The organism is Leptospira congkakensis (genome assembly GCF_004770265.1).
GTDB lineage: Bacteria > Spirochaetota > Leptospiria > Leptospirales > Leptospiraceae > Leptospira_A > Leptospira_A congkakensis.
Map to the genome: position 1 here is coordinate 461,370 of NZ_RQGQ01000016.1, position 57,671 is coordinate 519,040.

The 57,671-nt window shown below is 37.2% G+C and carries 43 protein-coding genes and 2 rRNA genes (2 of these 45 cut by a window edge); 27 read left to right on the forward strand and 18 right to left on the reverse strand.

Annotated elements, in window-relative coordinates; all coding sequences use genetic code 11:
* Window positions 1–497 carry the 5' portion of an esterase/lipase family protein gene (locus EHQ70_RS12535; protein WP_425270039.1) on the reverse strand. Its footprint begins 430 nt before the window's first position, so 497 of the gene's 927 nt are visible here — the first part of the coding sequence; its start codon is at window positions 495–497; the stop codon falls past the left edge of the window.
* Between the two features lie 191 nt (window positions 498–688).
* On the opposite strand from EHQ70_RS12535, the gene EHQ70_RS12540 reads away from it, so the two are divergent.
* Window positions 689–2,329, forward strand: a complete 1,641-nt coding sequence (locus EHQ70_RS12540; protein ID WP_135586892.1) for a TPM domain-containing protein — start codon at window positions 689–691, stop codon at window positions 2,327–2,329.
* 83 nt (window positions 2,330–2,412) lie between these two features.
* On the opposite strand, the gene EHQ70_RS12545 is transcribed toward EHQ70_RS12540, so the two are convergent.
* On the reverse strand, window positions 2,413–2,880 hold the full coding sequence (locus EHQ70_RS12545) for a GNAT family N-acetyltransferase (protein WP_135586894.1): 468 nt from the start codon (window positions 2,878–2,880) through the stop codon (window positions 2,413–2,415).
* On the reverse strand, window positions 2,881–4,281 hold the full coding sequence (locus EHQ70_RS12550) for a glycine--tRNA ligase (RefSeq protein WP_167481713.1): 1,401 nt from the start codon (window positions 4,279–4,281) through the stop codon (window positions 2,881–2,883).
* A gap of 63 nt (window positions 4,282–4,344) precedes the next feature.
* Here EHQ70_RS12550 and EHQ70_RS12555 point away from each other — a divergent pair, with 63 nt between their 5' ends.
* Together EHQ70_RS12555 and EHQ70_RS12560 are read left to right on the forward strand one after the other, a co-directional pair.
* Window positions 4,345–6,153 carry an energy transducer TonB family protein gene (locus EHQ70_RS12555; protein WP_135586898.1) on the forward strand — a complete coding sequence of 603 codons (1,809 nt, stop codon included), beginning with the start codon at window positions 4,345–4,347 and terminating at the stop codon, window positions 6,151–6,153.
* Window positions 6,150–6,941 carry a PrsW family glutamic-type intramembrane protease gene (locus tag EHQ70_RS12560; protein WP_135586900.1) on the forward strand — a complete coding sequence of 264 codons (792 nt, stop codon included), beginning with the start codon at window positions 6,150–6,152 and terminating at the stop codon, window positions 6,939–6,941. Before EHQ70_RS12555 ends, EHQ70_RS12560 begins: the two co-directional genes overlap by 4 nt.
* Before the next feature lie 7 nt (window positions 6,942–6,948).
* Here EHQ70_RS12560 and EHQ70_RS12565 read toward each other — a convergent pair whose 3' ends face one another.
* Window positions 6,949–7,413, reverse strand: coding sequence for a GyrI-like domain-containing protein (locus tag EHQ70_RS12565; protein WP_135586902.1), 465 nt, complete (start codon window positions 7,411–7,413; stop codon window positions 6,949–6,951).
* A gap of 91 nt (window positions 7,414–7,504) precedes the next feature.
* Between EHQ70_RS12565 and rrf (EHQ70_RS12570) the strand changes: the two genes are divergently transcribed.
* Window positions 7,505–7,621, forward strand: a 5S ribosomal RNA gene (rrf, locus tag EHQ70_RS12570).
* A gap of 905 nt (window positions 7,622–8,526) precedes the next feature.
* On the opposite strand, the gene EHQ70_RS12575 is transcribed toward rrf (EHQ70_RS12570), so the two are convergent.
* Window positions 8,527–8,991 carry a VOC family protein gene (locus EHQ70_RS12575; RefSeq protein ID WP_135586904.1) on the reverse strand — a complete coding sequence of 155 codons (465 nt, stop codon included), beginning with the start codon at window positions 8,989–8,991 and terminating at the stop codon, window positions 8,527–8,529.
* A gap of 256 nt (window positions 8,992–9,247) precedes the next feature.
* On the opposite strand from EHQ70_RS12575, the gene EHQ70_RS12580 reads away from it, so the two are divergent.
* Window positions 9,248–9,970, forward strand: a complete 723-nt coding sequence (locus EHQ70_RS12580) for a glycoside hydrolase family 25 protein (RefSeq protein ID WP_135586906.1) — start codon at window positions 9,248–9,250, stop codon at window positions 9,968–9,970.
* On the opposite strand, the gene EHQ70_RS12585 is transcribed toward EHQ70_RS12580, so the two are convergent.
* The gene (locus EHQ70_RS12585) at window positions 9,945–10,571 is read right to left on the reverse strand and encodes a TetR/AcrR family transcriptional regulator (protein ID WP_135586908.1); all 627 of its coding nucleotides are present in this window, start codon (window positions 10,569–10,571) and stop codon (window positions 9,945–9,947) included. The two genes, EHQ70_RS12580 and EHQ70_RS12585, sit on opposite strands and share 26 nt — an antisense overlap.
* Window positions 10,572–10,757: 186 nt before the next feature.
* On the opposite strand from EHQ70_RS12585, the gene EHQ70_RS12590 reads away from it, so the two are divergent.
* The 5 genes from EHQ70_RS12590 (at window position 10,758) to rrf (EHQ70_RS12610) (ending at window position 16,023) form a co-directional block, all read left to right on the forward strand.
* Window positions 10,758–12,290, forward strand: a complete 1,533-nt coding sequence (locus EHQ70_RS12590; protein WP_135586910.1) for a phytoene desaturase family protein — start codon at window positions 10,758–10,760, stop codon at window positions 12,288–12,290.
* A 58-nt stretch (window positions 12,291–12,348) separates the two neighbouring features.
* Window positions 12,349–13,533 (forward strand): FAD-binding oxidoreductase, encoded by a 1,185-nt coding sequence (locus tag EHQ70_RS12595; RefSeq protein WP_135586912.1) that lies wholly within the window; start codon window positions 12,349–12,351, stop codon window positions 13,531–13,533.
* A gap of 145 nt (window positions 13,534–13,678) precedes the next feature.
* A complete protein-coding gene (locus tag EHQ70_RS12600; protein WP_135586914.1) occupies window positions 13,679–14,716 on the forward strand; it encodes a hypothetical protein in 1,038 nt (345 codons plus the stop codon).
* Window positions 14,717–14,901: 185 nt separating this feature from the next.
* Window positions 14,902–15,849 carry a hypothetical protein gene (locus EHQ70_RS12605; RefSeq protein WP_135586916.1) on the forward strand — a complete coding sequence of 316 codons (948 nt, stop codon included), beginning with the start codon at window positions 14,902–14,904 and terminating at the stop codon, window positions 15,847–15,849.
* Between the two features lie 57 nt (window positions 15,850–15,906).
* Window positions 15,907–16,023 (forward strand): 5S ribosomal RNA (gene rrf, locus EHQ70_RS12610).
* A 436-nt stretch (window positions 16,024–16,459) separates the two neighbouring features.
* Here rrf (EHQ70_RS12610) and EHQ70_RS12615 read toward each other — a convergent pair.
* Window positions 16,460–16,816, reverse strand: coding sequence for a YnfA family protein (locus tag EHQ70_RS12615; protein WP_135586918.1), 357 nt, complete (start codon window positions 16,814–16,816; stop codon window positions 16,460–16,462).
* Window positions 16,817–17,192: 376 nt separating this feature from the next.
* Here EHQ70_RS12615 and EHQ70_RS12620 point away from each other — a divergent pair, with 376 nt between their 5' ends.
* The 8 genes from EHQ70_RS12620 (at window position 17,193) to EHQ70_RS12655 (ending at window position 34,739) form a co-directional block, all read left to right on the forward strand.
* The gene (locus tag EHQ70_RS12620; RefSeq protein WP_135586920.1) at window positions 17,193–19,151 is read left to right on the forward strand and encodes a PAS domain-containing hybrid sensor histidine kinase/response regulator; all 1,959 of its coding nucleotides are present in this window, start codon (window positions 17,193–17,195) and stop codon (window positions 19,149–19,151) included.
* Between the two features lie 50 nt (window positions 19,152–19,201).
* On the forward strand, window positions 19,202–20,449 hold the full coding sequence (locus EHQ70_RS12625; protein WP_135586922.1) for an Nramp family divalent metal transporter: 1,248 nt from the start codon (window positions 19,202–19,204) through the stop codon (window positions 20,447–20,449).
* 3 nt (window positions 20,450–20,452) lie between these two features.
* Window positions 20,453–21,829, forward strand: a complete 1,377-nt coding sequence (locus EHQ70_RS12630; RefSeq protein WP_208729543.1) for a Na+/H+ antiporter NhaC family protein — start codon at window positions 20,453–20,455, stop codon at window positions 21,827–21,829.
* A gap of 94 nt (window positions 21,830–21,923) precedes the next feature.
* On the forward strand, window positions 21,924–22,742 hold the full coding sequence (locus EHQ70_RS12635) for a sigma-70 region 4 domain-containing protein (RefSeq protein WP_135586924.1): 819 nt from the start codon (window positions 21,924–21,926) through the stop codon (window positions 22,740–22,742).
* 63 nt (window positions 22,743–22,805) lie between these two features.
* Complete coding sequence (locus EHQ70_RS12640) at window positions 22,806–23,147, forward strand: STAS domain-containing protein (RefSeq protein ID WP_002989181.1); 342 nt, start codon at window positions 22,806–22,808, stop codon at window positions 23,145–23,147.
* Window positions 23,148–23,168: 21 nt separating this feature from the next.
* On the forward strand, window positions 23,169–26,204 hold the full coding sequence (locus EHQ70_RS12645; RefSeq protein WP_135586926.1) for an LIC_11026 family protein: 3,036 nt from the start codon (window positions 23,169–23,171) through the stop codon (window positions 26,202–26,204).
* A 7-nt stretch (window positions 26,205–26,211) separates the two neighbouring features.
* Entirely contained in the window at window positions 26,212–26,799 is a 588-nt protein-coding gene (locus EHQ70_RS12650; protein WP_135586928.1) for a DUF1318 domain-containing protein, read from the forward strand.
* On the forward strand, window positions 26,796–34,739 hold the full coding sequence (locus EHQ70_RS12655) for a biopolymer transporter TolR (protein WP_425270034.1): 7,944 nt from the start codon (window positions 26,796–26,798) through the stop codon (window positions 34,737–34,739). The genes EHQ70_RS12650 and EHQ70_RS12655 overlap by 4 nt, the downstream gene beginning before the upstream one ends.
* On the opposite strand, the gene EHQ70_RS12660 is transcribed toward EHQ70_RS12655, so the two are convergent.
* A complete protein-coding gene (locus EHQ70_RS12660) occupies window positions 34,736–35,821 on the reverse strand; it encodes an aminopeptidase (RefSeq protein ID WP_135586930.1) in 1,086 nt (361 codons plus the stop codon). The genes EHQ70_RS12655 and EHQ70_RS12660 overlap by 4 nt on opposite strands.
* A gap of 3 nt (window positions 35,822–35,824) precedes the next feature.
* On the opposite strand from EHQ70_RS12660, the gene EHQ70_RS12665 reads away from it, so the two are divergent.
* From EHQ70_RS12665 to purM, 4 genes are read left to right on the forward strand one after another with little or no spacing between them, the layout of a single operon-like run.
* Window positions 35,825–36,952 (forward strand): S1C family serine protease, encoded by a 1,128-nt coding sequence (locus tag EHQ70_RS12665; protein ID WP_135586932.1) that lies wholly within the window; start codon window positions 35,825–35,827, stop codon window positions 36,950–36,952.
* Window positions 36,953–36,957: 5 nt separating this feature from the next.
* Window positions 36,958–38,259 carry a pyridoxal phosphate-dependent aminotransferase gene (locus tag EHQ70_RS12670; RefSeq protein WP_135586934.1) on the forward strand — a complete coding sequence of 434 codons (1,302 nt, stop codon included), beginning with the start codon at window positions 36,958–36,960 and terminating at the stop codon, window positions 38,257–38,259.
* On the forward strand, window positions 38,260–39,069 hold the full coding sequence (gene murI, locus EHQ70_RS12675) for a glutamate racemase (protein ID WP_135586936.1): 810 nt from the start codon (window positions 38,260–38,262) through the stop codon (window positions 39,067–39,069). It abuts the gene before it with no gap.
* Window positions 39,062–40,087, forward strand: a complete 1,026-nt coding sequence (purM, locus tag EHQ70_RS12680) for a phosphoribosylformylglycinamidine cyclo-ligase (protein WP_135586938.1) — start codon at window positions 39,062–39,064, stop codon at window positions 40,085–40,087. Before murI ends, purM begins: the two co-directional genes overlap by 8 nt.
* Here purM and EHQ70_RS12685 read toward each other — a convergent pair.
* From EHQ70_RS12685 to EHQ70_RS12730, 10 genes are all read right to left on the reverse strand, one after another.
* Window positions 40,080–42,566, reverse strand: a complete 2,487-nt coding sequence (locus EHQ70_RS12685; protein ID WP_135586940.1) for a PAS domain-containing sensor histidine kinase — start codon at window positions 42,564–42,566, stop codon at window positions 40,080–40,082. The two genes, purM and EHQ70_RS12685, sit on opposite strands and share 8 nt — an antisense overlap.
* On the reverse strand, window positions 42,553–42,933 hold the full coding sequence (locus EHQ70_RS12690) for a response regulator (protein ID WP_135586941.1): 381 nt from the start codon (window positions 42,931–42,933) through the stop codon (window positions 42,553–42,555). Before EHQ70_RS12690 ends, EHQ70_RS12685 begins: the two co-directional genes overlap by 14 nt.
* 8 nt (window positions 42,934–42,941) lie before the next feature.
* Window positions 42,942–43,301 carry a response regulator gene (locus EHQ70_RS12695; RefSeq protein ID WP_135586944.1) on the reverse strand — a complete coding sequence of 120 codons (360 nt, stop codon included), beginning with the start codon at window positions 43,299–43,301 and terminating at the stop codon, window positions 42,942–42,944.
* 1 nt (window position 43,302) lies between these two features.
* Window positions 43,303–44,559: a hybrid sensor histidine kinase/response regulator gene (locus EHQ70_RS12700; protein ID WP_135586946.1), complete on the reverse strand. Its 1,257-nt coding sequence runs from the start codon at window positions 44,557–44,559 to the stop codon at window positions 43,303–43,305.
* A complete protein-coding gene (locus EHQ70_RS12705; protein ID WP_135586948.1) occupies window positions 44,556–45,599 on the reverse strand; it encodes a protein-glutamate methylesterase/protein-glutamine glutaminase in 1,044 nt (347 codons plus the stop codon). Before EHQ70_RS12705 ends, EHQ70_RS12700 begins: the two co-directional genes overlap by 4 nt.
* Window positions 45,596–47,476 carry a chemotaxis protein CheA gene (locus EHQ70_RS12710; RefSeq protein ID WP_135586950.1) on the reverse strand — a complete coding sequence of 627 codons (1,881 nt, stop codon included), beginning with the start codon at window positions 47,474–47,476 and terminating at the stop codon, window positions 45,596–45,598. Before EHQ70_RS12710 ends, EHQ70_RS12705 begins: the two co-directional genes overlap by 4 nt.
* A gap of 3 nt (window positions 47,477–47,479) precedes the next feature.
* Window positions 47,480–47,983, reverse strand: a complete 504-nt coding sequence (locus tag EHQ70_RS12715; RefSeq protein ID WP_135586953.1) for a chemotaxis protein CheW — start codon at window positions 47,981–47,983, stop codon at window positions 47,480–47,482.
* A gap of 9 nt (window positions 47,984–47,992) precedes the next feature.
* Window positions 47,993–49,741: a HAMP domain-containing methyl-accepting chemotaxis protein gene (locus EHQ70_RS12720; RefSeq protein WP_135586955.1), complete on the reverse strand. Its 1,749-nt coding sequence runs from the start codon at window positions 49,739–49,741 to the stop codon at window positions 47,993–47,995.
* Between the two features lie 100 nt (window positions 49,742–49,841).
* A complete protein-coding gene (locus EHQ70_RS12725; protein ID WP_135586957.1) occupies window positions 49,842–51,170 on the reverse strand; it encodes a hypothetical protein in 1,329 nt (442 codons plus the stop codon).
* Window positions 51,130–52,155, reverse strand: coding sequence for a hypothetical protein (locus tag EHQ70_RS12730; RefSeq protein WP_135586959.1), 1,026 nt, complete (start codon window positions 52,153–52,155; stop codon window positions 51,130–51,132). Before EHQ70_RS12730 ends, EHQ70_RS12725 begins: the two co-directional genes overlap by 41 nt.
* A gap of 19 nt (window positions 52,156–52,174) precedes the next feature.
* Between EHQ70_RS12730 and EHQ70_RS12735 the strand changes: the two genes are divergently transcribed.
* The 5 genes in view from EHQ70_RS12735 to EHQ70_RS12755 are tightly spaced (at most 51 nt apart) and all read left to right on the forward strand, a layout consistent with a single transcriptional unit that may run on beyond the window.
* On the forward strand, window positions 52,175–52,516 hold the full coding sequence (locus EHQ70_RS12735) for a hypothetical protein (protein WP_135586962.1): 342 nt from the start codon (window positions 52,175–52,177) through the stop codon (window positions 52,514–52,516).
* On the forward strand, window positions 52,517–53,884 hold the full coding sequence (locus EHQ70_RS12740; protein ID WP_135586963.1) for a PP2C family protein-serine/threonine phosphatase: 1,368 nt from the start codon (window positions 52,517–52,519) through the stop codon (window positions 53,882–53,884).
* A 5-nt stretch (window positions 53,885–53,889) separates the two neighbouring features.
* On the forward strand, window positions 53,890–54,666 hold the full coding sequence (locus tag EHQ70_RS12745) for an enoyl-CoA hydratase-related protein (RefSeq protein ID WP_425270040.1): 777 nt from the start codon (window positions 53,890–53,892) through the stop codon (window positions 54,664–54,666).
* Window positions 54,667–54,669: 3 nt separating this feature from the next.
* On the forward strand, window positions 54,670–55,134 hold the full coding sequence (locus EHQ70_RS12750; protein ID WP_135586965.1) for a DUF192 domain-containing protein: 465 nt from the start codon (window positions 54,670–54,672) through the stop codon (window positions 55,132–55,134).
* 51 nt (window positions 55,135–55,185) lie between these two features.
* A protein-coding gene (locus tag EHQ70_RS12755; RefSeq protein WP_135586966.1) for a glycogen/starch/alpha-glucan phosphorylase crosses the window boundary here: on the forward strand, window positions 55,186–57,671 show its 5' portion. 28 nt of this gene lie beyond the right edge of the window; 2,486 of the gene's 2,514 nt are visible here — the first part of the coding sequence; the start codon lies at window positions 55,186–55,188; its stop codon lies off the right edge, out of view.

Genomic DNA, 57,671 nt, shown 5'->3' on the forward strand with positions numbered 1-57,671 from the left:
ATACTTGCTACGAACGGTTGGATCCAACTTGGAAGAACATTTTTTACGATGTCTGCAATTGGTGATCCGTAGTGAGGAGTGTTAAGAGTGGTAAGAGTTGCTGTACGACCAGAAAGTCCTAGGTTAGAAACTGCGTAACGGCTATCGAGTCCACCTTGAGAGTGACCGAGAATGTGGAATTTTCCAGTGTAGTTTGTAGCAGCCGAATATGTAAGAATGGCTGCTTTTAGTTCCGCAGCACGCACTTCGTTGGAGTTGGCAGCAGTTTTACCAGGAGCAAATACGGTTGCGCCTTGGCTTCTGAGGTAATCATCTGTTCCACCCCAGTAGTTTACGATGCTGATGATTCCACCGGAGTTTTCGCCCCAGCCGAATAGACCATGAGAAAGGATGATAGGATAAGTGCCTGCGAGTGGCTTAGAAGAAGAACCGGAACTAGCGAGAACGGGAGCTGTAAACGCAAATGTTATAAGAATGGCTAAAAGACCTTTACGAATCATATATATTTCACCTCTGAATTTTCTAAGATAAAACTGTGTCAATTTGCCTCATTTGGGGCAAGAATATTTTTGAAGCGAATTCAAAAAAAAGACCAGTTTCTCGTTTTAATTGAACATCTTTAGTTATAAGTTTTCTCTCTTAAAAACTCTTCTTGCCAAAGATTCGTAAGGTTCGTAATTTCTTTCGCATGAAATTGACCCATAAGAATTGGATCTTCATTGGAATCTTTTATTCTCTCCTCTTTTCATCGTTCACTCAAACTATATTGGCAAGGGATGTAAGGATCTTAACAGATCATCTCACTGATGAAGTGGGGATTTTGTCTCTGGAAAACCAAAACCAAATCATAAACATACTTTCCCGTATGGAAACAAAAACATCGGCTCAAATGTATGTTTATGTCATTCCCAGTTTAGAAGGTGAAAATCTAGAATCCTATTCGGTCGCTGTAGCAGAAAAATCTAAGTTGGGACAAAAGGATAAGGACAACGGAGTGTTGGTTTTACTTTCTACGGGAGATCGCAAAGTTCGCATTGAAGTAGGTTATGGTTTAGAGGAAACATTAACCGATGTTTTGTCCAATCGAATCATACGTAATGTGATGATTCCTGAATTTAAAAAAGGAGAAATGGCGATTGGACTCGTGGCAGGTGTCGGTGCCATCGAAACAATTCTTTATGGAGACAAAGAGAGTAATCCTGCCTTATCAACCGATTATCCCAATGGGATAGGGACGGCATTGTCAAACGATTCTACTCCAAAAAATTTTGCTTATACACTCGGGATTTTACTCCTTACCGGGATCATTTATTATGTGTTAAAGGAAAACGATACCTTTAAAGGGAAGAAGTGGTTGGAAGTATTGTATGGGTTTCTTGTTTTTTCTGGTCTTTGTTATTTTTTCCCCGATGCTTTGTTTTATCTTTTTTGCTTAGCGATTGTAGTCGGGAATTTGTATCTACTTTATGGTATTTGGTCTCCGCTCTCTTATTTATATTCCTTTCTTTCTATCGCATTTTGGATTCCCTTTTTACATTTTACCTTCAAGATAAATGGAGAAGCTTTGTCTTGGGTCATTGGATGCCTTGGTTTTATTTTGTTAGCATTTAAGATTACTTTAGATGATGTCATCAAAGAAAAATTTAATCAAATTGCCAAAGGTTGGGGGATGAGTTCTAAAGGATTGTTTTTGCATATCCTTTCATTTTTAAGTTTTGGATTTTCCATTCTCTCTTTTGGGGAAGGGAAACCATTGGTATATATAGTTTTTTACCAAGGCCTGATTTTATTTACCATTTATGGTTTGGGATTTCGATCCTTTAGTTTCAAACCCGTACATTACTTTATAGCCTTAGTCCTTTGGCTTTCTCTTGTATCGGGACTTAGTTTTTATTGGCAAACACCCACGGAATCTACTCAAACAAAGAATATAGAAACGATGGTAATTTGGTTTCAATGGTTCCATTGTTTTGTTGGTGGTTATATTTTAGCAAAAGCAATCGAAGTGGATTCTTGGAAATATAGATTTCTCAAATATCTTCTGATTTCTTTTGTATGGACTTTGGGTTTTTCCATCCATAGTTTTTTGGGATACTCTGCAAATAGATTTGTTTTTACTTTTCTATTATCCTACGTTTCCTTACTGATCCTTCATTTTCTTTATATCATTGCCAATGAATCCAGAAGTGGTTCTGATTCATCGTATTCATCTGGCAGTAGTTCGAGTTCTTCTTCCTATTCTTCTTCTGGCTCTAGCAGTTCCTCTAGTTCTTCGTCAGGAGGTGGCGGTGGCAGTTTTGGTGGTGGGGGAAGTTCAGGAAGTTGGTGAGATTCATTCTTTTGCATCTCTTGGTTTAAACACAAATCTACAAGTGGGTCTTTGGGATTTGGGTAAGGGCCAAATATAAATATTTATTGCACACGTTTGCGGTAACGAATGTAAAACCTTTCGAACTTAGAATTGTCCCAGAACTTTACTGCTTCTTCGTTTTGCAAGATAGCCCGAAGTTCGATTGTGGGAATGGATTTTTCTATGCACCAAAGATCTACATCTTTCAAAAGTTCAGACATATATCCTTTTTTCTTTTTCCCGAGTTTGGTGACGGCAAGATCGATAAATAGGCTTCTTTCTTCTTCGAGATGGGGTTTTTCTTCCACTCGTCCAATCAATAAGGACACAAGTTCTGAATCTACAAAAACCCCACGCATATACACTTTTCCGGTGCCAATGAGTTTGAAATAGATATCAGTAAATTTTGTAGCAGCGCGGGGACGGATGCGGAATAAACCATCTAACTCGAGTTCGTTTACTTTTCGGTAAAACTGATTTACGAGTTCGATGGTTTGGTTTCTATCAGATTCGTTTAAGTCTCTTAGCACCTACACCATTCTGTTAATGAGGTAAGATTTGATTTCCGTAAGTGGGATTCTTTCTTGTTTCATCGAATCTCTTTCTCGGATGGTGACGGTTCCATCACTCATGGTATCATAATCCACTGTGATGCAGAAAGGAGTTCCTATTTCATCGTGGCGACGATACCTTTTTCCAATGGCACCACTATCATCGTAATCTACATACCAATGGTTGCGAAGGTCCGCATAAATTTCTTTGGCTTTGGCATCGAGTCCATCTTTTTTCATCAGAGGGAAAATAGCCACTTTCATTGGGCTCACACGTTTTCCAAAACGAAGGACAGTGCGAATTTCATCCTTTTCCAACTTCTCTTCTTCGTAAGCATCACAAAGCACGGCAAGGAAGAGTCGGTTGAGACCGAGTGCAGGTTCTACAACATAAGGAAGGTATTTTTTCTTATTATCCAAATCATGATACATCAAATCTTCTGAAGAAAATTTTTCATGTTGGGTGAGGTCATAATCGGTTCTCGAAGCCACACCCCAAAGTTCACCCCAACCAAATGGATATTTGTATTCGATATCACTTGTGGAATCACTATAAAAAGAAAGTTCTTCTTTTTCGTGTTCTCTCACGCGTAGGTTTTCTTTTTTAAGTCCTACCACATTCACAAGCCAATCCATGCAGTAGTCCACCCAATACTTGAACCATTCTTTTTGAGTCCCTGGTTCGCAGAAAAATTCCATTTCCATTTGTTCGAATTCACGAGTACGAAAGATAAACTGGCGAGCCATGATTTCGTTTCGAAAAGACTTTCCAATTTGTGCGATTCCAAACGGAACTTTTTTCCGCGCGATTTGGGTTACATTTTTAAAATTAATAAAAATCCCTTGTGCGGTTTCTGGACGAAGGTAGATGTCTGTGGCTCCTTCTTCTGAGGCACCGTGCGATGTTTTGAACATCAAATTGAACTGGCGAGCATCGGTAAAACTTCCCGCAGTTCCACAAGTGGGGCAGGCGTATCCCTTGTCTCTGATGGTATTTGTCAGTTCTTCTAAACTTTTTCCCGTGGCAGCACCTTCGCCTTCCTTATCTTCCAAAAATTTGTCCACCCGCACGCGAGTTTTACATTTTTTGCAATCCATCAGAGGATCATTGAAGTTGGAAATATGGCCAGAAGCTTCCCAAACGCGTGGGTGGAGGAGGATGGAGGAATCGAGCCCCAAAACATCGTCCCGTCTGTGAACAAAGTATTCCCACCAAAGTCGTTTTAGATTGTTTAATACTTCAATTCCGTTCGGGCCATAGTCAAATGTATTGGAAAGGCCTCCGTAAATTTCGGATCCTGGGAAAACAAATCCCCTTCTTTTGGAGACTGCAACTATGGGTTTGAGCGACTGCTCTTCTTTCTCTTTCGGCTGTGCCATATCCGCCAAATTTTTTGTTTTCCATGAAAATTCAAAGTATTTTCCTTGAGATAAGACTAAAGAATGGATTCGGCAAATTCTAAACTACTCTCTCCCTGGGCTAAAAAATCCTTAACCTTCTTACTTTGGATGTCCCCTTTGTTTTCCCTCGGCCCATTTTTGGCCTTTGGTGTCCTATTTGCATTCCCGAGTGAATTTCGGCTAAGACTTCGTGCCTTAGCGGTCATAGCAGTATACATCCTAACTTGGATTATTTTTTATCCCATCGAACTCTTACACCGGTCAGGATTGGAATGGGAAGCGGTGATCAATGAATTCCTTGCAAAGGAATCCAGAAGTTTTCAGCTAAAGATCGTATTTTTACTCATTTGTTTTGTTTTGTTGTTTGTGAACTACCTTCACAGTAGGGGTCGCAATCAAAAAAGAGAATTGGTTCGGACGAAAAAATTACAATCAGAACATCCGCAAGGAACCATCCGCACGGATATGCGGATTCGTGATTCAAAGTTTGATACTCTTTTGTTTGTTCTTTTCCTGGCACTCCTTCTCAACTTTGGATTCGAATACATCTCCGACAAATTACGTCCCAATAAATCACTTTCTCCGTTAGCACCACTTGCGGATGTTTACCAATTTGTATTTAACTATTCGATTTCCCTTTGTATTTTACTTTTTAGTTTCAATCGAAACAAAATTCCGTCAATTCTTGCGATACCTTATTTGCGTTATATGGAAGGAATTCGCATTCGAGAAAGATGGAAGGCCGCAGTGGTTTCCAAATCTCGATTTCCTTTTCGATTAGAACTCATCGTTAAAGAAAAGGCAAAATTTCGAGACCGGATCCTCCCTGGTTTTGGACATATTTATGTTTATGAATATTGGCGCGGGTTCCCCATTTTATTTTTAACTTTGTTGTTGTTTTTATTTTCTGCTGTTTGGGTTTTTTCTTTTGTAAGTCCTATTTTCGGAATTCAATTCCTCGCAGGATTTGGATTGAAACCCGGAGTTCCTGATAAAGATTTTTTTATTTCATCACAGAACATCGCATATGCGGTATTTTCTGTTTTGGCATTAGTTGGGATTTATATTTATTCTTCTTATCTATTAGAAAAATCATTTAGTTTGGAAAACTTAGGTGTGAAGGAAGATAAGGTTGGTGAATCGGAACCTTTTTTCAAACCTGGGTTACGTAAAGGATTCCGAAACGTTTTACCACTTTCTTTACTGTTTCATTTGATTTTGATTTCTCTTGTTTTTCTGATTCCGATTACGATTCAACGTGGTAAAAAGAAAGAACAAACATCACAAAAGAATGATCACTTCCGTCCTGAAAAAATGGAATTCTATTTTATCGATCCCAATGTTCCTGATGATACAAAAGGTCTGAATGGTGGTATTGTTACTGGTAACGAAACAGAAAATAAAGAAAAAGGGGAGAAGATTTCTAACGAAAAAGTAGCGGACAATGGCCCTGTAAAAGGTTATATCAAAAAGATCCGAGGGAAAAAAGTCCCACCAACTTACTCTAATTATATCTCTGCAAAAATGCGAATCCCTGAAAGTTATATGGACTATTGGGCAAAAGCACCTCATCCATATTCCTCAGTAGTTGCGTATACCATTACTCAAGATGGGGACGTGATTGATGTAGAACTTGTGGAAGCATCAGATTATCCAGACCAAGATCTTCGTACCTTGCAACTTGTAGAAAGTTTGGGTCCACTCATGCCTCCGCCAGGAACCAAAAACGACATCCGTGTGACGGAACTATTTTGGAATGGGCCGATTGATCCCGAATTTGTTCCTACACAACTCCAAAAAGAAATGATCAATTTGTTTGATGGCCGTTATATGGAAGAGTTATCAGAATGAAAGAAATTGGAGTTTTTGATTATTTTGTTGGGTCTTTGACTGTACTTCCTTGGGCTGTTGTCATTTGGAAAGCTTATAAACCTAAAAAAGGATGGCAGGAAGTTTTAGGAATTTTGTTAGCTTTGTTTTTTGGTTGGTTGTCGACGGATCTCATTTTAAGACTACATCCCATTCTTTGGCCTGATGCCGACTTCACTCCAAAGAAAAAAGTAAGTATGCTCACACAAACGGCTCACTTAGCTTTCATTCAAGCTGGGATTACGGAAGAGACTTTTAAAATATTTTTTATTATGATTTTGTCTTTTGTTTTGGGTTATGATAAAAAAACAAAAACCTTTTCTCCCAATGTAGTTTTGTTTGGATCTTTTGTAGCAATGGGGTTTTCTTTTATTGAGAACACTCATTATATTGCTAGAGAACCGGATGAAAAAAAATTGGATCTCTTTTTTGCCCGAACCATCCATTCCTCAAATATCCATTTGCTCATCAATCTTTGTTTCGCACTTTTCCTCCTAAAGAGTAATACAAAATTGGAATTTGCAAATAAACGATTGTACATTGTTTTTGGATTTGTTTTAGCGGTGATACAACATGGGGTTGTTGATTTTCTTTTGATACCTGGTTCTACAATTGGTTTGTGGGTGGCAACATCTCTATTTGTTGGGATTTGGGTTTGGGTGGTCAATGATTGGCGTGATCTCGTTATTGAAACATCAACACCGATAGAAACACAAAGAACTGAGGATGTATCTGAGATTGAAAATGAAACGAACTTGAGTGTTCCGTAAAAAAAATCTATTTAGTTGATAAGAACACTCGAATCCCAGCTTCCGAGTATTCTTCCCAATCCATTTGGTAAGTTCTGATTTTTGGAATTTCTGGATGATTCCAAATTTCTGCCCAAAATTTAGGGACGACTTCCTCTGGTGCTCCCGGTTGAATTTGGAAATAACGACCGTTTTGTGGTTCAACATGCACCACTTCCATTCCCTGGAGTGGTATCGTTTTCGGATCTACAGCATAACCTAACAAAAAATCGTAAGCACCTGTTTCATCGGATGCATAATTGAAATACAAAGCAAAAAGTGGATCAAACTTTCTTAAAAACTCCATTTGTTTGGGGATGTCTTCTTTATAAAACTTGGAGTAGACCTTCGGAATTTGAATGTCTGCCTCACCCGGTGCATTGGAAGTTCGGATCCGAAGACCCATCACCGAAAAATTTGCAGTTTTTACCAAGGGTTCGGTCACTTCAGACATAAAGAAAAAGTTTCAGTTTGCCAAAAAAACGCAACCTTTTCTTATATTAGTGTTTGACTTATGAGACTCCTCCGTACATTTGGTAATTACTCCTGGTGATTATGGAGAGAAGGCAATACCCGTTCCCATTCCGAACACGGAAGTCAAGCTTCTCATCGCCGATGGTACTATTGGGTTCGCTCAATGGGAGAGTAGGACATTGCCGGGTTAGCACTAATAATCATTTAGAAAGCGTTCACGAAAGTGAGCGCTTTTTTTATTTGTGGGCGCGTTGTGTGTGCCAGCTAATGTCCGCGACTATTCGCTAGGCAAGCAGAGCTTGCTCCGCGAATGTCGCCTGCTCGTTCCCAATGGGTCACTGCGCAGGATTGCGGGTTAAATCTTTTTCTTTTCTAGTATAACTTCACTTTTTTACAATTTAAATCTACATCTAATAATCGATTGTTCGCGAAATGGGGGGGAGGAAGTAGGACATTCCTCTTAGCACTTAAGGTGTTCTGAAAGTGAGGGCTTTTGATTCTGCACGTTGAAAGGGCCCGTTAGCAATGGTTTGCGGAATGATTTTCCTTGAATAATAGACTTGTATTTGTTAGTAGGGATAGGTTTCTATTTGCAGCTCGTTCCAAGAAGGAATTAATTTTCATCATTTCCTTTTTAGTCCTCTTGTTTTCTAGTCGATTCATTTCAGATCTCTGGCCTTTTATTACATTGTTATCAAGTATATTGTTGATATGGTTGTTTATTTCGTTTCGTTCTAAATATTATCACTTAACCATTCTCTTGTGTTTTCTCCTTGTTTACACTCGAGTAGAATTTTTATTTTTATACTACCTCTTGTTTTTCCTGATTCTGTATAAGACATGGAAAAAAAAGGAAGAAAAGTATTCAGTCATTTCAAGGTATATCCTCTATTTTATTGGATTGGCTATTATTCTAACTAATAATCCATCCGATGGGGACAGATCTTTTTTAGCATTTTGCCAACATTACGCCCTATCCAAATCGCTTAGATTCCTTTATTTTTCAGATCCGTGGACAACATGTGATTCCCTTTTGGTTACAGATTTTGGGAATGCAAGAAGTCTTTGGGAACTTTGGGCGCTAAATCCAAAATCAAACTGTGGCTGTTTCGGCACCTAGTTGTTCTGCAAGCCCGATGAGAAGTCCCTCCACACCGCGAATATAACAGAGTCTGTAGATACTTTCAAATTGAACCACTTCTCCAACGAGTTCTGCACCAAGCTTTGTGAGTCGGGCTAACAGTTCATCAAGATTGTCTACTCGGAACATGATGCGGAGATAACCAAGAGAGTTAACAGGGGCAGTTCTGTGGTCAGCGATGGTTTTGGGAGAACTAAATTGTGAAAGTTCTAGTCGCGTATGTCCATCAGGAGTCACCATCATCGCGATCTCGACTTCTTGATTCCCGAGTCCCGTGACTCGTCCTGCCCATTCTCCTGCAACCACCATTCGTCCTTCCAGGTTTAACCCAATCTCCTCGAAAAATGAAATAGCCCGATCGAGGGACTCAACAACGATTCCGACATTGTGCATTTCTAGTAGTTTACTTTTTGCCATGACCTTTTTTTGGAATGGAGTTGGATTTGATCAAGATGATTTATTGCTATCGCGGTTTTAGAATTGTGCACAAATTTCTTTTATCAAGAGGGAAACTTTTCTCGCAATCTGAAGTCTGCAAAGTCAAGAAACAAGTGAAATAGACCATCCCGCCCGGATCACAGTTTTTTATATACGAAAACCAATTCAATGAGATAGTCAAACATTAGCAATAGGAACATCTCTTTATCTCTAAAGATCGTAAATGAAAGTGATTATGAAAAAAGTTTCCATATTAATTCTATTCTTAATTTTACTAACTTTTGCTTTTTATAAAGCACTTGATTTCGGTTTAATCTGGTTTGTTTATCCTTCCAAAGATAAGTATCCCATTAAAGGGATCGATGTTTCGAATCATCAAGGAAAAATCAATTGGAGTTTAGTTCCCAAAAATGAAATTTCCTTTGTTTATATAAAAGCCACTGAAGGAGGTGATTTCAAAGATAAGGCTTTTGTTTATAACTGGACCGCAGCTAAAAAGGAAGGATTCAAAGTTGGTGCGTATCATTTTTTTACCCTTTGCAAAACTGGAATTGAGCAAGCGGAAAATTTCATTAAAACAGTTCCGAAAGAACCAGATTCTCTTCCTCCAGTTGTTGATCTTGAATTTGAAGGGAATTGTAAAGAGAGACCAAATATAGAAAATGTCCAATTGGAAATACAAAATTTTTTGGATAAAATCGACTCACATTACGAACACGAAACGATTCTTTATCTAACTAAGGAATTTATAAATAAATACTTAGGTGATAATTTGTTTAATCATCCTATTTGGATTAGAAATATTTTTATGCATCCAAATACTTTTTCTTCCATAGAATGGACTATTTGGCAATATAAAAGTACAGAACGTATTATTGGGATTGATGGCCCTGTTGATGTGAATGTTTTAAAGGGAAACATTCATTCTATTTTCACCCCATCTCCACCGATGAACTAACGGTCGTTTTTAATAATTGGATTACATCCATTCCTTCGGGAAGGACTAAGTGTCCATCGATAGCCAAGGAAGCAATGCCATGTACAGTGGCCCAAGCACCAAGAGCTCTAGCATGAGCTAAATCTTTACTCACACGTTCATTCGCAAATGCTGCATAAAGCAAACGAAAGGGGCGCTGTGAACTCACCCAAATTTCCCGATCAGGACTTTCCAAACCGATTTTTTTTTCTAAGTCAATTTGATTCAGCATTAGGCGGTATAAGTTTGGATTTACCACTGCAAACTGAATGTATTCCACACCATAATAATAAGCCATCAAACGACCGCGAACTTTCGGATGGTTTTTTTGTGCCTTAAGCATATTGGCAGCCAATTCATCGTAACCGGATGCAGCTACTGCCTGCAGTAATTCTTGTTTTCCTTTGAAATGTGCATAAGGGGCCATATGAGTGACACCGATGGCAGAAGCGATCGAACGAAGAGAAACTGCCTCAATTCCTTGTTTTTGCAATAGGTTGCGAGCGGCAGTAATGAGTGCAGGGCGAAGGTCTCCGTGATGGTATGAATTCCCTTTGTCCTGATTTTGTTTTTTCACGGCCATTACAACCTAGTAGGCCTTCTGCCCGAACTGGTAAAGTCTTTTCGAATGGGAATGGGAAAGTCGAAACTCGGCCTCCAATTCTTAGTAAAATCGTTTTTTTCAAAGAGACTAAGAAAAAATCATTGCAATCTTTACAGTGTAAAGATTGGGTATTCCTCAGAAGAATTTCCTTTAGGAGAACAGAAAATGTTTCACTATGACACTGTCGTAATTGGTGCCGGTAACGCTGGTTTGATGGCAGCCACACGTTTGCAACGCGAAGGCTCAAAAACTTTGTTATTAGAGAGGCATAATGTTCCCGGAGGATGTGCCACGTCCTTTGTTCGTGGAGATTTTGAGTTCGAGGTGGCTCTCCACCAACTCAGTGGAGTGGGAACAGAATCCAATCCTTTCATTATGCGTCGTGTATTTGAAGAACTTGGTGTTCTGGATAAAATCGAACTCGTACAAGAAGAAGAACTCTATCGAATCATTATCCCGGGGAAATTGGATGTGACTTTGCCCGCTGATTGGACAGAACTACAAAACCATTTAAAAAGTTTATTCCCAGAAGAAAAGGATGGGATTGAGCGATTTTTTAAACTCAGTGAAGCTGTGGTAAACGAGTATTATTTTGTTCTTCCAAGAATTAGGTTATCAAACGATGAAGAAAAAATTCGAATCAAATGTCCAAATTTTACAACATATGGTCTTCGTTCCACAACCGATGTATTAAATGAATTTTTTTCCAATGAGGATTTGATTAATGTAATAACACCTTATTGGAGTTATGTTGGGATTCCAACAACAGATTTGGTTTTTGCCGAATTCATCGGTATGTTATATTTTTACTGTGTGTATAAACCTTGGCATATCAAAGGAGGGTCTCAGATGCTTTCGAGTTCCCTTCTTTCTTCTTTTGAAGAAGCAGGTGGTGAGGTGAAGTTTAATTGTGCAGCGGAGAAAATTCTCACTGAAAATGGAGTCGTACGTGGTGTACGATTAGAAACAGGTGAAACCGTAACTTGCGATGCAGTTGTTTCTAATGCAAGCCCTCTCATCACTTATCATGAAATGTTGGATTTCGAAACTCCACCGTCGTCTGTATTAAAGGATTTCCAATCCAGAAGGATGGGTGTTTCTGCAGTATGTCTTTATTTAGGTTTAGATTGTTCTCCAGATGAGTTAGGGTTTACAACGGCCTCTACCTTTGTGATGACAACTTCTAATTCAGAAGTCACTGAAGATCGAATGTATACATTGGATGCTCCAGACTGGGGGATGGTAACCTGCTATAACTTTATTGATGAGGAACTTGCACCTAAAGGAAAGGCAGTAGTGACTCTCGTTGCCTTACAATATGGAGAAGCTTGGAAAGATGTTCCTACAGAAAAATACATTTCCACAAAATATGAGTTTGGTGATAAACTAATCAAACTTGTTGAACAAGCTTACCCTAACATCAGAGAACATATTGAAAGGGCCGAAGTTGCCACACCAATGACGATGATGCGTTATTTGAATACACCTGGAGGTGCCATTTATGGATTCAAACAAACCTTACAGGATGGTCACTTAATGCGTGAATCTCTTGATGCAATCGATGGACTTTATTCCGCAAGTAGTTGGACAAGTATGGGTGGGTTTCAACCGACTTATTTGAATGGATACAATACCGCGCGGAAAATACTGAAACGTTCGAACATTCGTCGTAAACCAAAAACAACACAAACTAAATGAAATGTACATCATTCATTAAAATCAATCGATGAATCTCTGATTGGGAAGGAAACAATATATGTTAGATAATGATCAAAAAATAGAAACAAATATTCTGAACTCTGTAAATGGATTTAAGGAAGCGGTTTCAAAAAAAGAAGAACTTGAAAGAAACGGTTCTAACTTTTCAGAAGGAAAAGGGCTCGTTCGAAAAACCATCAATAGCTTACATCCGAAACGAATTCGTTTGCGTGTAGAAAAAATTCGAGTAGATACTCCTTCCACAAAAACTTTACAAATGGTTTCGGTCGATGGAAAAAGTTTGCCTCCTTTCCAAGCGGGTCAATACATCAATTTATTTGTCTCACTTTCTGGAGTTCTTACCGCAAGACCATATTCGATTTCATCTTCACCGACCGATTTGAGTTCGTATGAGTTAACGATCAAAAGGGCAGAAGGTGGGTTTGTGAGTCCCTATCTACTCGATGATGTAAAAATTGGACAAGAGTTTGAAAGTACAGGGCCTATGGGTTCTTTTCATCACAATCCACTATTCCATGGTTTAGATTTAGTTTTCCTCGCAGGTGGATCGGGTATTGCACCTGCAATGAGTATGTTAAAATCTTTTTTAGCTTCTCCAGAACCGTTTCGATTTCATATCATATATTCGAATAGTTATGAAGACGATGTCATTTTTATAAATGAACTTCGAAACTTAGCAGCCGTTCATGAAAATTTTCTTTTGACTGAGTTTCTTTCGCGAAATGTTAGCGATGCTTTTAAAGGGTATCGCGGTAGGTTGGATTTTTCCACATTGCAAAGATTAGTTCCAGATGCTCCTTCTAAGATGTACTATGTTTGCGGACCAACTCCGTTCAACGAACATTGTGCCGATCTTCTTTCTAATCTTGGTGTTAAGTCCGGTCGTATCCTTATCGAAAGTAACGGCCCTCCTAACAAACCAGAAACATTGGAAGGTTGGCCAAACTCCGTCCTTCCGACAAAGGAGGTGAATGTCACTGTAACGAATCAAAAATCCTTTAAGGCAAAAGTAGGGGAACCTCTTCTGAATAGCCTCGAACGAAATGGATTTTTTACGGAGAATGCTTGTCGGTCAGGTGAATGTAGTTTATGTCGGGTCAAATTAAAATCGGGAGAAGTATTCAGTCCCCCAGAAGCCAAAATTCGAAAGTCGGATAAAAAGTTTGGTTGGATCCATTCCTGTGTCGCTTTTCCAGTTACAGATGTTGAAATCCAGCTATAAACTAGTTTTAAAAACAATGTGATATTCTGATCTTTCCCTTTGTTTTTGGTTTGAATCAACTTTGGTAAAAGAGAATAAAAAAATCTTTTATCAAAGAGCGAGTGTCTCAATTTGACTAAAACCTTAAATAGTTCTGAAGTTTTTGATGTTACGTTATTTCATTATTCTTATATTTTTAGTTTCTTTGAGTTCATTATATCCAGACGAAATCAAAGAAGTACAAATTGAACCCGAACCCAATGCAGAACCTGAGAAAGGTCCTTATAAATATATCTCCATCAATCCTGGCGTAACTTTGGAAAGTGTCTCTTTATCCATCCAAGGGAGAAGTCGGGATGCTCATATGGTTCAGGATGATCCAGGTCGCGTTTCTTGGTTACTCGATGTTAAATCCCCCGAAATCCAATTCTCAAAATATTTTGGTATGAATTTACTTCTTCACAATTCAAATTTTTATTTGAATCGGCAGTCCATACCAAAGATGTTTTCAAAAAATCAATCTCCAGAAGTATCATCTTCGGAGTCAGAATCTGGGTCTTCTGGTTCTAGCAACAATTCTTTAAAACCAAATCGCACAAAAGTTACCGAAGATATTGATACTAGCGTTGAGGGTACATATTCGATGTTAGTGCCTATTTTTTATTTTGGAAATCCTGATACCTTTCGATTTGGTTTAGGTTTTGGCCCCGCTCATGTTAAGTTAAGGGGGAATGTCGATTTTAAAGATGCAGCTTCAAACTTGTTGATTGCATACTCAAGTTCAAATCGCGATGCTTTTCTGAATAATTTAAGAGGGTTTCAATTTGTTTCCGGAAATATCAATCCAGAAACTGATCCAACTCTTACTTATTTAATCACAAACCTATCCACTGGAAATAATTTAGAATTAGTCGGTTATTATTTAGCGAGCCAAGGGTTACTTCGCCCTGATTTGACTGCCGCCACTGCATATCTTAGCGGAAGGTTTAATGCTGTCGAATCTCTTGCGATTAGTAGTCTGATGCGAAATCAAGTGGGTGTCAATTCTGTTGCAAGATTTGCATTTATGATGTATTTGGAGTCACCACCTTTTCTTGGTATGCGAGGAAGGGTTTCTTTTGGTGGTCCCATTGTAAAAGAAAACGGATATACATATGAATTGCGAACCTTTCATTTTGCCCTTTATATGCCGATAGAGTTTTAAGATCGGTATTTATAATTATATATTTGATCCAACCCATTGTCGTAAAATTTACGGATAGTCTCAATCTTTGAATTACTTTCAGGGATTTGGACATATATAACTTCAAAAAAGAACAATTAGTAATTAAATTTTTCTTGAGTCAGTCCTCTACTAGTTGTTATTGGCTGGTAGAGGTAAGACAAATAATGAAACGTAATCTCGTTTTTTTTCTGATAGGTATATCTTTATTTACTGGGTCTATCTATGCGCAAGGTAAAGTAGAAGGAAATACAATACGATTGAAGGGTGCTTTGTTTTTTGGTAGCCTTCGTCCCGATTTTGAAAAGAGAAATTTTTACAATGACATTGTTGGTTTGGAATACAACAAAGAATGGCAAAATAACCGTGGAATGAGCCTCATTAATGATTTAGGTTTTGATTATTTTCACTCTTTAAATGCAGGTATACTTAGTAACGTATTTTTAGGATTACATGTAAATCGATTTGGTCGCGGTTATGAATGGAATTCTTATTATGCAGCTGGTTTAGGGATTAAAGAGGCAGACTATCGTTTGTTATACTCTGATATTAATCTCGGCGTCACTCTTTCTCCAATTTCTAATTTTCGAATTTTACCAAAATATGTGATACGAAGTTTGGGCCAATCTCTAGAAGGAACTTATTTAGGTCTTGGTGCTCCAAGTTATTATGGTCAGGACACAAAAACGGCAACAGGCACGTCTGGATTAATTGGAGTTGGCTTTGAATTTGATCTTAACGATCGTGCCACTCTTTTTGCTGATTTACTTGTATACGGTCCCTTCCTTCTTAATTCAACAGGTACTTACAATTCCGAACAACTTAAAATCTATAATGGCGGTGCTGTCTATAATTACGCTAGCGGCGGTTATACTTTCTATTCAGAAAAATTTAGTTTCGGCGCAAGTATCATCGTCGTACCAAAACTTCGGTTGTTTGCAAGTTTTGAAAGTGAACGTATGACAGCAAAATCTAGAAGTCCCATTGCATTTAGTGTTACTGAAAATGGTATTAGTAGTGTTGGAACACTAATGGAATTTGTTTCTGCAACAGCAGACCACACCATTCTGGTTTCTGGATTGAAATTTGGTGTTACTTACGATTTAAATTTGTAAATTTTTCTTTTAATTCTGCTTGCAAATCCGGTGCACCTAGAAGTAATGGTAATTACTCCTGGTGATTATGGAGAGAAGGCAATACCCGTTCCCATTCCGAACACGGAAGTCAAGCTTCTCATCGCCGATGGTACTATTGGGTTCGCTCAATGGGAGAGTAGGACATTGCCGGGTTAGCACTAATAACTCAATAAAAAAAGGCCAGCCTCAAGGTTGGCCTTTTTTATGTACCAAATAAAATCCATTGATCGAACCCAATAGTACCGCTAGTAACAGATTGTTCGCGAAATGACAGACTTGCGACCCATAGGGAGCAAGGCTCGGACACTCGCCCGCGGAGCGGAAAAGCGAGTGGGGGCGGAAGTAGGACATACCCTTTAACACTTATAACTCATAATTAAATCGAGGACTTCGGTTCACTGTGCAGGATTGCGGGTTAAATCTTTTCCTATTTTTAAAATAATAAATAAAACCATTCGTTCATGAAATAACGATCTACCGCTAGAAACCAGTCGTTTGCGAAAAGGGTGAGACTTCCGTAAGAAGCCGAAGCCTGATTGAATCTTTTCCTTTTTAATGTAACTTCATTTCTATAGAGAAACACAGAACTTTATCTTGGTGCGAAGAATATAATCATTACACCGATCAAGGCAATGCTTGCTCCGATAATGTCGAAGCGATTGGGAATGAACTGGTCAAATTTCCATGCCCACGCTAACGACATTACGATAAAAATCCCACCATATGTTGCATAGGTTCGAGCAAAATTTGTTGGTTGGTAAGTTGCGACTACACCGTAAAAACCTAAAATGATGAAGCCGAGAATTCCAATAAATATTGATTTGTTTTCACGAATCCAAAGCCAAATGAGATAACCACCTCCAATTTCGCAAAGTCCAGCCAATAAGAAGACTAAAATAGGGTTTATATATACGGAAAAAAAATCGGAATTTAGGAATTTAAACATAATGGTTTTTTTAATAATAAAACTTCAATTTAGTGTGCAAGTTGTTTCTATTTTCATTAATTCAGTTTTTATAGCCCCTAGGAATGGTTTTGTATTTCTATAAGTTAGTATCATCCTTCTTTTGATTTGGATAATCAGAAAGAAGTCACGATCCTATACTGTCGATTGTTCTCGTAAATTAGGATCCAAGGTAAAATTGGAACATTTTCACCTAACATCGTTTTGAAACCCTCGATAAGCTTTCAAATTATGGGTAGAATTCCTAAAGGTTTGTCCTGAAAAGGAAATTCAGATTCAAAAATAGATGGTTTCGAATTTATATTTGCTCCAGTTATCGCTTGCAGTTTTTTCGAAATGACTCTGTCATTGAAGCCAGATGGAAAACCTGATTCCTAGTGAAGTTTACTCTTCTCTCATCCTGCAATACCTCTACGACGCGGTCATTGTTACGGATTTGGAATTTCGGATCACCAGTTGGAATTTGGCCGCGGAGAGAATTTATGGTTTCACCGCCGCGGAAGTCATCGGCAAGTCTACAATCAACGTTTTAAGAACAGACCAAAATGAAAGCACAAGAGAGAGTCGTATTTCCGAATTACAAACGAAAGGGATATGGCAAGGTGAAATATTTCAATATGCGAAAGGGTCAAAAAAACTAAAAATCCGTTCTGCCGCTAGTTTTCTGAAAGATAAATCTGGCCAAACCATTGGTGTGATTGCAATCAATCGTGACATTACGGAAGAAAACAAAACGCAAGAAGATCTAGCAGATAGTGAAGAACGTTTTCGAATGAGTTTCGATAATGCCGGGATAGGAGTTTGTTTTTTAGATCTAAACGGGAAGTTTATTAAAGTAAACAAAAAGTTGGAATCTATGTTAGGTTATAGTGAGGTTGAGCTCATTGGTAGAAAGTCTAATGAGTTTTCTTATGAAGAAGACAAACCGTTATTTGATTCTTTTCGTGAAGACGCATTAGGTGGTTCAAAAGAAAGTATTATCTATGAAAAAAGATTTTTTTCAAAGGACAAAAACATTGTCTGGGTGGAAATTTCCAACACATTAGTAAAAGATAGAAATGGGAATCCATCCTATTTTGTAGTTCACTTAAATAATATCACTGGTAGAAAAAATGCAGAGTTTCATCTACTAAACGCAAAAAAAGAAGCGGAGAGGGCCAACGGTGCAAAGTCAGAATTTGTGGCCAATATGAGTCACGAAATTAGGACACCTCTCAATGGTGTAATCGGTTTTAATGAACTATTACTCACAACAAACTTAGATTCTGATCAAAAAGAATATGTAAAAAACGCAATCAGTAGTGCACACGGTCTTCTTGGAATCATCAACGACGTATTGGATATTTCTAAAATTGAAGCTGGAAAGTTGGTATTGAATGAAGTCACATCCAACTTAAAACAGATCATAAATGATTCAATGGGTGTTTTGAAATGGAAGGCCAATGAAAAAGGAATCTACTTGCGACTTGAGGAAGGTTTAAGTATTCCAGAAATCATTTATGTGGATGCTACAAGGCTTCGACAAATTTTAATCAACCTACTTGGGAATGCTGTGAAATTTACAGAAGAGGGAGGGGTGGTTTTAAAAATAGAAGCATCTCCAACTTCTGATCAAAAAACAAAATTAGAATTTACCATCTCAGACACAGGCATTGGAATACCTGAAGCACATAAGTCACATCTGTTCCAATCGTTTTGGCAGGGCGAATCTAATTCCAAACGTAGATATGGTGGCACGGGACTCGGACTTAGGATCACAAAATCTTTGTTAGATTTGATGGGCGGTGAGATAGAAGTCCATTCTGAATCTGGAGTCGGAACCGTATTTAGATTTGTCATAGAATGTAATTCTTCTGACCAATCGTCAAACCATACTTCGGATGATTCAAGTGAATACCAAAAAGAATTGATCGCACAATTTGACAAAGCAACTCTAACTCATATTTCGCCCTATATTTTATTAGTGGAAGATAATGAAATGAATCGGAACCTCTTAAAAAGAATGATCCAAAAATACGTTCCAAACTCTCGAATCAAAGAAGCTGTTGATGGATTGGAAGCTGTTCGTTTTTTTCATGAATCCACTCCTGATTTAGTATTTATGGATGTACAAATGCCCAATATGGACGGATTGGAAGCAGCCACGGAAATTCGCAAACAACCAACCGGAGTTTCTGTTCCGATCGTTGCCTTAACAGCTGGTGCCTTGTATGAGGAGCGTAAAAAATGTTTCGAAGTCGGAATGGATGAGTTTTTGACCAAACCGATCGATATTTTAGCACTCAATCAAATTCTATTTCATTATTTGAACCGTTAATCTTTCGAATAGAGTAGCAAAAACTTATCCAACCGGCCATTTTGTCCAAAATGAGACGATTTCCTTTCTTAGCTTATCTTGGTCCAGGCCTCCTGTATGCCGGTGCAGCCGTTGGCGTTTCCCATCTTGTCCAATCGACTCGGGCTGGAGCTGTTTACGGATACGGGTTACTGTTTGTTGTACTGTTTGCCAATTTGATTAAATATCCTTTTTTTGTAGTCGGTACTAAGTATACAATTATCACCGGAAAATCACTGTTAGATGGTTACGAAGCACTTGGCCGTTTACCTGTTTGGATATTTTTCTTTATATCAGTTGGAACCATGTGTATTATTGTGGCAACGGTAACTCTTGTTACTTCTGGATTGTTTTCCAATCTTCTTGGTATTTCCATGGAACCTTGGTTACTCTGTGCTATCATTTTAATTTTCTGTTTTCTATTACTTGCCATCGGTAAATTTGCAGCCCTTGACGGACTCATGAAATGGATCGTGGTTTTGCTGACTGTGTCTACCGTAGTAGCAATGGTTCTTTCCTTTTATGCAGGAATTCCAAAATTAGAAACAGTTGGAAAAACCTTTTCCATTGGAGATTTAGGAGATGTAGCTTTTCTCATTGCTCTAATGGGTTGGATGCCTATCCCGATTGAAGCTGCTGTTTGGCAATCGGATTGGACTCTCGCAAAAAAAACTCCAGATGGGAAACTCCCTCCTATGAAGTATGCGATGATCGATTTTAATATCGGTTATATTGGAACTACTTTGCTTGCGGTTTGTTTTTTGGCTTTAGGTGCCAATATGATGTATAATACAGGTGCCGAGTTTTCTTCTCAGGCAGTTAGTTTTGCATCCGAGTTGGTTCGTTTGTATACTTCTGCCATTGGTTCTTGGTCCTATCCCATCATTCTCATTGCTGCTTTTTTTACTATGTTTTCAACCACTCTTACTTGTTTTGATGCTTATCCGCGAGTGGTATCCAATGCCAGTCGTCGTTTGTTCAAACCATTAGAAAAAATTCCTACGGAAAAACTCTATTGGTATTGGATCATCCTTGTGGGGGTAGGTTCCATTTTGATTTTATTATTTTTTAGAACCAATATGAAAAGTTTAGTGGATTTTGCGACTACGGTATCTTTCTTAAATGCACCGGTTCTTGCACTCATCCATCATTTGATTTTATTTGGAAAAGAAATTCCTAGAGAACAAAGACCTAAACCTTGGATGAATTTACTTTCTTGGTTTGGTATTTTGTTTCTATTTGGATTTTCAATCTATTATATAAACATTACTTTCTTCTAAAATATGGAGAGAGAAAAATCACACTCCATATTTTTCTCTCTTTCTCCACTTTTCTATTTAATCCTTTCGATTCTTTTTTTTCGATTTGTATGGGTGGTCGCCTATCCACATCCAACGGCCTTGTTTGTTTCTGGAGTGATTTCTTTTTTACAAAGAAGGAATCGGAAACTTGTATTTCTAAAATCTTCTTTTCGTAAAAATTTTGTTTCGGTTCTTCCTGCGATGGAAATTCTTTTTTTTGTAGGGATGCTCATCGCTTCCTGGGCCTATTCCGGCGTTCTTTTTACGATGATCCAAATCGGAATTTTATTTTTACAACCAGATTATTTTTTACCTTCTTTGGCGATTGTATCTGCTATTGCTGCAATGGTTTCTGGTTCCTCTTGGACCACTGCTGGTACGTTAGGTGTTGCTCTTATGGGTGTGGCAGAGGTAATGTCTTTTCCCGAAACAATGGCAGCCGGTGCTATCGTAAGTGGTTGTTATTTTGGTGATAAACTTTCTCCACTTTCTGACACAACCAACCTGGCTTCCAGTTTGACCCATGTCCCAATTTGGAAACATATCCGGCATATGTTAAAAACAACTTGTATTAGTTTTGGAATTGCGGTATTGGGGTTTTATTTTTTGAATCTTTATGTTTGGGATTCTCACCAAACATCTCGTATCACTTTACAGTCTGGTGTTTTAGGTGATGTTTTCTCTTCTAATGTTTCTTGGATCAAATTGATTCCTGTTGTTTTGGTTTTTGGATCCTCTGTTTTTAAAATGCATATTCGTATTTCTTTGTTACTTGGAATTCTTTCTGCAATTGGATTCAGTGTCAGTGAACTTGGATTCCAATGGGATATTGGAAACACTTTGGTCTTTGGGTTTGAATCTCGTTCCGGAAATCAAATTCTCGATCGGTTTTTAAGCGGAGGTGGGATCGTTGCCATTTTATCTACAGAAGTTCTGATTCTCGCTGCGGTTTGGTTTGGCGCTGTAGTGGAAGGGTATGGTTATTTAAACGAAATTTTAATTCAAATTAAACTTTGGGCAAAAGACCGCTGGGATATTTTACTTTCAACAATGGGAGCATCCTTTCTTTTGAATTTAGTAACCGCAGACCAATATTTATCTCTTGTGATCCCTGCACGTGCCTTCCGAAGTCTTGCAGAAGAAAAAGGAATCCCAGAAAAAGACATCTCGCGGTCACTAGAAGACTCGGGAACCATTACTTCTCCCCTCATCCCTTGGAATAGTTGTGGGGCGTTTATGTCTACTTCCCTTGGTGTTTCGGTATTATCTTTTTTCCCATTTGTATTCTTTAATTTAATTCATGTTTTGTTGGCCGTCTCACTCTTGCTTGTTGCAAAAAATAAATCTAAAAGTTCATAGTTAAACGTAACCGGTTCATGTATAGGTGAATCAATTTTAGCTATAACCGATATTACAGTATCTTTTGTTTCGGAATGATTTATACATTCCATCCATGTTACCAAAAATACTAGATGAAAAAATTCTTCCTCTCATTCAAGAAGCTAGATCCACTAACGATCTGAATGTTCTAAAAGAACAGTTGCCCATTTGGATGGTCGATCGTTTGGCAAAAAAAAGAAAAATTACAGACGATGAGAGTTCCGAGATGGTGGTGATCATTCTAGAAGTTTTTTCCAAGATGTGGCTTTTGAGTTTGAACTACCACTTAACCAATGTTCTTGGATTTTTTGTTACCTACGCTTTTAACCAGTATCGAAACCGGTTCCGTCACGAACAAATTCCAGAATCAGGGGAACTCTATTTACAATTATGGAACTATGATTCTCCGGCAAACGAAGAAGTTCAGAAAGAACTTTGGGAAGAGGCCAGTCCTTTAAAAGCGGAATTAGAAAAGTTGCCAACGGTGACAGCTTTGATCCTGTCCTTACAGTTTGACCTACCTATGAAACAAAATTTAAAACAACTCCTCCTTTGGAAGTTACGCGAAACAGGCCATGACATTGATATTTTCTTTAGGGAATGGGAGGAAAAAAGATTTCGCCAACACCAGCTTTTGTCCCGTCTTTCCGGTATGATCACAAGGTATACGCGGAAACTTTATGAAACAACTGACCCGAAACGTCGCAGATGGTATCTCAAACAAAAGAAACTATGGATTTTACGTAAGTCTCGGGCTTTCGATCGTAGTTTTTTTTCCGAACGTGAGATCGCAAAGGTATTAGGTATTTCCAGAAAGGCTGTTCGCAATCATTTGTCACAGGGAAAACATGAACTTCGTAGAGTCGGCAAAGATTTATTGCACTATGCATAAAAATATGCTTTACAATCAGCAAAATCGAAAGATGTTAATGGCAACACCACCTTCCGAAGGGTTATGAAAATCAAAGTTACCAGTAAAAACGACGTGCACATCATTAAAATTGAAGGTGCCATCAAAGCCGGAAATGAGTTCGAGCTATCTGAAAAGATTGAACAGTACATCAAAAAAGGCCAAGTTCCCAAATTCATCATTGATTTGAAAAAGGTTCCCTTCATCAATTCAGCTGGTTTAGGAACGTTTCTCAATATATACAAACATATTGATGGCCTGAATGGTAGACTTGTATTTGCGAACTTAAATTCCGATATCGAGAACCTGATGGAAATTACAAAGCTTTCCAGTGTTTTCGAGATATATAAAACTCTGGAAGAGGCTGAAGACTCCTTCGAATATTAATCGCACGAGGCGATTCTACAGATGAATCCAATCCTGAAGGTAAGTTTAGGAATCGCCAAAACAAAAATCTTTCGTGGACTTCTTGTCCTCTTTCTCCTCTATAAATCTGTTTTTAACGTCTTCACGGCAGACCTGATCATCCCTAAATTGGTTTCTCATTTTACTATGGGAAAGATGGAAGGGAGTTTTGGGTTATTTTCTCTCTTTTTTGGAATTGAAATCAACGACTTCAAACTTTATCCAGGGGTTCCCTTCGAGAAGGTTCCTTTGGTGGAAGCCAAACAGGTTCGACTTCGTTACAACCTTCCGCTTCTCCTTTTCGGAAAGATCAAAATTTCAGAAATTGGACTCACAGGGGCAAAAATCCAAATCGAAGAGAGTATGGGCCAGTGGAACTTTGGGGCTCTGGTCAAAACTTCGACAAAACCACAAGAACCAGAACCTGTCTCGGAAGAGATACCACCACTTACGGAAATTAACACCTATCTGCCGTTACAGGCCAGTGCCTACATTCATGTGGATTCAGTAGAGTTCCAATTAAAAAGAGATACGGGGTCCCTTCATTTTTTTTCAATCCAAGACTTGTCTTTGGAAACCGAACTTGAGACAAACCGATTTACATCCATTCCACTGGATCTATCGGTGGTGGATCAAATTGATCATGTCCTTCTTTCTCTCAATGCGGCTCGTCCAATTCCTTTGGACTTAGATTCCAAAGACTTACGCTTGCAACAAACCATTCCTATGTCCTTACGATTTGAATGGGACCGAACGGTATCACCAGAAATGTTTCTTTTGAACACTGATATCGGAAAGGATGATATCCTTTTGGAAGTGAAGGGGAAACCGGTTCAGTTAGGATTACGCCTGTTATCTGATATCCATTATGACAATCAGTTAGACAAAATTGGTATCAACCAATTTGATTTACGAGTGCTTGGACAGTCCTGGCTAAGTTTGACTGGTGCCATTCTCGAAGTTTCCAAAGAAAAACCTAAAGTAAACATTGTTGTTGAAAAGTCGGAAATGCAACTGACTTCACTTCAAAGATCTCTAAACCAACTGAGCGGGATTGTTCCTGAAATGAAGTTATCAGGAGACCTTTCTTTAGCAGGGACAGGCATTCACGGCAATTGGGAAAAAGCTGAGGCCAATGTAAAACTAAAAGCTTCGCAATTGTATTTGAAGATGGGAAATTCAAAAGCACATTCCATTCCATCTGCACTTATCGATCTATCTTCCGAACTAAGTTTCGCCGATACAAAAACTCTAACGGCTGAAAAACCAATTCCTTATATCAAATCTTTAAAGATTACACCATCACATTTAGATTATAATGGTGCTTCTTTAGCATTTCAAGGCGAATATTTAGAAACCAAAGGGTTGGACTTTCATGTAAATATCGATAAATTCCAGTTAGGTGATTATGTTTCTGGACTTGGTGGAAAGTTACAAATGGATCTGGGAGTTCTCGGAGAATCGTTTGTTTCCATCAATATTCATTCCAATGCAAAAATTGATGGTTTCCGTTACCAATTGGATCGTTCGAGATCTCCTTCTTCGTTACTGGGACTAACATTGGATTCTGTTTTGTTGTTTGATCGTCCTTTTGGTCTTTCTGAGATCAAAATCTCAAATCTAAAATTAGATCAAAAAACCATTACTGGAAACAAGGCATTAGAGTTGGATTTAAAAGGGGATTTGCGACCGGGAGCAAATCTTTCTGCCAATTTGCAACCCTTAGGTTTAAATGTTTATACTCCTAATCTTTTGGTGGTATTACCTCTTGTTCTAAAAGAAAAAATCTCTCCTTTTCAAAACCTTCTTGGGAACCAACCTAAGATAAAATTAAACGCTAAGTATACAACCTCCGGTACTTCTAAACAAATCAAAGCAGATTTGGGTGCAGAACTTCCTGGTTTAGAAATTAAAGATCTAAAATTAGCGGCGGATTTATCTTTATCTGGTGCCAATACCGATGAAATATTGATTCGAACTTTGAAGATGAATGCCTTTGGGGGAATTTTCCATCTCTCAACAAATGGTAAATTACTAAAAACCGGAAAACCAAAACCTCCATTAGGGCCATATTTTGGAAATTTAGATTTAGAATTCGGGCTCACTTCCCCCACCAAACAATACTTAGCAAAAGGCGTTAGTTTCCAAGGTGACTTAGGTTTAAATTTAAAAATTCAAAATTATGATATTAACGGTGAGTTCCATTCTAAAGTCCCATCATTGTCGTATAACAATCAAAAGTGTCCTGGGGACCAGTGCCAAGCGTATCTATTGGAAGAGGTGATTGCAAAAATTCCTATCCAACACAATTTAGCACATAACCAAGAAGAAAGTCTTATCGTAGGTGATAAGTCAATATTTATAAAAAACTATGGTCGTAACCATCCTCCAAATCTAACCATCGGACAGGTTCTTGGAACCCATCCCAATATACCCAATTTACCTTTTGAATATGTAAAAAAACAAAAGGATACTCCAGGCCTTTCGGCATTTATCGAATACAAAGAAAATTATGCGAATATAGAATCCTTACGTTCTTATTCATTGGATGGATTGGTTTTAGGAAAAAACTTGGTTTTTAATTTAGGAAATTTAGATCCAAAATCTATGGAGTTCCGTGGGAATTTTCTCATTCGTGATATCGATTTGAAACAACTCATGGCACCAAAAGTTCGGGATAAAATTGACGATGGAAAATTAAAGGCGGATCTCAATATTTCTGTTAGAGATTTGAGCGAACCTGTTGCCAATTTAGATTTGTTTTTTTCCATCTTTCAGATTGGTAGCGATTTCGGGAAAAGTGCATTAAACGTTATTTCTCCACAAAACTTTCTTATCGACCGCATAACAGATAGTTATTCTATCAATAAAATAGATGTATCTTTGTCTAAAGGGTTGGTTTATGCAGATGTATATTTTAACCGATCATTGTTATCTTTATTTATCAATCTTGAAGATGGTAAAATTTCTCAACAAAGAATGCCACTTGCAAACTTTTTGAAACGTGCACAGAACGAAATCCAAACATACCAAGAGTGAGGTATTTATGAAACGTTTGATACTCGTATTTTTTTTATTAGGATGTAAATCCTTTCTGAACTTAAAGGTTCCTCCAATCACCATCACCAATGCACAAACTGCCGCTGAAAAACAGATGGTGGGAGAAGATCGTGAATTAGAGAAAGAGGGATGGATGATTGCATCCATTCAATCCTCTTCCAACGGAAAGTCCAATCGAGAAAGGTTGAGTTCAGAAGATTCAGATTCTGAAATCAAAGCTCATCGAGTGCGTTTAAACTATTTGATGCCAGAATTAAAAAAATACAAACAACATGGTATCGTAGGAGAAACACCTGCCGGATTTGTAAAGTTGAATCCACTTGCCTCTGGTTTACCAACATACACTCAGTATGAGCTCCCCGCTAAACGGAAACGTGTAGAAGATGTAACTGTTTTTTTAAACGAATCTAGAAAAATAATTTGGGAAAAGGAAGTTTCCAATCAAAAGAAAAAAGGCAAAAAAGAAGAAGAATTAATAAAATACAAACAATCGTTAATTGATGAGTATTTTAAATCTGTTTCTGTCGGAGAATTTTATGAAACAACTTCTGGAAGATGGGAGAAATTTCAATGAAACCAGTGAAAAGGTTTCCATCGGTTTTAGTTTTTTTATTCCCTCTTATCTTTCTTAATTGTGTTTTGTTCCAAAAAAGTGTTAAGATGACGAATGTCGATTTTGACTATTCGGCGATTTCCAAAAACTATTTTTCTCCAACACAATCGAAACCTTTTCCATTAACAGTCCAACGTGGAAATAGTTTATACAATTCGACAACTAAAGATGGTAGATATTTATTTTATGCCACGGATCAAAAAGGAAATTTTGATATTTGGTTTCGTGACTTACAAAGTTCTGTTGTTGTTCCTGTAACCAATCACTCATTTTCTGAAACCAAACCCGCCATTTCACCTAACGGAAAGAATTTGGTTTTTGTTTCTGAAGAATTTGATTCAGAGGGCGATTTAATCCTTCTCTCTATGGATACAGAAGAGTGGACACATGAATTATTAAAAGGCAATCGTTTCATTGATGATCGTTTTATTAATTTAACAAACAAACCAGACAAAAAAGGAGAATACGCAAAGGGGATCATAGATACGGATCCAACATGGTCTCCCGATGGCAGTACTATATATTTTATATCGGATCGTTTTTCTCCAGGATTACCAAATCTCTGCGCCATGAAATTGGAGAATCCAAGCCAAATCTCCGCCATCACTTCTAAAGGTGCTTCTTCGCCCTACGTATCCTCTGATGGGAACTTTATTTATTTTATTTCTTATTTTGAAGAAACGAAAGGGGAAGTTTATCGTATCGATTTAAAAACATCTGAAATCCAGAGAATCACAAAAAATGAGTTTTTAGATTTTTCTCCCACTGTAGATTCCAAATCAAAAAATTTATACTACGCATCGATTCGAAAAGATACCAACAAAAATGGTAAGTTGGATGAAAGAGATAATAGTATTCTTGTAATGATGAACTTAACAACTGGTGAAGAAAGAATTTTATCATCAGGCGAAACTTCTAACTTTGATGTTCGGTATTCAAATTTTAATGGAGGTTCGATTCTTTTTTCGGCTTCTTATTTCAACGCAATCAATATCTATTTTATTCCTGAAAATGGCGCCATACCCAAACAAACAAATATTCGTGAACAGTATCAATATGCTAAAACTTTTTCCGGTGGGCAAAGTTTAGAATCTTATTTTTTAGCTTTGGATTCGGTGGAGTTATTTTATTCAGATGACCCATTGTCTCCAGTTTATTTGGCAAGGGTTGCCGTCTTAAAGTATCTATCCCTGATACGTGTTGGAAAACGAGAAGAAGCAAGATTATTTTTGGAGTCTTATCGCCAAAAGGCCAGTTTGGAAAAAAACCAATTTGCCCTAACATTGATTCGATGGGAGGAGTCCAAACAAAATGGTAAAAAATTTGACTTTGTGTCAGAGGTACACTCACATCCTTCTGCGAAGTGGACAAAGGATGCAGAAGCAATGTTGTACCATTTATACGCCGATGAATTGGAAGTTGAGAAAAAAAACAATGTAGCTTTTGACTCTTTGAAGTTTATTTACGAAAAATTTCCAAATTATCACCAAATAGATGAAATCAAGCGAAGGTTAGGTGGATACGAATACAAACCAAATTCGTTAGTTTTGTCTGTATTGTATCAAGAAATGATCCAAGGATGGGAGAACGAAAAAACTCGTTATTTATCCAATCCCTCCATCCCTTTTTCTAACAATCACAAAAGAGACCTTAGATACCTTTTGGAAGATGTAATTCAGAAAGTATCAGAAAATCGAAATAGTGAGTCTTTGATTTTGCATGTGAATGCCTTGTTAGCTGATGTGGAAGTAAATAAAATCTCTCAGTATGTGAACACTTTGAAATATCTAAAAGCGAAAGCGTTGTCAGATGTTCGTAAGTTTAGCGAATCAAATGAAGTTTTGGATTCGATCATTCCGATCCCTATCCAAATAGATTTAGAACCTCCAGGAAAAGTTTCCATTTTTGAAACTCCAACTTTTATTGCTGCGTATAAAAGTCCAATCTTGTTACGTGCTAATTTATTGAAGTATTATAACCAAAAGGCTGCAGGAAATACTTCTGATGCACTTCGTAACTTAAAAATTTATTTAGAATTTTATGATCCTATTTTAGGGGTCGATTTAGGTGCGGAAGATATCCAAAGTGCATTTTTTTACTTTGAAAACAAAGCAGTCGAGTTTGAGAGGATCGGTGATTTGCTCCAGTCCTCTTTTCATTACTTTTTCAATAATCAAAACATGTTTTTGGTAAAAACTCGAAATTTATATTTGGATTCTCTATATAAAGAATACGCAATTTATTACCAACGCAAGATGGTTGATACAATCTTTCTTTATGGAAAAAAAATTCGGGAAGAGGAAGAAAGAGCATTATTAAGCCAACTCAATATTTTAAGCAAAGATAAATTGAATGTTGTTGGGAATTTATCAGGACTCACTTCTCTCGTTACAGATAATGAACTTCTGCGTGGTGTTGTTGATATAAAAGACTTTGAAAAAATCGAAGTGTTGTCGGAAAAAGCACTTAGTTGGACGGAGTTGTATTATAAACAAGCGGTTCCCCGTGCGAGACCATATTTGGATCTTGCAACACTTTATGGATATTCATATTACTTAATCAACAAATACGTAACATTCGAATCTTATTATTATGCTACTGGAACGATGACAGATGTCAGAAAGGCCGAAATTTTGGAAAATTTCAAACGGGCTGAGTTGGAACTTCGATGGATCATCTATGCAGACCCTACACATTATGATGCTTACCAGTTACTTGGTTGGTTGTATCAATATGTTGATTTGATCAAGATGCAAAAAAATCCCAAGTCGGGAGAGATTGACTCTGAAGTATATGAAACACTTTATAAAAAATATTTTCCTGATAAAAATTTAGAAGCAAACATAGAACTTTATAATCAAATTTTAGTGTTTTTAGGTGATGATTACGGGGATCAGAAAGTAGTATCTGACTTAAATCTAAACTTAGGTAACAATTATTTTCTCCTCAGTAACTTTCCGAAAGCCAATGAAAGTTACCGTAAGGTGGAAGATGTTTCTTTATATTTATCTGTAAAAAAACAATTTGAAGGTTATAAACAAGAAGCAATTTATCGTTTTAATTATGGTAAGTCTTTAATTTACCAAGGCCAATACAAAAAGGCTTCAGAACAATTTGCCAAATCAATCGATATATATTTTAAAAATGAATACTACCAGTCCGTGAATGCTCATGCCTCTGAGCCGAATTCGGTGACGTTGGGTCAATTAAATGGAATTCGATCCAAATTAGCCTTGTTATTTTCTCTGAAAGGTCTTTCCGATTTGGAATTTGGAAATTTTGAAGAAGCAATTGTTTCCTTTCAAACAGCAATTGCTTATAATAAAGACGTAAAGTACATCAGTCCAGTAAACTTAGCAAATTATCTTGCCATAGCTTTTCAAAAAAGTGGTCGTTTTCGTGATTCCTATCAAATGTTAAATATTGCCGAAATGGAATATGACTCAAACAAAGAATCGATTCTGCAAAGATTCAAAAAATGGAGTTGGAAGGATATATTTTTTGGAGATAGTTTTCGAGTAAAAGGGGATGGTCGATTCCCCGGTGAGTTCCCGAACGATTTTAAATACCTACTAACACTAGGTATACGGATTGAAAATCACATTGAACAAGAAGAATACTCCGCAGCGTTATCAGAAATTAAAATTAGAAATGATCTAATTACATCCAAGGATTTGGATGATACGATTATTGGAAAAAATATTTTAGCAAAGTCTAGGCAAGTAGAAGCTCAGATTTACCAAAGAAGTCAATTGCAGTTGGAAGCAGTTCGACATTATAATGAATTAGCTGAACTCCTATTCGAAAATCCCTTGAATAAAGGTTTTGAAAAATTATTCCAAAACTATGCATATTCTGTTTTTTCATTACAGGAGTCGGCAGAATTTAATTTAGATACGAAACAAACGGTTTTAAATCAATTTATAGAAAAACTTGATCTTTGGAAAGATAAGAATTTATCTACTTGTCCTGAAAAAGATGAATCTTGTGAGAATGAGTTTAGAATCGCTAATCCAAAATTTGATCTTGTTTACGGAACAACACTATATTATTCCTCTTTGCTTTTGGAAGAGAATGGGAAGGATTTTCAATCGAACTTAGCAAAGTCTGTAGAACTATTGGAAAACCCAGGACTTGTAGACCCTAGAGTGGTTGGATTGTCTGCTGATCCAATTTCTCGACAAACAAGAGTTCGGTTGGGATTGAATTTGTATTCCATTTATATGATGCTAGGTGATATACCTATGGCAGAGAAAAAATGGAAAGAAACTTCGGAACTTGCCTACGAGTTTCGATTGGATGAAGAAATGTTTTGGGCAAATGCGCAAAGATTCAAATGGGAAAAATCCCGTCGTGGGCACGAGCGGAGTTCAACCTATTCTAGTTATGGAAAAGAAGCGATTCAAACATATCAGAACAATCTGGCAGTTCGACTTTTTTCTCCGAAACATCGTTTGGTCGACTTTTTGGAAACTTATTCAGAAGCTCAATTAGAATCTCTTGAATTAAAAGGTCTCGTGAACCATTGGGAAAATTTTAGAAGTTTAGAGTTGTTTAGAGATTTGGTTTCCGCACAATTTGAATTTGAAGATTCTAAGTTAAATTTATACTATCAAGATTTAATAAAATGGGTTAAGGGTTATCGTAAACTCACTCAATCTATTTCAGAAAAAACTTTAAAACGTGAGTCTGTAACGAACGTCCTCAAACAACAAACAAATGAAATTCAAAATTTGGATGGAATTTTGAATAAACTTAAAGTTGTATCTCCAGAAAGATCTACTTTTTTAGAGCCAACTCGAACTGCTGTTGACCATTTCCCAAATGGTTGGATGGGTTTATTTCCATCAAATCAAGCGGTTCATCTTTTATATTCCTCACAAGGGAAACTGAGAAAAGAAACTTGTGAACAAAAAGCAGAAATTCGTTTGTGTTTACCAAAAATAACAGATCCTTCACCTTCTTTGCAAATCATTGGGAAAAAGGTAAACGGGAGTTTGGTGAAATCTGTTTTGGATGGATACAGAAGTTCTGATATATTTCCCGTTCTTTTGTTTGATAGGACTCATAACGAATTATTTTCTGAGCGAAATGAACGAAGACTTAAATGGGTCACTGTTTATGGAGATTTGAAAAATGATAAAAAAGAAACCAACCTTCGTCATTTACCCTCAGGAAATTTAGGTATTTATCTTTATGACACTGACTATTTGGTTACGAATCGTCCGTTAGAAAATCAAACGAGCCTCTTCGGTGATGAAAACTCGTATATTCTTCCGTTAAGAGAAATATTCCAAGGGAATGGCTCTGAAATTTCTGTTATAGGATTAAACGAATCAAATTTTAATACATCCAAACAATGGAATCTTCTTAGCAAGCTATATGAAGTATTACGCTCCAAACGAATTCAAAATATGGTTTCTTATCCAGTAAATATTCATGAAGACTATTCTTCTTTGAGGTTAAGTAAGTTTGCAAAAGACAAAAATCGTTTTTTGATCGGAAACTGGAAAGAGTTTTCGATTTCTAAAGATGGGCTTGGTAAAAAAGCAGAAGAGTTGATGGAGTCTGGTTTTCTTAAAGAAAAATCCAAAGAATTTGTAGATGCTTATGAAAGTTATTATACAGCCTCAACTCTTTTAGACGATGATGATCCTTCATTGCCTTCTTTGGAATTGAAGTTAGCAAAATTAAAAACAGAAATATTCCCAAATGTTCAAAGAAGATCTATTTTTAAACCGCTTTGGACAAAATATACGAATTCAAATTTTCAGAATCAAATTCGTTATGAATATTTAGTTTCCTGTTTATCTTCAAAAGATAAAGAAGATTGTAAATATAACTCTTCTGATTTTATAGGGGAGGAAAAAGATTCTTATTTAGGGGCATTGAGTTTTTATTTTCAACTGCGTAGTGGGAAAGTAGGTGATTTAAATTCTAAAAATGAACTTAGATCGAAGGTTGAAATTAAAGAAGATCCATTTTTGCAAGCGTATCGATTGGGTACTTTGTATATCCAAAATTATATGTTTTATGAAGCTGAATCGGAAACAAACAAACTTTCAAAACTAGCAAAAACGCCAAAAGAGAAAACTGTCGTTAAAAATAGATTTTTAGAATTATACTTTCATAAAGGATTTTTGTTCGGTGATCAGGATATATATTTAACAGCTTTAACATCCACTTCTGCTTACAACTATGGATTCAAAAAAGATTGGAAAAATTTTGATGAAAAAATTCTTTCTCGAGATTTTACAAAGTTTGGTTATGCAGATTCCATTTATGATTCTTATCGTTTGCGCTTGTATTCTGCTTGGAAGGAACAAATCCAAACGGGTTTTTTCGAACCCATGTCGTTGACTCCTGAATACTTAACAAGTGGAGATTCTGTAATTACAAAACTGTCGCACCTTAATAAAACTTTGTTGTTTCATTTGCTTTTGAGCTCCATTCCTTTTCAAAAGAATCAAGAAGTAAACTCATTGATTGAACTTTTAGTAACAGAAGAATTAAAAGAGGGTCGAAATTATAGAACTTTATTCTTTCGAATGGAGTTAGCGAAAGCGTTATTACTTCGCGGTGAATTGGAAATGGCGGAATCTTTAGTCACTAAAATTCAAACCATGAATAAGGAGTTAGGCGAAGGTAATCGCTATTGGCAAGAAAAATGGAGCGATTTTAAGTGGAAACTTGAGTATCTTAAAAATCAATCTTCCAATTCTTCACATTCTAGCCCTTTTTTGAAATTGTTCCAAACGGCAAAGTCTAAAAAACCAGAAGATTTTATTTCTCTCCTAAATGATTTTAATAAAAAATATCGTGCTGAGTATTTGAGTCCTGAACTAAAAGAAGAGTATGAATTTTTATTCCATTTTCTTTTGCAGCAGAGTTTAGAAAAAAATAGTTCTGAAAGTTTTTTTGATTTAGCTGTTGCTCGGGAAATCTTTCGTTTTACTTCAGAACGATTTTCTAATACGGAAATGTATGTAAGGCATATTCCTAACTTCGAAGTTTATTCGGAAAGACTAAAAAAGAAAATGGTTGGGAAACAGGAATTCCACGGTTTATTCGATCTTGGTAAAAAAACATACCTTTTGAGTTTTGCATCTGGCAAGTCACTTGGACGCGAAATGTTTTCAGACAACAAATCCATATACAGAGAATCGGTTCGATATTTCCGTTCGTCTGAATCAGGAAACCAGGAAGTGATTTTAAGAGAATCACTTGCTGACAAATATAGAACAAGTTTTAGATTAAACAAATCCAATCGTCACTATATTTACAGTGCTGGCATTCACTCAGTGATACCGATGGTTTTACCAGATACTGAACATTATGCCGTATCTTCTGTATCCGATTTTCTTTCAAACCCATCGATAAAGTTTAGTTCTATCGCACCTAAAAAACCTGATGTTTCGGTGACTGGATGGAAGTCTTCGCTGGAGAATGAAATTAATGCTGGTCTTCTTGTTTGGGAAACAAACGGTAAAAAAGAAGGATATGCACCGTATAGCGTTAATTATGCGGAAATAGGTTGGTGCCAAAATAACAGTTTGTGTATTGGAGATCGTCCACTGCTTTCTGTTTCTGGTAAGATTGAAAATACTGCCACTTTGTACGTTAATCAAAAAATTGGAACATCGGCTCAATACACAAATGATTTTAGTGGAGTGGCATACTATCTAGGTCGAGAAAACTCGGGATTATTTGTTTTACATTCTGGAATTCAAACCGGTGTTCATAATTTATTCTTTTTAAAACAGTTTTTGCAGATCGATGATCTGCCAAAGCCGTTACACGTTCGTTTGGTGGAAGGAAAAGAAGCGGCACGAAATTCTGCTATTGATGACCGCTTCTGGATTGGATATAAACTTTATACTTCGGCAATGATTGAGGACTAAGGTTTTTTGTTTAAAAACTCTTTGTGTTTTTCTTCGGGTAAATCAAAGAGTTTTTTAACTTCCTTGTGAAAGATTAGAAAGTTTTTTTCTGATTCAATAAACAATGATTCAAAACTAACTTCTCCTGAATGATAACGTAAAGCACCTAAAAAGTCCTCGTTATTCCATTCTCTTGTTAAAAATTCCTTGGATTTTTCCTCTGGAACTAATTTTTTTTGAATCACTTCTTCTTTGAAATTTTTGATGATAGATTGTTTTTGAATTCGTTTTGATTCCAAATCCAAATCTGAAGAATATAAAGTTTTTAATTCTTCTGCATATTTTTTTAAAAGATCGAGTGTGACTTCTCTACGGATTTTATCTTTTTTGAATTTTTGTAGATTGAGACTTGATTCTCCTTCTTTTTTTGTATAATAGATTTCTACACCTTTTTCTTCCACATAACTCGCATAAGATTCGTTCAAAATAGAGTCCCCAGGTAAGTAAGCAGTCGCATGTGCCATTTCATGGAAAACAAGGCCTACAAGTCTATGGTCAGCCCAGGTAAGTTGTGGTGACAAAACGGGATCAGAAAACCAACCAAGTGTCGAGTATCCGCCAATGGCACGGATTCGAGTGTCGTATCCTTCGGATTGTAATTCTTTTTCGAGACTGAGCGCCATTGTTTTATCAAAGAAACCTTTGTAGGGAACGGTCCCTGCTATGGGAAACCACCATGTATAGGATTTGAATTCGAATGCCTCAGACGCACTGACGTTCCATCCAATTTCTTCTCGGTCTAATTTTGTATAGTATTCGAAGCCACCTTTTTCATTTAATGCGAGTTCCCCGATGGCAAAATTTCTTGCTTCTCGGATTAAAAGTAATTTTTGTTTTGTTTTTGAATCTAAATCTGGCCGGTTTAGAATATCTTCTATTTTTTCACGACCCAAGATAATGGAAGATTGTTCCTTACCTAAGTGAAATAAATACGGTAAACACCCATAAAGAAAAATGGGAATCAGCAGAATCGTAAATATTCTCGGAATCTTTTTGGTTCGACAAGGATGGGGAATCGACAAAAGTGGAAGTGGTTTTGGCATTCTATGGAAAGAAAAACTTCGATTCCGCCAGTCGTCTACATTAACTTTGCCCTAGTTTTTGTACTTTTGTTTGCGATCTTCTTTCCAGAAATAAGATCTGCTGTAACAAAACTATTTGCTTCCCCAAAACCGATATCCGCAAGCAAACAGACCCAGGCCATCCAGATCCAAACGAGTTTTCGCAATGTTTACCGCGAAGCACAACAATTTGTAGTTTCAATACGTACGAAAAAAACAGAAATGATCTTTCATCCTTATGCTTTTGGTGAAAGTAGGGAAGACCGGATTTCTTCCATTGGTAGTGGATTTATTATCGATGAAAGGGGTTTCGTAGTTACGAATTACCATGTCATTAAAAATGCAGAAATCATTGAGATCATCATGTCAGATGGTCGTATTTTTCCAGCTCGGTATGTGGGAAGCCATGAACGAGCCGACATTGCCCTTTTGAAAATCCCAAGTAACGACCGTTTTACTCCCGCTTTTTTAGGTAATTCCGATGAAATTGAAGTGGGGGACTGGGCCATTGCTGTTGGTTCGCCGTATGGACTGGAAAAAACTTTTACTGTCGGAGTGGTATCTGCCAAATCACGAGAAGATTTAGATGAGACGGGACAGACTCATATCCAAACAGATACAGCAATCAATCCTGGGTCTAGTGGTGGACCACTGTTGAACATTTATGGTGAAGTCATCGGTATCAACCGAATGATTCGATCCTCTTCTGGTGCCAGTGCCGGGATTGGGTTTGCGATTCCCATCAGTTATGCCAAACGTGTGCTCCGCCAAATCGAACAAAACGTCGGGCAAAACATTCGCCCCGCCACTCTTGGAGTTATGGCCACAGCACCTCTGCCGGATCATCGACGCTCTCTTGGGATTCCTGGGGAAACCGTTGGTGTTTTGGTCTATGATATCGAACCCAATTCCTCTGCCGAAAAGGGCGGACTGCGACGTTATGACTTTATTGAGGGCGCCAATGGCCTCCAAATCCGCCATATCAACGATTTAAGGGAACAAGTGGGACTTGTTGGTCTCGGGGGCGTCTTACGGTTGAAGATATTACGGGATACCCAAGAGATGGAATTATCGATCCCTTTGGTCGAAGCCGCCTATAAAAAAGGCCAGTAAATTTTATGAGAAGAAATATAGTCCACTCGGGTGCTGATGCACTCATTTATGAAATCCGCCAGATTGTAGCCCTTGCCAAACAAATTGAGGTAATGGGAGTCGATATTACCTGGGAAAATATTGGAGACCCAATCCAAAAGGGAGAATCCGTTCCCGATTGGATGAAAGACATTGTCAGTGGACTTGTCGCCCAAAATAAATCTTGGGCCTATACGGCGACACAAGGGGATGAAACCACTCGTAAATTTTTAGCATCCAAAGTGAATGAAAGAGGTGGAGCCCAAATCACATCAGAGGATATTTTATTTTTTAATGGCCTCGGTGATGCTGTTGCAAAAATTTTTGGATTTATGAGAAGGGAAGCAAGGATTCTTGGACCTTCTCCCGCCTACTCTACGTTATCTTCTGCAGAAGCAGCACATTCTGGATATGAACATTTAACTTATGAATTAAATCCAGATAACGATTGGATGCCTGACTTAGAAGACATCGAAAACAAAGTAAAGTATAATGATTCCATCGCTGGAATTTTACTCATCAATCCTGATAATCCAACGGGTGCAGTGTATCCGAAAGAAGTCATGCGTGAGATTGTAAAAATTTGTGAGAAGTATGACATCATCTTAATCTGCGACGAAACTTATGCCCATGTCAATTATTCGGAATGGGGTAGTATTCACTTATCTGAAGTCATCGGTGATAAAGTTTGTGGATTTGCTCTTAGGTCCATTTCAAAAGAATTTCCGTGGCCTGGTGCTCGTTGTGGTTGGCTCGAAGTGTTTAATCGTAAAAACGATCCAACTTTTGAAAGATACATCAAATCTTTGTTAGATGCTAAGATGTTGGAAGTTTGTTCCACAACTTTACCGCAACTTTCGATTCCGGTTGTGTATTCCCATCCTCAATTTTTGGATCATTTGAAATTTAGAAATCAGAAGTTCAAAAAAAGAGCAGAGAAAGCAACTTCAATCTTAACTGGAATTCCAGGTGTGAAAGTCATCCAACCCAAAGGTGCGTTTTATCTAACCGTTCTATTTGAGGATGGAGCCTTAAAACCAAATATGACTCTTCCCATCACAAATACCAAGGTTCGTGACTTTGTGGCACCACTTATGGACAAAGCTGCTCTCGATAGAAGATTCGTGTTACATTTGTTAGCTTCTGCTGGGATTTGTGTAGTCCCTCTCAGTTCTTTTTGTTGTAGTCGAAATGGATTTCGAGTTACTTTACTTGAAGAAGACGAAACAAAGTTTGAATGGATTTATACAACTCTCGCAGAAAATATAAGGAAGTATTTAGCATCCTAAATGAATTCTCGCGGTAGATATAAAATTGGAATTTTCGATTCAGGTCTCGGGGGACTATCTGTAATTCGTACCTTATGGAAAGAAACTTCTAACATTGATTATATCTATTTCGGTGATTTAATCAACTCACCGTATGGCCAAAAATCCAAATCGGAAGTATTGGAACTTTCAAAAAATGCGTTTGAGTATTTAATCGAAAAAGATTGTGAAGCCGTGTTATTTGCCTGTAATACTGCTACTTCAGCAGCCGCAGACTTTCTTCGTGCAAAACAGTCGGTTCCTATATTTGGAATGGAACCAGCTTTGAAACCTGCCGTGAATCAGAACCCAGGTGTCAAAATTGCTGTATTTGCAACAGACCTCACATTAAAAGAAGATAAATTTAAAAACTTAGTATCAGGGTTTCCTGTTGGGACCGAGATACTTCCCGTTCCTTGTGAGGGACTAGCCAAACTTATTGATAAAGATCTTTGGGAAGATGCTTGGGACTTGTTTGATTCTAAAATCAAAACTGTAATCAACGACTGTGATGTTTTTGTGTTAGGTTGTACCCATTATGTTTTTTTGAAAGAACGAATTCTTTACAATTACCCTAAGGTAAAAGTTTATGATGGAAATTTGGGAACCACACTTCATATGAAACGGATTTTGAATCTTCCTGATTTTTTCGAAAATAAAAACCAATTGGATATTCTTTTAAATACTTCGGACTCTGATTACGTTCATCTTGCGGGAAGGATTGCTAAAACAATTACACCCAACCACACTCTTTCCCTAATTAATACCACTACAGGAAAACTTCATGTCTGATTCAAATAAAGTAACATACAAAGATGCCGGTGTTGATACCGAAAAAGGACAAGAGTTTGTAAAAAGAATCAAAGCTAATGTGGCATCTACTCATAACAAAAATGTTTTGGGTGGACTTGGTGGATTTGCCGCCTGTTATGATGTTAGTTTTTTGAAATCATATAACGAACCAATTCTTTTGTCTGGAACCGATGGAGTTGGAACCAAACTTCAAGTGGCTCGACTATTAGATGTTCATGATACCGTTGGAATTGATCTCGTAGCAATGTGCGTGAATGATATTCTTGTAAATGGAGGAAAACCTCTATTCTTTCAAGATTACATCGCTTGCGGTAAACTATATTTACCTAGAATGGAAGCCATTGTTTCGGGGATTGTAAAAGGTTGCCAATTAGCAGACTGCGCACTCGTGGGTGGTGAAACTGCAGAACATCCAGGAGTGATGCCTGATGATGAATATGATTTAGCAGGTTTTGTTGTTGGTGTGGTCGAAAAACAAAAAATGATTGATGGACGAACGATCAAAGCTGGTGATTCGATCATCGGACTAGGTTCTTCTGGACCACATAGCAATGGTTTTTCGCTCATAAGAAGGTTGTTATTAAAAGATGGAAAGTTACCTTATTCCACATCCGAATTAGATTTTTTAAAAGATCATGTTTTTAAACCAACCAAGATATATGTAAAAACGATCCTTTCTTTAATTGAAAAGATTTCGATTAAAGGAATGGTTCATATAACAGGAGGGGGGTTTTACGAAAATATCCCTCGAGTATTGCCTGCTGGTATTGGTGCTGAAATCAATTCTCTTCCAGAAAGTTATGTTTTTTCCAAATTGGAAAAAGACCATTCATTGGATCGTCATGATATGTATGGAACTTTTAATATGGGAATTGGTTATATTTTGGTTGTTGATCCAAAAATAGAGGACTCTGTTTTGGCTGAATTACGTACGCTCGGTGAAGAACCATATTTGATTGGTAAAACCGATTCAACCGGAAAAATTACCATCAAGTAGTTACCGGAAAACTAACCTTAAAGATTGTCCTACCTTGAGTAGATTCAAACTCAACGTTTGCATTATGCCTATTGGCAATTTCTTTTACAAGGTATAATCCGAGTCCAAGCCCGTCACCAGTAGTTTTGGTTGAGAAAAAAGGCATAAATATTTTGGAATGATTTTCTTGCGGGATTCCAATACCTGAGTCTTCAATTTCTACATAAACAATTTCAGATTTTTTAAAACTACGAATTTGTAATGTACCTTTTGTGGCTACTGCTTGTATCGAATTCCAAATGATTTGGCTCCAGAGTTGTACTAAATCTCCTTGAATACACCTAACATTACCACTATATTCTAGGTTTAGAACCAGATTGATATCTCTTAAAAAATGTTCTTTATAAAGTGAAATTGCTGAATGGATTGTATCTGATAATGAATAATCACTTAGTTCTAAATTGGATTGTAAACCAGCAAAGTTTTTTAATGTATATGTGATTTTTGAAAGTCTTTTTACTGAATATAAAATATGTTCTGATGATTGTTTTACAAGTAATAACCTGCGAAGAATTCGGTAGTCTTCTGCATTACGAATGACCGCTTTAATTTTTGTGATTACTGGATTTGAAAGGTTACGAATCCCTGAGTCGACAAAAAGTTCTGCCAATTTTTCCTCTAGCGGAACTGAATGTAGTTTGAAACTTTCGATCATCGATTTTCGCGCTTGCCTATTGGAAAGTCCTGTTAAGATGCGAAGTCCACTTTGATCATTATCAAGTATAAATTGAATCAGTTCATCGATGCGAACACTGGATTCGTGGATCTTTTCTTCTTCCCATTCAGAAATCAAAGTTTCTACAGATGATTTGATCATTCCAATGGGATTGTTGATTTCATGCGCAAGACCGGAAACAAGTTGGCCGAGGGAAACCATCTTTTCATTTTGAATTAATTTTTGTTGTGCTTCTCTTAATGCAAATAACGCAGAATTAAGTTCAAAGTTACTTGTTTGTAGTTCTTTAGTTCTGGCTTTCACCTTTTCTTCCAAGGACCTGTTTAATTCTTTTAATTCAATTTCAGCTGATCTTTTTGATGTTTGATCAATTCCAATCCAAATAATTCTAGATGGTTCATTACGGTTGTCTCGAATGATCCCAAGTCTCCATTCTAGATAAAGAATACGATTGGAAGTTGTTACACAACGTAAGATTAAACTTTCTGCAATTTTCTGAAATTCATTTATATCATCTAAAACTGCTTTTAAGTAATCACGATCTTCGGGGAGTAAAATCACATCTTGAATGTAGTTTCCGATTGCATCGTTTTTTCTAAGCCCTAAAATTGATTCCGTAGCTGAATTGATACTTTCGATAAGTCCTTTTGCGTCGGTTAACAAAATTAAATTTGCAGCATTTTCGAAAACAGTTGTGTTTAGGTTTTTTTCCTGCACTAAAGAGATTTCTGTTTTTTTTGATTTTGTAATATCAAGTGCTACAACATCAATTCGTTTTTCGATTCCTAAAATGTCAAAAGATATGTTAACATAATGTTCTGTCCAAATCAGAGATCCATTAGCATGAATCATCCTGAGTATGATAGGAGAATTACCTGCATACAATTCAGAAATTTTATGTTGGTCTTCAGGAATGACTATATCTTTGAAAAAGTTTGTATTCTCATAAAAGTAGTTTAAACCATATCCAGTGATTTCTTCCATTTTCGGACTTATATAGGATGTTTTAGGTTCAGGTAAGAATTCAATATTATAGATAATCGCTGGAAGTTGATTGTACATAATAAGAAGTCTAACGTTCACATCTTTTATTGTTTTTTGTAATAACTCCAGCTCTTCTAAAGATAAATTTAATTTTTTAGTTTGGATGTTGAAGTTGAATAAAATACATCCAACACCAAATAAAAACATAAATAAAGTGTTTATAATGTAACCTAATGGTCTATAGGACTCTATACTGAATAGATAGGGGAATGTAATTCTCTGTAGCGCAATGATTAGGCAAATTGTTAGAAAGAAAATACGAAATACACGAGGGTAAGATTTAAGTTGAAAAACAATGAGCCCAAATAAAACTAATGTTCCTGCGTTGAAAACGGAGGAAGGTAGGGCTTTCCAAAAAAAACTTAAATCTGTTAAAAGAAATGAAACAAATAAAACATAAATGAAAATGGAAAAAAAATAAATTTTGAATGGGTTGATTCGTTTGCTTGCGATCGGAAAAACGGCCGCGATTAAAAGAAATGATCCAAATATAGTGCAACTTTCAGAAAAGAAGAAAAATATTAGTTCATAATCTTCACCAAATAAAAATAAAGCAAAGTTTCTGAAAACTAAAATTGCCAGGAATATTGCCGTATAACCAAGGCGAACTTCGGATCTTGATTGTTTTGAAAGATAATAAATGATAATCGCCATCGAAGTATTAAATACTACCGAGATGACGGTTACTGCAAAGATTACATTTACTTCAAAAGGTAGCATCGTTTTCGAATAACTCCGCTACCTGTTTTATCAGCTGTTCATTGTTAAATGGTTTTACCATCCAGGCATCTGCACCATTAAATAATGCATTGGAGATAATATCCGGTTTGTTTTCTCCAGATAAAACGATGATTTTGAATTCTGGGTTTTGAATGATTTTTTTAGATTCTTTGATTAGGTTGATTCCGCTGAGACCGGGCATATTAAAATCAAAAATCCCAAGTCGAATGGATGAGTCGGAATTTAGGATTTCGATAGCTTTTTCTCCAGTATTACAAGCTTGTACAGTATGTCCTTGGCTACTTAAAGCCAACCTAACAATATTAAGAACAGTCGGAGAGTCGTCTACTACTAGGATCGATGCCATAACTATGTTTATACTAGCTGTGAAATTAATTTTAGCAGTGATTCGTTAGCAAATGGTTTTACAAGCCATCCTACTGCACCGGCTGCTTTACCTTTGTTTTTCATTTCATCGCTAGATTCTGTGGTTAACATTACGATTTTCATGGATTTTCCGTTTTCGGTTTTTAATGTTTTTTCTGTCAGTTCGATCCCTGTCATTCCTGGCATATTTACATCGAAAATTCCTATATCAAATCCACCTGCTTCTATTTTTTGTAGAGCATCCATTCCGTTATTTGCTGATGTCACTTCGTGACCTTCTGATGTTAATACCAAGTTTAAAATTTTTAATACCGCTGGTGCATCATCTACCGTTAAAATTCTTGCCATTTTATTTCTCCTCTTCTATCAATGGGAATCGAATTGTTAAACATATGTCTTTTGTGTTTTCATTTCTAAAATTGTTTTCTATATTATAAATTTGAACGTTCGCTTGGTGTTGGTCCACGATCTTTTTAACTAATGGTAATCCTAATCCAAAACGGAATTGTTCGAATTTTGCATAACTATCATCTACTACGGAAGAAATTCTAAAAAAAGGTTCGAATACAAAGGATTCAAATTTTTCGGGAATTCCATTTGTCCCGTCACTATTTTGGTAAGCTGGATTGATTACCTTTAATTCTAGAAAATTTTCCTTATGAAAGAATATTAAATAAATCACATCACGGTCTCTTGAGTATTTAATGGCATTTAGAAAAATTTCACGGATAACATATGATAATTTTGTTTCATCGAAGTTGATTTTTTTACCAACTACAGATGTTGGAATTTGACTTAGATTTATTTTTTGTGATTTGATGGTCAAAGCTTCACTTAGAATTTCTGTTTCCTTTTGAATGATCGAGAGTAGTTTTGTTGGTGATTCTTTTGTTTCTACAATCATTTCGTCATCGATGACTGATTGTGAGATGGACATACTGTCGAACATACTTTTGGCGGCTTCGTAATTTTCCGAAAGTAATTCCATAACAGGTTTTTGAATTAAGTAGTTTTTTCCTTCTTCATCTAGTTTGCTTTTAGAAATCAAAATACTTACAACGCTCATTAATGTTCCAATTCCACTACCTTGGAATAAATTGATATTCATTTGGTGGATGATATCAGCTGCAATGTTTTCGTTTTCTTTATGTGAAAGTGATTTTTTCCAATCAAAGATTTCTACCATTCGTTTGTATAAATGGTTTTCTGCCTCATTGATGAATTGGGATTTTTGTTTGGTAAGTAAATACTGAAAAGACCTGTCTAATGTAAATTGAAGATGGTTGAGGTCAATAGGTGTCTGAATAAAATCATATACCTTATGTTGTTTTAGTAACGTTGCCGTAACATCCCATTTGGTTGCGTCGGTAATAAGGATGATGAGCGTGTGTGGGAAATTTGTTGCTAATTCAGAGAGTTTCGTTTGTGATTCTTTGTTTTCAACATCAGCGATATGAAACATTAGAAAATGGAATTTTCCCTCTTCCAATGTTTTAGATACTTCATTTATGGAGTTTATTCTTTCGAATGTATATCCTATTTCTTTTAATGTTTCCAATAGAGCATTCGTAAGTTTTGACTCGAGAACTAAACTATGCGGAATCATAAAGAAGCAACCTCTTTGATTTTGTCGACAATTTCTTCGAGTGCCACTTGATAAGTTACTGCCCCGAGTTCAAATGCTACTTTTGGCATCCCATAAACGACGCAGGTTTCTTTGTTTTGTCCGATTGTGAGGCAACCATGTTGTTTTAATTGTAACAGTCCTTTTGCCCCGTCGCTTCCCATTCCCGTAAGAATGATACCTATACTTTCTCCGGCTATATCATGTTCGGTGGCAGATTCAAACAAAATATCAACAGAAGGTCTATGTCCGTTTTTTTTATCTGTTTGAGAAATCCGAGTGTAATATTCGGATCCTAGTTTTTGAATTTCTAGATGGAAATTCCCAGGAGCAATGTATACATGCCCAGGTTTTAGAAGTTCTTTATCTTTCGCTTCTTTCACTTGGATTTTTAATTCTGTGTTCAGTCTATGTGCGAATAGGGCCGTAAAGTTTTCGGGCATGTGTTGGGCGATTAAAATCGGTGGAAAGGTTTCGTCAACTTCATCGAGTAATTTTCTTAATGCAGTAGTTCCTCCCGTGGAAGAGCCAATGAATATAAACCTTCGTTTGAAATTTGTTTTTTGTTTTGTTTTGTTTGTTTGGGGAGTAAGTGCTTTAGAGTTTAAATGAATGTTTGTTTTGCTAAAGTTTAAACATTCATAGAGTTTAGAAATTAAGTCTTCTTTTGCTTCAACTAAACTTTCTGGTGTTCCTGTTGGTTTGGAAACATAATCGAATGCTCCAGCTTCTAATGCTTCTAATGTAATACTCGCCCCTTCTGTTGTAGAGGAGCTAAACATGATAACAGGCATTGGATACTGTGGTAGTAATTTTTTTAAAAAAGCAATCCCATCCATCCCTGGCATGTGAACATCTAAAGTCATCACTTCTGGTTGTTTTTCTACAATTAAATCTCTTGCTTCAAATGGATTGGAGGCTTCGCCGATGACTTCCCAGTTTGGGTCAGATTCTATCCAACGTTTGATCATACTTCTGACGGATTTTTGATCATCTACTACAATTACCGTATGTTTTTTCATATTGTAACCGACGCTAGATGATTGCTTATTAGTTTTCTTACATCTAAAATTAATCCTGCATGACCGTTCCCAAGAATGGTGCAACCAGCAAGTCCTGTTATGTTTTTGAATATTGGGGATATAGGTTTGATTACGATGGATTGACTTCCTAGAATTTCATCAAATACAATACCCATTTGTTTTTCATGTGATTCAGTGACTATAATATACTTTTCTTTTAAAGTTCTTTGGTCATTTAGGTCTGAGTCTTTACCAAATAACAAATCAATATCCACTAAGGATATTTGATTGGCTCTGTATTGGATACTATGATTGTTTCTATACAATTCATTGATGGGCTCATTGGAAACATACATAGATTCTTTTACATCAACAGAAGGTAAAATAAAATAAGTATCGGACTTTCGAACTACAAGTCCTTCAATAATAGCCAAAGTTAAAGGAACTCGAATGAGGAATGTAGTCCCTTGCCCATAAACAGAAAATACATCCACAAAACCTTTGAGGGTGGTTACATTTTTCCTTACAACATCGAGGCCTACACCTCTGCCTGATAGATCTGTAACTTCTTTTGCTGTGGAAAATCCTGGATGAAATAAAAATTCCCAAACATCTTGATCTTGTAATATTTCTGCTTCTGAATGAGAAGTAAGTCCAAGTGATATCGCTTTGTTTAGAATTCTGTCTCGACTTAAACCTTTCCCGTCATCTCGAATTTCTATCCAAACTTCTTTTCCCGATTGTGTGGCTGTGAGTTGGATGGTGCCCTGTGTTTGTTTTCCCGCTTCTTTTCGTTCTTCTGGAGTTTCTAGTCCATGATCGATGGCGTTGCGGATGATATGTACGAGTGGGTCATGCATTTCTTCGATGATGGATTTATCGATTTCTGTTTCTTCCCCAGAGATAATGAGCTGAACTTGTTTTCCTGTTTTTTTTGCAGTGTCACGAACAAGTCTTTCCATCCTTGAAAAAACACCAGCAATAGGAACCATCCGTAGACTAAGGGTAATGTCCTGAAGGTTTCGAATCAGTTTTTTTAATTGGAGAGCCGTTTTTTGAAAATTCTCTAACTTTAGTTTGGCGATATCGGGATGGTCTGTTACCATTGGTTCCGTGATGACAATTTCTCCAACGATATCTAAAAGTGAATCTAACTTGTCGGTATCAATGCGGATGTCTTTTTTAACGATTGCCTTTTTGTCGTTTTTGAAACTTTCTTCAGGTTTTTGAATGGTTTCTTTGTTAGGAATTCCTAAAGTTGTCTGGAAAAGTCCAAACTCTTCTTTTTGTGTAGGAAGAGATTCGCTGATAAATAAACCAAATTCTTCTTCTACCTTTGGTTTGGAATCTACATTAAATAATCCAAATTCTTCTTTCGGATTTTCTGTTCTGTTTTCGTTACGAAACAATCCAAACTCTGTGGAAGTTGATTCACTGTTAGTTACTTCGGATTCTACTTTTAATGAAACGCGGATGGATTCGTTTTTTTTGTCTAACTTTTTTAAAAATTGAATTTGGCCTTCTGAAAAAAAATCTCCACCAGTAGGAGAAGATTCTTCGTGTTCTACAAGTTCATTTAAATAATCCAATGCCGTGATTAAAAATTCAAGAGTATCTTCATCCTGTGCTTCTGGATGATTCCGTAAATAATCTAAAAGATTTTCTGCAGAATGGGCCATTTTGACAATAGCGGTGAGTCCAAAAAAACCGGAACTTCCTTTTACAGTATGGAAGTGTCGAAATAGAGTATCAAGAAGTTCGCGATCTACTAAACTACCATCTAACGTTGATTTCTCGAAATGCAGGAGTTCTTTTTCGATATTTTCAAGACTTTCCCTTGCTTCCAGTAGATATTCTAAAACGTCGTCTCTTTCCATGGATTAACTTCCCGGAATGTCCTTAATTAAATGGGTTTCTTCTTGTGTGAGTAATCTTTGTAAGTTAATTAAAATTTTGACACTTTCACCCACGCGACCAGTAGCGTAAATGAATCTGGATGATCTTGACTCACCAATTTTTGGTGCTAAGTCTATGTTTTCTACAGGGATTTTGACAACATCATTTACTTTATCTACAATTAACCCCAGAGGTAATCCATCTAGTTCCACCAAGAGAGCACAAGTTCTATCATGATAAGCTTTGAATGGGAAATCAAAACGCAATCGAACATCCATTACCGGGATGATTTTTCCTCGGATGTTGATGACTCCTCGTAAAAATGGAGCTGTTCCTGGAATGGTTGTAATTGCAGGTAAAGCTAGTATCTCTGTTAGGTGGCGAACTTCGAAAGCGTAGTCTCTATCTTCAAGACTAAAACAAAGATACAAATCTTTCATGGTATCTTCGTCTGCATTCAAATCCCATGACTTTAGTGTCTGGCTCATAATCTGACCTTACAATACGATTCTTGGTTTTTCGACTCTTGCGAGGGCTGTGGATTTTGTACCTTCCTCTTTGAGTTTAAATCCCATGATGACGGATCGCATGATTTCCACTTGGCGTTTTAAGGTTTCACTTGATGCAGCAACTTCTTCTGCTGATGCTGCTGTTGTGGAAGTAACGGTGGTTACTTGGTCAATCCCTTGTGTGATTTGTAATACTGCTGACTTTTGTTCATGGATAGAAAGAGCTAGGTCTTTTGTGAGAGCACTTACATTGTCTGCACTTTCTGAAATTTGTCCAAGAACTTCCGCCGTTTTTTCTGTTGCTTCGTTTCCTAATTTTACTTTTTTCATGGATGATTCAATGAGAAGAGTGGTTTCGTCGGCTGCATTGGCACTTTTTTGGGCTAAATTTCTTACTTCTTCAGCAACAACAGCAAATCCCTTTCCATGTTGACCTGCTCTTGCTGCTTCCACGGCTGCATTGAGAGCTAGGATATTGGTTTGGAAAGCAATGTCATTTATGACTTTGTTGATTTTTGAAATTTGGTCAAAGGAACTACTAATTTCTCCCATGGCAGAAACTAGATCTTTCATTTTAGAATTACCTTCTATTGCTTGTTTTGCGGTGGACTCTGAAAATTCAGTCATTCTTTCTGCATTTTCAGCATTTGCTAAAAAGCTATTACTGATTTCTGTAAGTGTGGCTGAAATTTCCTCTACGGCGCTTGCCTGTTCGCTTGCGGCTTCTGAAAGAGAAGTGCTGGCATCTGCTAATTGTTGTGCACCTAAATCCACCTCTTGCGAAGTGAAAAATAATTTTTCAACTACGTCAGACAAATTGATTAACATTCTTCGAAGGCTTAGTCCCAGTTGATCCCTTTCTGATTTGAGTGTAACATCTGCACTTAAATCAGAATTAGCAATTCGTTCTAAATGTTCGGCACGTTCTTTGATAAAAGATACCAGCTCCATAAATGCTTGTGAAAGTTGTTGGATTTCGTTACCAGGTAGTGTTTTACCATTAGCAGCTCTTTTATGTTTTGTATCTAAGTCTACGTCCAAATCACCTATCGAAATAGTTTGGGCAACTTCTACAATTTTTTTCATCGGTGCCGCAATGGAATCGGAAAAGAAAATCGCAATCATGAACACAAGGATAAACGCAACAATGACAACAGAAGAAACAACAGCTAAAGAACTTTCGAACTGTGCTTCTGACTTATGATATTCTTGTTTTGCAACCTTTAATTGGACTCGAATCAAATCATCTAAGTGATGGGTGAGAGGTTCAAAGATTGGATACATGTCTACAGTTACAAATTTTTCTAACTCAACATCGTTTCTTGTTTCGAGTAACATTTTGAGTTGTTTGACACCAGTTTTGAGTGGAGGAAATTCTTTTTCCATTTGATCGATGATCGCTTTTTCTTCGGGAACTAAGTAGGTTCCTAAATATACTTTCCAAATTTCATCTGCTTTTGTTTCCGATTCACGAATGGATTCGAGAGCTTCTTCGACAGTAATTTTTTTTGCTCGAACTTTGTTTGCTGAATCAACAATTCCAATCAAATAAGCATCGGAAACTTCTTTGATCTGGCTGATTGGTACCACGCGGTCTTCAAATACGGTGTGAAGCGATGATAAAATCTGGCGAGCTGAGTAAAAACTCGCACTGGCAACAACGATCATTAAGAGGATTGTTACCATAAACGCCAAAAGTAATTTGAACCTAATTTTTAAATCATGAATCCATTTCATAGTTTTTCCCTAGAGGTGGACGGAAATATACTTCGTGTTTTCTTTTAGTCAAGCCATTCCTAATATTAAAGTATAAAAATCCGATTAGTTTAGATTGAGTTTAAAATGTTTTTGAATAGCCTAAACTAACATAGAATAAATGAGCGGGTATGTTTTGTAAGGTATATGCTTCTCTAAGCCAAGTTTTGACATAAGCATCCCTTAGGGAATTCCCAGTGTTGATTTGTTCAATCGAATTTAAAATTGAGGTATTGTACGCACCATAAATACGAGAAGGATTGGTTACTTTTCCATCTTCAGAACTACGGTTCCAATGTGCTTTGTTTGGATCTCCTCCTGCATACCCATAATAATTATTAGTATCCCATAAGTATAAGTCAGGACGAAAGATATGCGAGAATTTTATAAAAAAATCACCAAAGAAAAAGGAAGTAGAGGTTGTGATGTCTTGGATTCCGTACCGATTGTCCACGGCATTATTGCCCATAGCATATCCTAGATTGAAATGAGGCATAATTCGAAAGAATTTTTCTTCTCGGAAAGTATAAGAACCACTGAAAGAAAGATAATTTTTACCAGCAAGGAGTCCGCCATTTTCTGTAGAGTATTGTGTGTAGTACGAAATGGTTGGTTTGATTTTTTTAAAAAAAGGCAATTGCCAATGGACAAAGTATTCATGCCAAACGAGTCGACTGATTGCATTTGGATTGTTCGCATTAAATGTGTTATTCGGTCCTCCTGAAGCTGTTGGGTTTTCTTTTTGAGTTCCCGGCGAAAGTAATGAGTTTGGAGTTTTTTGAAAGGTATTATAAAACCAGATCCCAACAGCAAAATCACCCCATAAACTGGGATCAAAATGATAACTCATAGAAAAAAATAATCCATCGGATCTTTTGTTTCCATTCGGTTCTTTTTTGGGTCCGTAACCTTGGTTGGGACTGTAACCCAAACAAGGATCGGAGCCTTCGTTGCCTGTAGAAATGCGATCGTGTATGGAACGAACACAAGGGTCTTGGTCATAAGGGTCGTAAAATTTGGTTTCTTCTCCTAGGTATGATGGGCCAACACCACCAGGCCTTGATTGTAGGATACGTCTGTCAGAATCACGATCCTCTCTATTGGTGAGTTGGAAATTCCCAAAGAGCGACCATTGGAATTTTTTTTCTGGCGACCATACATTGATTGAAGGTTGGAGAGCAGGTGCATACGTAAAACTTTGATAGGCTGCACCATTCCTACGACTTTGTGCTTCTCCAACAAATGAGTTACCTCGCCAAAGGAAGTCAGATACAATTTCTGTATTGGTTTCTACTATGAGTGATTTTGTTTCTTCCGGTTTGGGTTCTGATTGAATCGGTAAAGAAAATAGTAAAATGAAAAATAAGAAACTAAGGTTTTGGATTTTTAAGAATGGTTTGGAATGTTTCACGGAACCTTCTTCCTCCTTCCTTAGTGATCGGATTTTGTAGTAATGTTTCCGAACTGCCTTTTACGGAAAGGATGACCTTATAATCTTTTTTTAATATTACAACATGTATATATTCCGCAAATGCTTCTGCATAGGTATCATCTGCATTGGTAGCCGCATAGAGAGATACAAACCCAGTGTTGGTAAGTTTTTTATAAATCGATTTACCTTCTGGAAATAAGGAAAGTGTAGGTGTTTTTTGATAGAATTTGATTTTGTTCCTTTCTGGAAAAAAAGTAACTTCGTAAGGAGAATATGTTTCGGACCACCAAATCCCATTAAAGAGAGGAAAGTTTCGAAAATCTCTTTGTTTTTCTGAAAAATCGGGAGCGTGGCCTTCCGTAATTGATAAAATATGGCCTAATTCGTGTAAGATGATGAATCGAATGGCAGATTCTTTGGAGTTACTATCGTCCAAATGAATTTGAATCGAATATTCATTAGAAGGAAGAAATGCAGTCGATTCTTTTTTAGAAGCCCAATCGTTTCCACCATCTCCTAATAAATCGGAATCTAAAAAAATAATTCCTCCTATAGCTTTGCCATCTTCATCCCTTACAATTCCAGTGAGACCAGTAGAACCCAAATTGGTCACAAAATAAATTCCATATACTAGTGAATCAAAAAGACCATTCACCTCAATAGGAAATGATTTTTGAATTTCTGCGAGTTCTAATTTCCAAGAGGACAAATCTTTGGTTGGTTTTGGTATATCATCGATTCCATCTATGGCATTGATTGCTATTAGTGTCTCCAATCGTTTTGGATCCAAAGGATAAACTCTATCTGTCCATGTTCCTTGTAAGGATGGGAGATTTTTACTTTGTAAACCAATATTGTTTTTGGCCCAATCTGCATAAGGGTTGGGAGGTAAAGAGAAGGGCTGAGGGGAACATGTCCAAAAAAGGAGAAGAAGTAAGGATATGATGTAAGGATTCGATCTCATTTGCCGATTGTATTTCTATATGAAAGGATTTCTCGGTCTATGCTTTTTTTTACCAGGGATGATTTTCGCCGAAATCAATCCTTGGAATTTGAGACCAGATGTTCGGATATTAACTAGAAAAGAAGTGTCTCATATTGTTTTGGAATCAAGGCCTGACCACTTTCGTGTCACATTGATTGTTTCTGAACGATTCCCTTACAATTATAAGGCTTTGTCCCACCCTTTTTTCTTCCGAATGGAAGATGAGAAAAAAGCCTTCGAACTTGCGAATCAAATGGACAAGTATTTGGATACTGGAAAAAGTTTCACCATCACCTTGAATGGATCGGAGATCCAAACTTTGGTATGGGGAGAACCCTGATTGACACGTTCGTTTTATTTATACTTTAAAGAAATCTTTCGTAAACCTACTAAATCAGAATGGGAAATTTTAAAATTAGTAGAAGCCCGTTATGATAAAGAATATACGTTTTATATTTTTATCACACATGTCATTGTTTATTCCTTACTCATTGCCCCCCCATTCTCAGACATACGTATGGAGGTTTTACCTTTTTTACTCGGTGTGTCGATTGCAAGACTCATTTTACTTTTACAGTTTTATACAAAGAACATTCCCATCCAGAGAGTCATTTACTTCAGTGGATTTGTTGGTGATGGATTAGTTTATGTTGTTTTTATGATGGGAATCCATTCGTTTCCATCTCTTGGGAGTTTTTATCTATTAAACTCCTATCTCATGTCTTTTATTTTCCCCATACTTTTATACAGCACAAGGCTTGATCCTAAGGCTTGTATCATAAGCGCTTCTTATTTTTCTATCTTACATATTATTTATATTTTTAACTTACCTTCCAATGTTGCAGATCAGTTTTCTTTTTTTAGTAAATACTTTTTAATTTTGGTTTATTGGGGAAGTGCAGCCCTTGGAACTGTTTTTGTTTTAAACAAAAGAAAAGATACAACAGATATGTACAATCTTTCGGAAGAAAAAAGATTTATGTTACACGAGTTGGAACTTGCAAAAAAAGTACAAGATGCACTCTTCCCCGGAAATATTAAAATTCCAAACTTGGCTTTTACTTACTATCGCAAAAGTCCAAATGTGATTGGCGGAGACTTCTTTGATTTCGTACAACTCAGGGAAGGAAACGTGGGGGTATTTTTAACAGATGTTGCGGGGCATGGAATTTCTTCTGCGATGGTTGCCTCCATCATGAAGGTACTTGTTTCTACCATTCCGTATCGTTTCAAAACCGCACCTTCCAAACTTATGGATTATTTGGATGATCGTTTGGCTCACGATTTAAACAAATACCATGCTTCGGCAATTTACCTCTTCTTTGATTTTATTGAAAAAAAATTAACCTTGGGGAATGCAGGCCACCCTTATCTCATTTTAGCAAATAAAGGCGAAGAATACCAAGAGTTAGAAACCCAAGGTGCAATCCTCGGATTTAATATCAAAATCCCACCAATCACAGAAAAAACTTTGCCCATCTCTCCTGGAGATCGTTTTTTCATTTATACGGACGGACTGATTGAATCCACAGATCCCGAAGGGAATTGCCTTGGAACAGAGGGATTACTCGCATTACTCAACCGCCATAGAGAGAGTGCCAACATCAAAGAACTCGAAATCAATCTTTTGTTTGAATTAAAATCCAAATATGGACTGGATAGTTTTTCTGATGACACCATGTTTCTGATATTGGAAGTAGAAGAATAAGGAGAATTCATTTGTCTTTTTTAGATATCCACATTAAATCCAATTTTGCCGTAGTTACCATCAAAAGGCCAGAGGCCTTAAATGCACTGAACGATGTCGTGATCACAGAAATCGGCGCCATGGTTGACGAATTGGAATCCAATTTGTCCGTTCGCGGATTCATTCTTACGGGAGAAGGGAAGGCTTTTGTTGCGGGAGCTGATATTGCTAAAATGAAAGAGTTCAATGTTCGCGAAGGACAGGCTTTTTCAGAACTTGGTCAAACGGTATTTAGAAAGTTAGAACTTTCAAATCTTATCTCCATTGCTGCGATTAATGGATTCTGTTTGGGTGGTGGGATGGAACTTGCAATGGCATGTGACATTCGTTATGCGGTTTCTTCCGCGAAGTTAGGATTACCAGAAGTGACTCTCGGTTTACTTCCAGGATTTGGTGGATCACAAAGACTTCCTAGACTGATCGGAGTGGGTCGGGCAACGGAACTAATTTTATCTGGTGATATGATTTCTGCAGACGAAGGATATAGGCTCGGAATCATCAACAAAGTCATAGACCCTGCAGAACTTTTAAACGAATCAGAAAAAACAATCACAACTATTTTATCTCGTGGACCTAACGCAATCAAGGCGGCAAAAACTGCCATTCGCCAAGGATTAGAAACCAACATGAATGGTGGTTTGGAATGGGAAAAACAACTTTTCGGTGGTAGGTTTGCCGATGAAGAAACAAAAGAAGGTCTTTCTGCTTTCCTAGAAAAAAGAAAACCAAACTTTAAAGGTTAAAATATGAAAACACGGATTGGAATTCTATTTGTTCTTTTAGCGGTTTCTTTTTGCAGACAAGCAGAATCCTTTCCGTCGCAAACAAACACTCCCGAAATTCTTTTCGGTAGTGTTGCCGATCGTGCTTTAAAATTAGAAATTGCCAACACTCCTTCGACAAGGGCTACGGGACTGATGTATCGCACCAAACTAGGAGCGGACGAAGGGATGTTATTTGTTTTTAGGCGCCCCGATTATTTAAGTTTTTGGATGAAGAATACTCTCATTCCTCTATCGATTGGTTATTTTTCAGAAGATATGCGACTTTTAGAATCATTCGATATGAAACCTAACCAAACAGAGGAAGTATACAACTCCAGAAAACCAGCAATGTATGCTTTGGAAGTCAATCAAGGTTGGTTTGCGAAACACAAAATTGGAAAGGATGCAGTTCTCACATTAGAACGAAAGGTCTCTGCCCGAGATTAAATTTTCTCTTTTTACTTGAATCTCTGAAACCCATGGTTAGTATTTTTTACCATGGTTGTCAACAATCCTCGTTTAATTACCCTTTTATCTGAAGAACAAAAAGCCGACTTGGCTTCGATGGAAAAACAATTTGCCCATCATCTGGAATATACCATTGGTAAAAACAGATTCAATTTAAAAAACGAAGATATTTACAAAGCTCTCGGACATACAATTAGAGATTTTTTAATCGATCGTTTGAATGTCACACATGAACGTTATCGGAATGAAAATCCCAAACGAGTGTTTTATTTTTCTTTAGAATTTCTGATGGGCCGCACTCTTATGAATGCCCTCATCAATCTTGGGTTATACGAAACCATTCAAGTAATGCTTCGAGGGATTGGTTTTGAGTTAACAGATGTTTTAGAATTTGAAACGGACGCGGGACTTGGAAACGGCGGCCTTGGACGACTCGCCGCTTGTTTTTTAGATTCTATGGCTACACTCAATGTTCCTGGGTTTGGATACGGAATTCGTTATGATTATGGAATTTTCAACCAAATCATTGCGAATGGAAGCCAATTGGAAATGCCCGATCATTGGGACGCTGATGGAATTCCTTACGAAGTGGTGCGTTCCGATATCTCCTTTTCTGTTGGGTTTTTTGGTCATACAGAAACTCGTGTTTCAGGTAAAGGAAAAATCCAACATGACTGGGTTCCCGATGAAACAGTTCTTGCTTCTGCTCATGATTACCCCATTCCAGGATTTAACACGAGTACGGTGAACCATCTAAGGTTATGGGCTGCCAAATCTTCAGAAGAATTCAATTTAGATTATTTTAATCACGGTGATTATATGAAAGCCGTACAAGATAAATCTATATCTGAAAATATTTCGAAAGTTTTGTATCCCAATGACACCACCGAACAAGGAAAGGTGCTAAGGCTAAAACAACAATACTTTATGGTTTGCGCCTCACTCCAAGATATACTAATTCAATACCGTGAATCCACTTCCAATTTAAAAGAATTACCCAATTTTGTTGCCATCCAATTGAACGATACTCATCCCAGCATCGGGATTGCAGAACTTATGCGAGTTTTTCTGGATATTGAAGAGATGGATTGGGACTCTGCTTGGGAGATTGTCACAAAGGTTTTTTCTTATACCAATCATACTGTTTTGCCAGAAGCTTTGGAAACCTGGAGGGTAGAACTTTTTGAAAAACTTTTACCAAGACATTTAGAAATCATTTATGAAATCAATCACCGGTTTTTAACTGAGGTTCGTAACAAAGGTGTATTGTCAGAAGAAGAAATTAGGCAAGTGAGTATCATAGAAGAAGGAAACGAAAAACGAATTCGAATGGCGAATTTGGCTGTGATTGGTTCCTACCGCGTGAATGGAGTTGCTGAGTTACATTCGGAACTCATTAAAAAAACAATATTCCAAGCCTTCACCAAAGTATTTCCTGAAAAATTTAATAACAAAACTAATGGAATCACTCCGCGCCGTTGGTTACTCCAATCAAATCCAAGTTTGGCAAATCTAATTTCCAAACGAATTGGAAACGAGTTTACAACAGACCTTTACCAATTAAAAAAATTGGAATCTTTTGTGGATGATGCGGACTTTCAAAAGGATTGGCAGATAGTAAAACAAACGGCCAAAGATGATTTGACCAAACTCATTAAAAGTGAAACAGGAATTTCTATTGATCCGAAATCTCTCATTGATGTACAAATCAAACGATTCCATGAATACAAACGCCAACTTTTGAATATCCTCCGTGTGATTGCTTTGTATCGAAGGATCAAAGAAAATCCTTCTCGCGAAGTGACACCTCGAACAGTGATTTTTGGTGGGAAAGCGGCCCCTGGTTATTATATGGCCAAACTCATCATCAAACTCATCAATAACGTAGCTTGGGTCATCAATCGTGATCCGGACGTTGCTGACAGATTGAAGGTGGTTTTTTTACCAAACTACCGTGTGAGTTTGGCCGAGAGAATCATCCCCGGAAGTAATCTATCGGAACAAATTTCGACTGCAGGTACAGAAGCATCAGGTACTAGTAACATGAAGTTTATGTTAAACGGTGCTCTCACTATTGGAACTTTGGACGGAGCCAATGTGGAAATTTTGGAAGAGGTGGGGCCGGAAAATATTTATATCTTTGGCCTTCATACAGAAGAAGTATTCCGTTTGAAAGAAGCCGGCTACCAACCCGCAGATTACATTCGCAAAAACGACGAACTCCATAGAGTGCTCCTCATGATCCGCGAGAATTTATTTTCCATGGGAGAACCTGGAATCTTTGGCCCCATCTATGATAGCCTCTATTACACAGACAATTATCTACTGATGGCCGATTTTAATGCCTATGACGAGACTCAGGAACTGGTAGCGCGAGATTATTTGAACGAAACCACTTGGACCAAAAAATCCATTTTGAATGTGGCTCGGTCTGGCAAATTTTCCTCAGACCGGACGATTCGGGAATATGCGAAAGATATCTGGAAGGTTCCCCTTCTTGACACAGTTCCACCCAA

Bases quoted from the DNA above. Each gene is read 5' to 3' on its own strand.
- EHQ70_RS12540 (WP_135586892.1), top strand. From the start codon at position 689: ATGAAATTGACCCATAAGAATTGGATCTTCATTGGAATCTTTTATTCT.
- EHQ70_RS12550 (WP_167481713.1), bottom strand. From the start codon at position 4,281: ATGGCACAGCCGAAAGAGAAAGAAGAGCAGTCGCTCAAACCCATAGTT.
- EHQ70_RS12555 (WP_135586898.1), top strand. From the start codon at position 4,345: ATGGATTCGGCAAATTCTAAACTACTCTCTCCCTGGGCTAAAAAATCC.
- EHQ70_RS12560 (WP_135586900.1), top strand. From the start codon at position 6,150: ATGAAAGAAATTGGAGTTTTTGATTATTTTGTTGGGTCTTTGACTGTA.
- EHQ70_RS12565 (WP_135586902.1), bottom strand. From the start codon at position 7,413: ATGTCTGAAGTGACCGAACCCTTGGTAAAAACTGCAAATTTTTCGGTG.
- EHQ70_RS12575 (WP_135586904.1), bottom strand. From the start codon at position 8,991: ATGGCAAAAAGTAAACTACTAGAAATGCACAATGTCGGAATCGTTGTT.
- EHQ70_RS12580 (WP_135586906.1), top strand. From the start codon at position 9,248: ATGAAAAAAGTTTCCATATTAATTCTATTCTTAATTTTACTAACTTTT.
- EHQ70_RS12585 (WP_135586908.1), bottom strand. From the start codon at position 10,571: ATGGCCGTGAAAAAACAAAATCAGGACAAAGGGAATTCATACCATCAC.
- EHQ70_RS12590 (WP_135586910.1), top strand. From the start codon at position 10,758: ATGTTTCACTATGACACTGTCGTAATTGGTGCCGGTAACGCTGGTTTG.
- EHQ70_RS12595 (WP_135586912.1), top strand. From the start codon at position 12,349: ATGTTAGATAATGATCAAAAAATAGAAACAAATATTCTGAACTCTGTA.
- EHQ70_RS12600 (WP_135586914.1), top strand. From the start codon at position 13,679: ATGTTACGTTATTTCATTATTCTTATATTTTTAGTTTCTTTGAGTTCA.
- EHQ70_RS12605 (WP_135586916.1), top strand. From the start codon at position 14,902: ATGAAACGTAATCTCGTTTTTTTTCTGATAGGTATATCTTTATTTACT.
- EHQ70_RS12615 (WP_135586918.1), bottom strand. From the start codon at position 16,816: ATGTTTAAATTCCTAAATTCCGATTTTTTTTCCGTATATATAAACCCT.
- EHQ70_RS12620 (WP_135586920.1), top strand. From the start codon at position 17,193: ATGGAAAACCTGATTCCTAGTGAAGTTTACTCTTCTCTCATCCTGCAA.
- EHQ70_RS12625 (WP_135586922.1), top strand. From the start codon at position 19,202: ATGAGACGATTTCCTTTCTTAGCTTATCTTGGTCCAGGCCTCCTGTAT.
- EHQ70_RS12630 (WP_208729543.1), top strand. From the start codon at position 20,453: ATGGAGAGAGAAAAATCACACTCCATATTTTTCTCTCTTTCTCCACTT.
- EHQ70_RS12635 (WP_135586924.1), top strand. From the start codon at position 21,924: ATGTTACCAAAAATACTAGATGAAAAAATTCTTCCTCTCATTCAAGAA.
- EHQ70_RS12640 (WP_002989181.1), top strand. From the start codon at position 22,806: ATGAAAATCAAAGTTACCAGTAAAAACGACGTGCACATCATTAAAATT.
- EHQ70_RS12645 (WP_135586926.1), top strand. From the start codon at position 23,169: ATGAATCCAATCCTGAAGGTAAGTTTAGGAATCGCCAAAACAAAAATC.
- EHQ70_RS12650 (WP_135586928.1), top strand. From the start codon at position 26,212: ATGAAACGTTTGATACTCGTATTTTTTTTATTAGGATGTAAATCCTTT.
- EHQ70_RS12655 (WP_425270034.1), top strand. From the start codon at position 26,796: ATGAAACCAGTGAAAAGGTTTCCATCGGTTTTAGTTTTTTTATTCCCT.
- EHQ70_RS12660 (WP_135586930.1), bottom strand. From the start codon at position 35,821: ATGCCAAAACCACTTCCACTTTTGTCGATTCCCCATCCTTGTCGAACC.
- EHQ70_RS12665 (WP_135586932.1), top strand. From the start codon at position 35,825: ATGGAAAGAAAAACTTCGATTCCGCCAGTCGTCTACATTAACTTTGCC.
- EHQ70_RS12670 (WP_135586934.1), top strand. From the start codon at position 36,958: ATGAGAAGAAATATAGTCCACTCGGGTGCTGATGCACTCATTTATGAA.
- murI (WP_135586936.1), top strand. From the start codon at position 38,260: ATGAATTCTCGCGGTAGATATAAAATTGGAATTTTCGATTCAGGTCTC.
- purM (WP_135586938.1), top strand. From the start codon at position 39,062: ATGTCTGATTCAAATAAAGTAACATACAAAGATGCCGGTGTTGATACC.
- EHQ70_RS12685 (WP_135586940.1), bottom strand. From the start codon at position 42,566: ATGCTACCTTTTGAAGTAAATGTAATCTTTGCAGTAACCGTCATCTCG.
- EHQ70_RS12690 (WP_135586941.1), bottom strand. From the start codon at position 42,933: ATGGCATCGATCCTAGTAGTAGACGACTCTCCGACTGTTCTTAATATT.
- EHQ70_RS12695 (WP_135586944.1), bottom strand. From the start codon at position 43,301: ATGGCAAGAATTTTAACGGTAGATGATGCACCAGCGGTATTAAAAATT.
- EHQ70_RS12700 (WP_135586946.1), bottom strand. From the start codon at position 44,559: ATGATTCCGCATAGTTTAGTTCTCGAGTCAAAACTTACGAATGCTCTA.
- EHQ70_RS12705 (WP_135586948.1), bottom strand. From the start codon at position 45,599: ATGAAAAAACATACGGTAATTGTAGTAGATGATCAAAAATCCGTCAGA.
- EHQ70_RS12710 (WP_135586950.1), bottom strand. From the start codon at position 47,476: ATGGAAAGAGACGACGTTTTAGAATATCTACTGGAAGCAAGGGAAAGT.
- EHQ70_RS12715 (WP_135586953.1), bottom strand. From the start codon at position 47,983: ATGAGCCAGACACTAAAGTCATGGGATTTGAATGCAGACGAAGATACC.
- EHQ70_RS12720 (WP_135586955.1), bottom strand. From the start codon at position 49,741: ATGAAATGGATTCATGATTTAAAAATTAGGTTCAAATTACTTTTGGCG.
- EHQ70_RS12730 (WP_135586959.1), bottom strand. From the start codon at position 52,155: ATGAGATCGAATCCTTACATCATATCCTTACTTCTTCTCCTTTTTTGG.
- EHQ70_RS12735 (WP_135586962.1), top strand. From the start codon at position 52,175: ATGAAAGGATTTCTCGGTCTATGCTTTTTTTTACCAGGGATGATTTTC.
- EHQ70_RS12750 (WP_135586965.1), top strand. From the start codon at position 54,670: ATGAAAACACGGATTGGAATTCTATTTGTTCTTTTAGCGGTTTCTTTT.